The sequence below is a fragment of the Paraburkholderia sp. D1E genome (genome assembly GCF_052682275.1).
The window spans coordinates 5,668,669-5,725,227 of sequence record NZ_JBQYMB010000001.1; the positions used below are offsets into that span (position 1 = coordinate 5,668,669).

Genomic DNA, 56,559 nt, shown 5'->3' on the forward strand with positions numbered 1-56,559 from the left:
TGCCGCCCCGCGTTTCCAGTGGGCGAGTGGGACATACATCGATCGTATTGCGTCGTTTGCAGGAGTCGCTATGCTGGTTCGCTGGTTGCTTGCCGCCCTTCATCTGCTCGCTTTTGGCTTCGCCCTTGCGTCGATTCTCCGGCGTACCTGGTCGCTGCGGCGAGCCAGCGTGCCCGCAGCGTTGCGATCCGTATTCCGCGCCGACGCGAGATGGGGTATTTCGGCGTTGGTGCTGATCGTCACCGGTCTGATGCGCGCCTTCGGCAGTTTCGAAAAGGGCGCCGACTACTACCTGCATGAGCCGCTCTTTCACGTCAAGATGACGCTGCTCGTGCTGATACTCATCCTCGAAGTCCCGTCAATGCTCGCGCTGATGCGTTGGCGCGCCTCTGTCAGAAAAGGCACTCCACCTGATTTGCGAAAAGCGCGTTTGTATGCGCATCTCAGCGTGATCCAGACGATGCTGCTGGTGTTGATGGTGTTCGCGGCTACCGGCATGGCGCGCGGTATCGGGTTGCCTGCGGGCGTGGTCTAGTCGCGCGTTGAAGCGCTGGCCGGTTCGATCGCGTTCGTCGCGTTGGACAGCGATGCGCCGAATGCATGCAGAACCGTCAAGCGGGTTGCGTGAGAATCGTGGCGGATGAACGAAGGAGGGCGTGCGTAACCCCAGCAGAAAACGCCGCTTACCGGCGGCTTCTGCGAGACGTTCCGCACGCGTGCAACAATTTACTTCTCTACCACCAGGCTTGAATCATCGAGCCGATTCGCCTTCGCGCCGTCGGTCTTGTGCGTGATCTCCGAATCGCTCAAGCCCTTGATCAACTCCAGCGCCTGACGTTCGAACAGCCGCCTATAGAGGCCGTTCTCGAGTCTGATCAACGCCTCGTGACTGCCTTCCTCGATGACCTTGCCCTTGTCCAGCACCAGCAGCCTGTCCAGCGCGCGCACGGTGGAAAGACGGTGCGCCACCACCAGTGTCGTGCGGCCGACCATCAGCCGCTCCATGGCGTGCTGGATAAGCACTTCGCTTTCGCTGTCGAGGCTCGAGGTCGCTTCGTCCAGAATCAGGATCGGCGCGTCCGCGAGAAAGGCCCGTGCGATAGCCACGCGCTGACGTTCGCCACCCGAGAGCTTGACACCGCGTTCACCCACCAGCGTGTCGTAACCTTGAGGCAGTGTCGCGATAAAGTCATGCGCACTGGCGAGCCGCGCGGCGCGTTCGATTTCGGCGCGGCTTGCGCCGGGCCGTGCATAGGCGATGTTCTCCGCCAGCGAGCGGTGAAACAGCAACGGCTCCTGCTGAACGATCGCGATCTGGCTGCGCAACGACGCCTGCCGTACACGGGCAATGTCCTGACCGTCGATCGTGATCCGGCCTTCCGAAATGTCGTATAGCCGCTGGATCAGCTTGATGAAGGTCGTCTTCCCGGAACCCGAATGCCCAACCAGCCCAACGCGTTCTCCCGGCGCGATACGCACGGAGAAGTTGTCATAGAGCGGCGTGGCTTTCGCGCCATAGTGGAAAGTGACGTGCTCGAAGCGAATCTCGCCTTTGCCGATCGCGATCGGGCCCGCGCCGGGGCGGTCTTCGATACCTAACGGCTGGTTTTCCAGCGACACCAGTTCTTCCATGTCGTTGACCGAACGCTGCAAGTTGCGGATGTGCATACCCACATCGCGCAGATAGCCTTGCAGCATGAAGAACATCGTCAGCGCGAACGTGATGTCGCCAACGCTCGCTTCACCGCGCACCCACAACAGCAACGCGACGCTGAGAATGGAGGCCTGGATTGCCACCAGCATGCCACCTTGCAAGCCGCCGTTGATCGTGCCGCGCGTCCACGTCCGGCGCGTGCGATGACGCCACTTGCCGATCACGCGTTCAAGCAGAACCTCTTCACGCTCTTCGGCGCCGAACGCTTTCACCACGCCATTGCAACTGACGGCGTCGGCGAGGGCGCCGCCCATACGCGTGTCCCATGCGTTAGCGAGCCGTGCGGCGGGCGCAACGACGCCGAGCGACACGGCTACGGTCACCGTGATATACAGCACCGAGCCGATACCAACGACCGCGCCCATTACCGGCCAGTGCCAGCCGAGCAGCACCGTTGCGCCGACCAGCATGGTCAGCGATGGCAACAGCGCGACCAGCAGCGTGTCGTTGAGCAGATCGAGCGCCCACATGCCGCGCGTGATCTTGCGTACCGTGGATCCGGCGAAGCTGTTGGCGTGCCAATCCGTCGAGAACCGTTGCACGCGATGAAACGCGTTCGCGGCGATGTCGCTCATCATCTTGAGCGTCAGTCTGATGAGGTTGAAGAACACGCCCTGGAGAAGCAGCGTGGCGCTGAGCCCAAGCACGCCCAGCACGCAGAAAGCGGTAATCGCAGCGTGCCACGCGACGGCGTCGCCGGCAGAGCCCGATGCGATCGCGTCGACGAGCCGGCCGGCGAACATCGGCGTGAATATGTCTGCCAATGCCGAGAGCAGCGCCAGCGCGGCAATTGCGAAGATGCGCCAAGGCTGTTTGGCCCAGTGACGGAAGGTGAAGCCGAGGACATCCCTGAAGGCTTGTCCACGAAAGTCGAGTTTTTTTCTAGTCATTTGTCACGACCCGGTGGCGCGTGAGCGCACCGAGGTTCCAGTCAGAAGCGAAAGGAAGAGACAGTCAAGCAAGCCGGGATGTGTTGTCGACAACGATGCCGGCAACGAGACTACGGACTGTCTGGAATTTGCGCGGACGGCCTGTTCAGGCAGAACCGCGTGAGCGACGACGCGACTAACTTAAAGTCGCGAGAATGGTCGTGAGACCATCCCAGGGACGACGATATGCACTGCGAACATGTGACGCCTCCCTGTAGTCGAATGAGGTGGTGAAAATAGACGGGGCGAGTGCCCGAGAACTGACTATATCAGCAGTATTTGGCGACTGCAATCGTACGAATGTTCGGTATTGACTTCGACACGGAGGAGGAGCATGTGCGCTTCAGTGTGCCCGTACGTGATCAATCCGCAGCATGCCTGCGTGCAAAAGCAAAAAAGCCCTCGACTTACGTTCGAGGGCTTTCTCTTGCGGGTCACGCGAATCTGGTGGGTGGTACAGGGATTGAACCTGTGACCCCTGCCGTGTGAATGCAGTGATCCTCTGCTGCGGCAGCATTTTTAGGTGCTAGGCTCGAAAAGGTCGCGAGTGTAAGGATCACGGTCGCGGCTACCCCGGCCGCGCGTAGGTTTCCCAGTGCGCGAGCCCATACCGATTGGTGTTTTTCGTCGAGTTCGAGTTCGATCAGTGCGAGCGTTTCGAGCGGCGGTAGCTCGGCCAATTCTGCGAGCAGCATGATTTCACCAGCGTCGGGTTTGCGCTTCCCGTTTCGCCATGACGATAGGCGCGACTGTTCGAAGCTGAAACGCTGCGCTACCGCGCCTAGTGAGCCTTGTTTGCGTTTGGCTGCGTCTAGCAGTTCGCTAATCGTCATATCGATTCCCCTTGACAATTTTCGACGGATGTCGAAATAATGCGCCCTATGATTTAGTCATCCGTCGAAATTTTTAGCGGACTGACTTAAGCCCGCAGTCTATCAGCCTGACCCAAAAAAGGTAAACCCCGCTGCAGTCGGGGAGTTGTAAGCCAACGTTACGGGGGTAGCGGTGCCTGAATACGAAGTCCACGTGTATACGCAGTGCGCCCATGCGCGTGTTGCGAAGGTCGAAGTCTCCGCGCCTGACGCTGAAAGGGCGTGCAAAAAGGCCCGTAGCGCGCTTTCCCGCTCAGGTCGTCATCCAGAATTTCTCACGCTGGTGCCACTTGAAGTTGGCGCACCGGTCAATCCCTTCCGCTTCTGAAATGAACATGGCTAAGTGCGCCTCCGATCACGTTACGTCGGACCTGTTTGATGGGTCGGTTGGTGGGCCGGTGCGGTCGTGTGCAAGCGAGGTGCGTCGTCGCGATTTCCGCGCGGTGCCGGTCGAAGTTGAAGAGGAGTTGTGCGCATGGTGCGGCGTAGACCGTGCGGGTAGCTGCGGTGCCTGTAGTGACCTGAAGGCGGTAGCGAAGTAAGTCGTTCTGTTTTAACCAAACTAATCGAATCGACTACGCGTAGTAGTCCTAATCTGGAGTAACGAAAAATGGCAACTGAAAAAATTCGCATCCTGAAAATCGATCACGAAGAGATCACGAGCAAAAAGACAGGACAGAAGCGGGCTATGCGCGTGCTGCATTGCTTTGTCGAACAGGAATATCAGGACCCGGAGAGTGGTGAAGTGGTGGACGGTTCGTTCGTCGCCAAGACTTCGATCTTCGATGAAAAGGTCAAGGTCGAGACCGGCGAGGAATACCTGGTGCAGTACCGGCTCGGCGAAGGGTACGGCACGGACGCAGGCCGCATGGTGCCGCGCATTGTGTCGTGGATGCCCGCGAACAAGCCCAGGCCGGTCGCGAAGCCTGGTGCTGGTGCCGGCGCGGGGGCGTAAGCGATGTGGTCGGGCACCACACAGTACGTCCTGATCTGTGAGGCCGTTGCCGATTCGAGCCAGTCGGGCGCGAGTGATCAGGTGTTGTGCCCGCCCAATGGCTCGCAGTATTTCCACGTTCAACCGATTCAGGCGTATCTGCTCGATCCCACTGTTGCCTCGTCGGTTGAGGCGACTTTGGCTCCGTTCGATTACGGGCAGGCGGCGGGTTTCTGGGGGTTGGCGTTCACGTCAGTGGTTGCACTGTATTTCGTGTGTAGAGGAATTGGGGCGGTCGTCGAGTTTGTTCGGCGGGCGTAACGATGCGATCCGGGCGCTTCCCGGTACTAGAACCTGAGAGGTGGTGTATGCGTTTTCTGAAGTCGTTGTTTGATAAGGGCGTTGCGCTCGCGCGTGCTGCGGTGGTTGCTGTCGTTGCGGGGGTTAGTGTTGCGCCTGTGGTGTCGCATGCCCAGGCGTCGGGCGTGGACTATACGACGCTGACGAGCCAGGTGGATTTCAGTACCACGGTCACGGCGGTGATGGCGGTTGCCGGGACGCTGGTGGTGCTGTACGTCGCGATCAAGGGCGCGAAAATCGTCCTTCGCATGATCCGGGGAGCGTAAGCGGGTTTCGGATTTGCGGTAGGGCGGGCTGAGAGGTCCGCCCTTTTTTGTTGGCGTTTCGTCGGGGGGGCGTGATGATCGATTACGGGGTGGTGCTGTCGGCGGTTGCGTCGTCCGTGAGTCCGCTGGTCCTGCCGGTGCTCGCGGTCGCTGCTGTGATTGCTGTGCTGTGGGTTGCGGTGGCCGGTGTGGAGAACGTGCTGAGCATGCTGACTGGCGAGCGTAAGCAGTTCGAGCGTCGTTACAGGCGTGAGTATCGTGGTGGCCGGTTTCGTGAGAGTAAGGATGCGGGCGACTTCAATGATTCGCGTGAGCGCGCTTATCGTGCGTACCGGTTCGACCGTGAGAACAGCGACGTTTCAGGATGGTGGTGAGCGATGGACGCTAACGATGCCTGGTATCTGATCATGTTTGCGTGGGGCTTGCTGTCTGCCTGGGCGGTCATTCAGGGAATGCGGGGGTAATCATGCGGGTTCGTTCGTGGGTGCGGCGGTGCGTCGTGCTGTTCGCGGTTCTGGTGGCTGGGCACGTGGATGCGCAGCAGTTACCTACCGCGAGTGCGGCGGTTGACAAGGTGATCGCTGCGGCGGTTGAGGCCAAGGCATCGCAGCTTGGGTATACGTCACTTAGCGAGGTTGTCCAGGCGACTGAGGCGGCGATGAGCAACGTGGCGGCTCAGGCTGCGGCGAGTGAGGGTACGACTGCGGCATGGCTGACACTGCCCGCTGCGTTGCGCGCTGCTGCGTTGCTGACGGTGCCAACGCCGCTTGGTAATGATTCGGTCGATCAGTGGACCTACAACGCTGACGGTACGGTGACGATCAGCGGTAATCCGCAGGTGACTGGTGGCGGTGTTACGCCGCAGTTTCCGGCGCTGACGAGCGGCGGGGTGTTGTGGGTCGGTCCGGGTTCGGCGTGTGAGGGTGCTGATGCACAGGCGGCCGGTCAATCCTGTTTGCAGATGTACGCGGCTGAGTACGATTACGTGTCGTGGAATGTGCCGTGCACGCAGTCGGGGAATTCTGCGGTGTGTTCGGGTACTGCGGTGACGAATACTGGGCAGAATCGCGCGCCCAGTTTTACTGTGACGCTGTCACCGAATACGTATTCCGGTGCGACCTGTGCGACAGGGCTTTACTACAACGGTGCGTGCCAGTCATACGTATCCGGGACGCCTGCGCCTACGGTAACGACCCAGACCCTGTCGCCTGCTGCGGCGATAGCGGATATTCCTTCCACCGACGACTCGATACCGCTTGGTCCGACGATCATTGCGGGTCTGGCCGATGCGCTATGGCAGAACGCGTCGCAGAACCCGGGGTATGACGGCATTCCGTACCCTGTGGACAATCCCATCACCTCGTCAGATGCATCGTCGGTTGAGTCCGGTTCGCCCTCGTCGTGGCCGTCGATTGGGGCCGCTACTTCGTCTGTGTCCTCGCCGTCTGGCGCGGCGACTGACAACAATCCCTACGCGATCCCGAACAGTACAAATCCGTCCGGCTCTGCTGCGTCGAGTACTGCTGCGGCTTCGCCGCCTGTCACGGTTGACCTTGGTCCGGATCCGGGGATCGGGACGCCGACACTCGAAACCATCCCTACGGCGGCACAGATACTTGCACCGATTCTTGGGCTGCTGCCCGATCTGCGGGCGTATACGGTGCCGTCGCATACGGCAGTGTGTCCGGAACCTTCGTTCGATCTGTGGGGTAGCACGTACACCTTTACAGCGCAGTGCGTGCTGCTTGAAGCGCATGCGAGCGCGATCTATGCCGCGTTCGTGCTGGCTTACTCGATAGCGGCGCTGTTCATCGTTCTCACAGCATAGGGGGTGGTATGTACGGCATTCTGATCAGTGCGTTTAACGTTGTTCTTGCGTTTGTTGTCCGGTCGATCATTGGCCGGTTTTTTGCCTACTTCGTGATGTATTTCATCACGACCGAATTTATCGCTGTATTGCAGTCGGCAGGCGTGTTTCCGACCGCTGCCTCGCTGTCCGGTGCGTTCGGTGGTATCGGCTCGGACATCTGGTATTTCCTCGACCTGTGCGCCTTTAGTTATGGCGCTCCTGCGGTGATTTCAGCGTTCGCGATGCGTTTCATCATCCGGCGCATTCCGGTGATCGGGTGACACATGGCAATCAACATCGGCGGCCTTGTGCTGGGCGTGTGGCTGTACGCGGGCGTGTCGCTCATGTGGTTTCTGACGGACGGCTTTGACATCGGGGTGGACGATGGCGATTAACGCCTATTGCGGTGTCATGGGGTCGGGCAAGTCGTATGAGGTCGTGTCGGGTCCGCTGCTCGATGCCGTTGCTGCGGGTCGTCGTGTCGTGACCAATATCGACGGCGTTGACCAGGACGCGATACATGACTATCTGCACGACCGGCGCGGGGTGCCTGACGGGCGGCTTGGCGCGATTGTCCACGTCAGGACCGATGACATGCTCAAGGATGGCTTCTTCCCGGTCGAGGTCGAAGGGGCGAGCGGTGCGACGGTGACACCGGGGTTCGTGATGCCGGGTGATCTGCTGGTGGTGGATGAGGCGTGGAAGCTGTGGGCGACGGACAAGAAAATCACCAAAGAGCATATGGCGTTCTTCCGCATGCATCGTCACTTCGTGCATGAGGAAACGGGTGTTGCGTGTGATGTGGTGCTCATGATCCAGAGCATTGCGGACCTGCATCGCTCGATCAAGGCCGTGATTGAACTGTCGTTTCGCATGGTCAAGCTTAAGAGCGTCGGCATGTCGAAGGGCTATCGCGTCGAGATGTACGAAACGTACAGGCAGACCGTGGCGACTAAAACCGGGACGTTCGTGCGCCGCTACAAGTCGGAGATTTTTCCACTGTACAAGAGCTATGCAGGGCAGGGCGGCAATGAAAGCACGGTGGACAAACGTCAGAACGTGCTGGCGCGCAAGTCGCTGTGGGTGGGGGCGGTGCTGGTATTGCTGGTTGGCGCTACGGGGCTGTGGTTCGCGTGGGGCTTCTTTCATCAGCGTGGCAAGGTTGAATCGAAGGATGCGGGGGCGTACGCGGGTGGTGGATCGCATCCGGCGTCGGGTCCGGCTGCTGCCGCGATTGCGTCTGGACCGCATACCTCGGACGTGTGGCGCGTGGCGGGTGGGTATCGCGTGGCGGGCGTCGATTACGTGGTGCTGGTCGATGGTGAAGGGCGGCTCAGGGCTGCGTCGCCTGGTGGATTTATGGGTCGTGGCATTGCTCAGGCGGGGGTGCTCGACGGACAGCGGGTGACAACGTGGTCGGGTGCAAAGGCGTCGGGGCCGTCGCTTCCAGTGCCGGGGGTGTCGAAATGAAACGCCTTGCGTGGTGTCTGCTGTTCGTGGTGTTCGACGTGTTCGCTGCGTCCTCGTCGGTGGGCGTTGCCGGTGTGCCGCCGCTGCCGCCTGGCATGGTGGTGCCGGTGGTGTCGGACGGTGATGCACAGCCTGCGGCTCCGTTACGTGCGTTGCCGAAAATGACCGGCTCGCGTATTGATCTGCGTTTCGTGCCGGTCGCGCAGGTGGTCGATCTGATCTATGCGGATCTGCTGGACGCGCCATACGTCATCGATCCCGCTGTGCTTGCTGATACCCGTTCGGTGTCGTTCCGCTTCGACAGATCCCAGGGCGATGTGCGCTCGTTCCTCGCAACGTTTCTCGATTCGCTCGGCTATCAGGTTCAAAGCCGCGATGGTGTGGACTACGTGAGCAAGGCGAAGGAATCGCGGGATGAGGCGAACAGGGTCACGTTCGTGTATCAGCCGCGGCACCGTCACGCCGATTACCTCGCCCGGCTGGTGCAGCCGTTGTTCTCCGGCCGCGTGGCGTCTGATCGTGCTGTGCCGGCTGCGGACGGTGAGAAGGTGGCCAGTGCCGTGCCGGCGACGTCAGCGGCGGGGCAGATAGATCAATCGGTGGATCAACTGGTGTTCATCGGTACGGCGCCTGAGGTCGAGCGGCTGAAAAAGGTGCTGGTCGAACTGGATACCGATCCGGGTGAGGTCGTGGTGCGCGGGTGGGCGTATGAGGTCGACGATACCGACACCACCAATTCGGGTTTCAGCCTCGCCGTAAAGGCTCTCGGCGGTTCAATCAGCGTGGGAAGTGGCGCTACGTCTGCTGACCCGAACCCGTTCCAGTTGAGCATCGCGCGTCTTGACGTGGCGATCTCTGCGTTGAGCGCTGACTCGCGATTTCATGAGGTTTCGTCGCCGCATGTGCGGTGTGTATCGGGGCAGACCGTCAAGCTCAACGTAGGGCAACAGGTGCCGACTGAATCGAGCGTGAGCTACCAGGGCACAAGCGGGACACCTGTGCAATCTATCGCGTATCAGGACGCGGGCGTGATCTTTAACGTTACGCCGGTGGTGATGCGCGACACGATAGAACTGAACGTCGATGAGGAGTTGTCGAGCTTTGCAAACACCACTACAGGCGTGAACAGTTCGCCCACAAAGAACACGCGCTCACTGCAAACGGTCGCTGACATGAAGGATGGTGAAGTGATCGTGCTCGGTGGTCTGATACAGGATCAAAGCACGGTGGCGAACAGTGGCGAGCGCTTCCTGCCCGCGTTTCTTGATGGTCATACGAAGTCAAAGGCACGGACTGAAGTCGTGCTGGTGCTACAGGTTCAGAAGATTTGATGTTACGCATAACGGAATATTAATTATTTGTTACTAGTAACGAAATATATTTAATATCCGTTACTAATAACGTAAAATACAGGTACTGGATAGTGATATGGGGCGCGCGATGGTTCAGCCTGAAGATAACCGGACAATACCGTTACCTTTGCCGGTAGTAACGGAAAAACGAGGGCGGGGCCGTCCCCGCAAGGATGGCGCGCTGACGAATGCGCAACGCCAGGCGGCATATCGGGCACGACATAAGACACAGGGGGAAGCCGTTACCGTAACGAAAAAGATTCCACCGGTTGCGGACGGATATGACGAACTGGTGATTGAGAATGAACGGTTGCGCGAGGAGGTAGCGGCGTTGCGTGCTGCTTCGGTTTCCGGTGGTGGTCGTGACTCATTGCCTGTTGTGCTGGCGGTGAGAGAGCCGATTCCCGAAGACAGGCGGCAGGGGGAATATCGGCTTGGCGTGAGTGTCGCGGATGCGGCCCGTTGTGCGTTGGAACGGTTGGCGTCTGATGTGGGTGTGTCGAAGGGCGTTGTGGTCGAGCGGCTGCTTTATTGGGCCGATGAGGCGGTGCTGCGCTCATTGGTGAACGACGACGCGTTTAATCGTTACCTTGCGCGCAAGCGTAACGGGAAATCAGGCGTCTAGCGTCAGGAGTGTCCGGCACGGTGCCAGGGCGACGTAAGTGCGGTGTGTCTGCGGAGTCGTAGCCTGTGTCGCGCGGCTCAGCGCGGCCTGCCGGACCGAGTAGCGGGTATCGGCGTTAAGGCTGGCCGTGAGGCGTCGCCCGTGATCGAGGCACCCCCTTACTGCCAAGCCGCTTTTCGAGGGCGCGTGCGGGCTGCTGGGGCGATTGCAGGGTGGTGCGGCGAGGTCGGGCAGGGTGGCGCGGTGTGAAGCGGCCCGCCTGCCCGCAGCGGAGCGAGGACAGCCGGGGCGCGCGCAGCGCGCCCCTAAACTTGTACCTCTAACACTTAACGGAAATGGTGCTTGCAGCAGGCGGTAGCAGGGCGCGGGAAAAGAAAAACCCGGCAATCGTTGGTAGCGATTCCGGGCTGTGGCTCAACGTCAGATACAGGACTATCCAACGTGAACGAAGCTATTGTAGGTCAGAATTCGCAGTCTTTTCAAAGCCTTCTGAATGAGGCGGGTTCATTCCAGGCGCTTAACCGGGCCCGAAACGCAGGTGTCGAGCTATCTGAGACGGCTGAGTACTCGCCGTTTAGCGATGAGTACATTGTGCGCACGCAACGGTTTCCGGATGGTCAGCAGGAGGTCGTAGCGTTCAGTACGCGGGTGCAGCGACATTTTCAGGAGTTGCGGCTTCGGCCTCGGGGTATGAGGGGCAAGCGTGAGGCGCTGCATGGCGAAAGCGGCGAGGATGTGTCGGTGAAGTCCGACAAGTCGCTACGCACGTCGATTGAGCGGTCCAAGCGGATGATCCGGCAACGCTGCAAGGCGATCCGGGCAGACCGGATGCTGACGTTATCCACTCGCGCTAATGAGACACGTATTGAGGTGTGGGCGAAGTGGTGGGACGCCTTCCGGCGTCGGCTGTCGAAGCTTCAGGACTTCCATTACGTGGCGGTGCTGGAACGTCAGAAGCGTGGTGCGTGGCATATTCATATCGCGGTCAACGGCCGCCAGAACTGGAATCTGCTGCGCTCGATCTGGCTCTCGGTCATTGCGAAGCATGGAACCGATGGCGTCGTGAACGACAGCATCAAGAATTTTAAAAAGCTGTGTGTGTATCGAAAGATCGGTGGCAAGGGGCGGGCGATGCGGCATCTGATTGCGACGTATATCGCCAAGTACTGCGGCAAGGGCGCGCATGACGTTGGTTTCAACAAGAAACGGTATTGGACAAGTCGGGGCATTGCGCTGCCTGAGCTGACCACGTATGCGCATCTTGGTGCTGAGTCGGGCCGGGGTGAGGCGGTTGCTGCTGCGTATGAGTGCGTCGACGCTAACGGCGCTGATTTCAGTAACGTTCAAACCTTTTGGAATCGCGGTATTGGAGTGTTCTGGATGGCTACGGGTAATACGGATACATAGACATGGCTTCGCGCTTTGGTTTTAGTTTGCGCGACCGCTGACGTTATTTCACGAAGTGGAACTGCGTTCGAGGTGCGTGTTACATGGTCTTTGAAGATGTGGTGGGTATCTATCTGGCTGCGAACAATCACCGTAGCAAGCAGCGGGATCTGTTTTCGCTTAAGCAATTGCAACCGTACTTCGGTGGTCGGGGCATTGTTGACCTGAAGCGGGCTGATGTGCGCGAGTACATCGCGAATAGGCAATTGAACGGTGTTCGGGTGTCTACGGTTCAGCGAGAATTGAGGTTTTTTTCGGCGGCTATAAATTTTGTGCGACTTGAGCATGATCGGCTTGATTTGCCCAACCCGGTTCAACGCCTAGCTATCGCAAGTGCTGATGTTCGCGTGCGTTGGATAACGCGTGAGGAAGCGCGCGCTTTGTTGGGCGCGGCGTCAATGTTTGCCAGGCGACCGCACGTAGCGAATTTCATCAGACTGTCATTGCATACCGGGTGTAGGAAAAACGAATTACTCAAGCTTGAGTGGTCTCGGGTTGACCTTGAGCGTGCGGTGTTTTTTCTCGACACAGCCGATACAAAGAGTGGTAAACGTCGTGTGGTTCCATTGAGTGACGCGGCGCTCGATGCGCTTAGGGATCAGCGGGACTGGATTCGGCGCAATGCACCGCGCTCTGTGTGGGTGTTCGGGACATCTGAAGGCGGACGTTTAACGACTGTTCAGAAGGTTTTTCAGGCTGCGTGTCGTCGAGCGGGTATTGAGGATTTTCGCGTGCACGATATGCGACATACTTTTGCTTCGTGGCTGGTTATCGGCGGTGTGTCGTTGTACGTGGTGAAGGATTTGTTGGGGCACTCGTCTGTGACTGTGACAGAGAGATATGCGCACCTTGCTCCGCATGTTGGGCGGTCGGCGGTACAGATGCTTTTGCCTGTTGGGTAAGTATTGGTCGCTCTGCCTTAGAGATTGTCGATTCATCGGGCATATTCGCGGGCCAATAAATTCACGTTTGTTGCAAAAACCTCGGTGTTTGTCATACCTTACGGCAGTCACAGCCTAAAAGGTTTGAAATGCCAGCCCAATGCACATTCGCACTCAATGGACTAAAACTTTCGACGCTCCTTTGTGGAGGATTCGGAGGGGTAGCAGCGTTTTCTGGCAATAAGGCGCACGTCGATAAGCCCGCAGATACAGCCGTCGTTGGTGCCGGTCCCATTCCCAAGGGCCGCTACTACATCATCAAACGCGAGACAGGCGGGCGACTCGGACGCGTGCGCGACCTCGCCTTGGATATGTGGTCTAACAGCAATCGGGCGACTTGGTTCGCGCTGTACAGCGCGGACGGCAAGATTGATGACTGGACGTTCGTGAACGGCGTGAAGCGTGGCAATTTTCGTCTGCATCCGAATGGCCGCTGGGGCATCAGCGATGGCTGTATCACGCTCACATCGCAGGCGCAGTTTGATCGCCTGCGCGACTACCTGCTTTCTCAACCGGTAGCGATGATTCCCGGCACGGATATCCCGTACTACGGAACGGTGGACGTGCGATGAAAGGTATCTTGCGCGTGGGCCTTGCGGTCCTGCTTACTCCGCTCGTATTCATTGGCCTTTCGCGAATCGACCCGCTTGCGCGCTGGGTTGGCAGCGATACCGCCTGGACGGCGCTGACGCCGTTGTTCCGCCTGTTTGGGGCCGTCGGCATTGAGGGCGAAGAAAACGTATTGCTTGCTGTGCTGTTTATCGCGAGCTTCGTCGTCGCGGCAATTATCGTGTGGATAGCGTCGGTGGTGCTACGCCGCCATAGAGCGCGTCAGGCGGTGCACTGACTGGTGGGTGGTCTGTGATCGAGCGCGTGAATCCTGCTGTCTGGAGGCGCGAATTCGGCCATGAACCGCCGGTCGAGGTCGCCTTCCAATTTGAACAGCCGTGGTCTCGTCCGCCCTCACTCAATGGCTGGTTTCCGGCGAGCGAGTAGCCGGTGGCATTGCCTCGACGCGGCCACAAACCGCCATTCACATGCGTGTTCTGTGGGACGTTCAGGCGTCGGCTCCGTCCCGAAACCAGCCATCGGATTCGGACCCGCTTGCTGTCGGGTTGACAATTGTGTCGACGCCACTCGCAGGGTACTCTGCTTTAGGAGTGACCTTTGGCCATCTGCGCCAACCCCTATCGCGACCAGCGCGGCCGACGGCTATGCTAACTACCGCGGATATTCGCCGGTGCTAACTGCTTGCGCAAGAGCCCATGAGCGGTCTCCAAAGCTGGCAGATACTGGATACGAACTAACCACCCAAACCCAAGAAACGATGTCAGCTCGGGTACGTATCGCATAATAGACAGCGTAATAGGGCACCCCGTTCTGAACGCCTTTCAGGTAGGTCGCCCAGACCGGGTTACCATCGGCGGTGCTTTCGCCGGGTTTACCAACCGTTTCCCAGCCGGAAGCGTTAGCGGCAGAGCGCCCGCCGAACTCTTTAAGTGAGCCTAACCATTGCGTGCGCCCTATGGTAGCTTGCTCGCTGAGGCCAGCGTAAGCCGCCTGTATCGGGTCGGTTGGTTGGGCAGCTTGAGTCACAAGTTGCCAGTTCGGATCTAGGTACCGCGCCGTGGGCGGAGTGTTGAGGGTCGGCAGTGACACAGCAGGTGTCGTCGGCGGATTATCTATCGGGCCTTTCCAGAGAGCAGCCGCGATTGGACCGTATTCGGGCGAAACCTTCCCACGGATCATTTCGATTACGTACCAACTAAGGAACAGGTTCAGGAGCAGAGAAGCCAGAATCCAAGTTCGGGCAATCCAGCCCCACCCGTGCCAGCTGACGTTAAAAGCGCATCGCCACTGAGCAAGAGCCGAGCCCAAACTGGCCGTCAGACCGATGAACAGCAGGGCGGCAGCGGCGTTTCTCGTACCTTCGTCACTTGAGCTCAACGCAAGCGACACCACAACGAAACGAGTCCACACATAGATTGCGATCGCCGAGACTGAGCCTCCTATCCACCATACTCTCCACAACCGCTCCTCACCACGAAGGGCGCGCTGAACGAATGTCATAATTTCTCCCGTTTTTATTTGGTCTTTGCTGGCGGATCTCCGTTCCGGCCCTCGCTTCTTGTCGGCACCCAAGTGCCTAGCCATGATAGCCGTTTTGATCAAGCAGCTATTTGTGGCCGTATTCTCGCACCCCGGAATTTCGTATCATGTCGACATGACGTCGATCATTTGAAATAGGCGGAACTTGTTTGCGAAGAAGTTCGCGTTGTCGGTGGAACCATTATTCGCGACCGTCGACCTGCGCGTATTAGTAAAAGGACCCGTAACTGCCTCACAAACGCCGATCCCCAATCTCGGGAAAGGTCGATAGGCCGCAGCAGACCCGCACGAGCGAATGGCCGTTGAAATTTAGAAACGGACGTTGCTTTCGCGGCGACCCGAATGACGGCACGGGGTCGATTCCTGCCATTCGGCTTTGCCGGTGCAGGATATCCGGGCGAAAAAAAAGCCCCGCAAATGCAGGGCTTTTTCGTGTCGCGTTAGCAGAAGCTTTCTGTGGGTCGGAACCGCCGCGCAAACCAGCGCTTGAGGCGTTTCCAGAGGCTTCGGCTGAATCTGGTGGGTGGTACAGGGATTGAACCTGTGACCCCTGCCGTGTGAAGGCAGTGCTCTACCGCTGAGCTAACCACCCGAAGAGATCCGAATTATGTCAGGGTTTTTTGCGCTCGTAAAGTACTTTTTAAGCGGTTTGCTCATCCGCTGCCGGCGTGGGTTCGAGGCGCCACACGCTCGTGCCTTTGACCGCTTTGTCCAGGCCGTCGAGGACGGCCTGATGTTCGGCGACTTCGTTGTCGCTCGCGGCAATCACGACCAGATTCAGCGAATCGATCGCGATGCGTGGCGCGTGCGCGTCGCCGCCACCGTGCGAATCGCCGAGCATGTCGATGACGAGGCTTTCCTGGCCGCGTGTCATCGCCAGATAAACCTCGGCGAGCAATTCAGAGTCGAGCAGCGCGCCGTGCAGGGTGCGGTGCGCGTTGCTGATGCCGAAGCGATCGCATAGCGCGTCGAGTGAATTGCGCTTGCCCGGGAACATCTGCTTGGCGCGCGCCAGGGTATCGATGATCTCCCCGCAGTAGGTTTTTACCGGCGGCAAGCCCAGCAGCGCAAATTCGGCGTCGAGAAAGCCAATGTCGAACGGCGCGTTGTGAATGATCAGTTCCGCGTCTTGAATGAAGTCGCGAATCTGATCGGCGATCTCGGCGAATTTTGGCTTGTCGCTGAGGAATTCGGTGGTCAGCCCGTGAACCGCGAGTGCGCCGGGATCGCTCTCGCGTTCCGGGTTGATGTAGAAGTGCAGGTTGTTGCCCGTGAGCCGGCGGTTCACCATTTCGACGCAACCGAGTTCAAGGATCCGGTCGCCGGTTCGTGCATTCAGGCCGGTGGTTTCGGTATCGAGGATGAGTTGACGCATGTCGGATTAGCCTGCTCTAAAAAAATCAGCGAAAAAGAAGGGCGCGCGCTTAGGTATTGCGGCGGACATCACGGCACGCATCATATTTCTGCGAGTGACGCGACACCGCGATTGGCCAGTTGATCCGCGCGTTCGTTTTCCGGGTGGCCGTTGTGACCGCGCACCCAGCGCCATTCGATTTCGTGCTGCGCGACGAGTGCGTCGAGCCGCTTCCAGAGATCGGCGTTCTTCACCGGTTGCTTCGCCGCAGTGATCCAGCCTTTTTTCTTCCAGCCGTGAATCCACTCGCTGATACCTTTCTGCACGTACTGCGAGTCGGTGTGCACGACGGCCTTGCAGGGGCGCTTCAGCGCCTCGAGCGCGGCAATTACGCCCATCAGTTCCATGCGGTTGTTGGTGGTGTTGGGTTCACCGCCGAACAGTTCTTTTTCCTGGTCGCCGAAGCGCAGCAGCGCGCCCCAGCCGCCGCGGCCGGGGTTGCCCTTGCAGGCGCCGTCGGTATAAATATCGATGATGTCGGAAGTCATTGAGTGTGGTTGCGTGTGTTCGGAGTGGCGGCGGGCGCGAGGCCCGCGGCGAGGACAGGTTTCTTCACTTTCAGCGGGCCGACGAGGCGCATGCCGCGCACGCGCTTGATCGCCTTGATCATGTAGGTGGCGCCGAAAATCGGCCACCAGCGGTCGCCGGCGGCTTCCATGAAACCGTAGCGGGACAGCCATTGATCGCTGCCGAGCGGCGGACGATAGCAGCCGAAGCGCCCGCGTTCAAGGTCGAAACCCAGCAACTTGATCCAGTCTTTCAGGCGAGTGAAGGCGATCAGGTCGACTGCCGCTGGCACGAACGGCCGGCCGGTCATCTTGCCGACCGATTGACGCGCGCCCCAGAGCGACAGCGAATTGAAGCCGAGAATGATCAACTGGCCTTCGGGCATCAGCACGCGCTCGGCTTCGCGCAACAGCCGGTGCGGGTCGCTTGTGAATTCCAGCGTATGCGGCATCACGATCAGGTCGACACTTTGTGCTTCGAACGGCAAGTCGAGCAGGTCGCACCAGACAGCGCTGCGTCCGGCCGGCGCCGGCAACCCCGCCGGCCGACGTTGGGCGGCGCTGTTGCCCGAGCCATTCCCGGTACGCCCCAGGCCGCGCGGAAAAGTGTAGGGCGCGCTTGCGCCGCTCGCTGCGTCGAGCACGAGCCCGCGGCACGGCATGCGGTTTTCGCGCAAGGCGTCGAGTTGCGGCAGGCCGAGTTGCAGCGCATGGTAACCGAACACGTCCGAGACCACGCGGTCGAGCTGGGTCTGCTCCCACTCGAGTACGTAGCGGCCGGGTGGCGAATCGGTCCAGGCAGGCCAGTCTATAATTGCTCGGTCAGTCATTTCAGAGAATGCGTCGCCTATGAATGCGCTCGAGTACGTACCGGTCCCGGCGTTTGAAGACAATTACATCTGGGTCGTTTCCGACGGGCATCATGCGGTGGTCGTCGATCCGGGTGAGGCCGCCCCCGTGCGCGCTTATCTGGCGAAACGGGGTTGGCGGCTGAGCGCTATTTTACTCACGCACCATCATCAAGACCATGTCGGTGGGGTGGCCGATCTGCTGAATGGCCAGGCCGTTCCCGTGTACGGCCCCGCCGGTGAAGCGATCCAGCACCTCACGCACCGTCTCAAAAACGGCGATCACGTGACGATTGCGGCTCCCGCACTCGAATTCAGCGTGCTCGACGTGCCTGGGCACACGAGCGGTCATATTGCCTATTTTCAGGCCGCCGACCCGCGCGGCACGCCGCACGTGTTTTGTGGCGACACGCTGTTCGCATGTGGCTGCGGCCGTTTGTTCGAAGGCACGCCCGCGCAAATGCTGGCGTCGCTGGATTCGCTTGCCGCGCTTCCCGGCACGACCGAGGTTCACTGCGCACACGAGTACACGTTGTCGAACATCCGCTTCGCGCTCGCCTGCGAGCCGGGCAACGTCGAACTGCACGCCTGGCGTGACGCAGCGAGCGAATTGCGTGCGCGTCACGTGCCGACGCTGCCCACCACCATCGCCCACGAACGCGCGGTGAATCCATTTTTGCGCGCGAGCAATCCGGCGATTCAGGCAACCCTGCAAGAGCAACTGCACGAAAAAGTGCCCGATCGTTTGGCGGCGTTTACGCTGATGCGCGAATGGAAAAACCGCTTCCGTTGACCCGTTCGGCATCAGGGTATTCCTCACGCGAAGAATCGCAAAAATTCGCCAAGCCCAAGATTTCCTTGATTTTTTTCGTAATTTTCCGATTGACGTAAACGTTGCCGTTTCGTACTATCGGCTGCAAATTCCAGCCCTTGTGGAAGCCGAGACGTTCATGCGATTTATCTTTAGTGCGTTGTTGGTCCTGACGCTCGCCGCTTGCGCGAGTCAGGGACCGGCGACGAATAGCCCGACCACCGCAACAAACCCCGCCAGTCAGCAAGCCGTAGCCGATGCCCTTCGCAAGACAGCCACCGCCAAAGAGACGATCAACGTCGACCAGGGCTCGGTCACTCAACTGACGAGCGCGGACGCCGACTTGTGGGGTCGTATTCGCCGTGGTTTTCAAATGCCGGATCTGCAAACCGACCTCGTCGACATGCAGGTCAACTGGTATGCGCAACGCCCGGACTACGTGCAGCGCATGACCGAACGCTCGCAGAAATATCTGTACCACATCGTCGAAGAGCTCGAAGCGCGCCATATGCCGACCGAGCTCGCCTTGCTGCCGTTCATCGAATCCGCGTACAGCCCGCAGGCGCTATCGGTGGCGAAGGCCGCCGGCATGTGGCAGTTCATGCCGGGCACGGGCCGCACCTACAACCTCAAGCAGAACATGTGGCAGGACGAGCGCCGCGATGTGCTGGCCTCGACCAGCGCTGCGCTCGACTATCTGTCGCGTCTGCATGACATGTTCGGCGACTGGCAGCTGGCGCTCGCCGCCTACAACTGGGGCGAGGGCAACGTGCAGCGCGCGATCGCGCGCAACGAAGCGGCAGGGCTGCCTACCGACTACCTCAGCCTGCGCATGCCGAACGAGACGCGCAATTACGTGCCCAAGCTGCAGGCGGTGAAGAACATTGTGATGAACCCGCAGATGTACGGGCTCACGCTGCCGTCGATTCCGAACCACCCGTATTTCGTGACGGTCACGACCTCGCACGACATCGACGTGGACATGGCGGCGAAACTCGCAAATCTCTCCACGGATGAATTCCGCTCGTTGAACCCGTCGTTCAGAAAGCCGGTGATTCTCGGTGCCACGCAGCCGCAGATCCTGCTGCCGTTCGACAACGCGAGCGCGTTCGAGCGCAATCTGAAGGCGTACTCTGGTTCGCTGTCGTCGTGGACCACGTACACGGTCACGGAGCGCGCCGCGCCGGCGGCGATCGCGCAAAAGATCGGTGTCGACGCCGACACGCTGATGGAAGTGAACAAGATTCCGGTCGGCATGCGTTTGAAACCGGGTTCCACGATCGTCGTGCCGCGTGGCTCGGACGATGACGAAGACATCAGCGCCGACGTTGCCGAAAGCGCGGTGCTGGCCATGGAGCCCGACGTCCCCGATACCCGCAAGATGCTGATCCGCGTACGCCGCAATCAGTCGATGGCCGCGATCGCCGTGCGTTACGGCGTGTCGATCGGTCAGTTGAAGGCGTGGAATCGTACGCATCGCGATCAGGTGTCGCGCGGGCAGGTGATCGTGCTGCACGTGCCGGTCGGCAAGGCGATGCCGAGCGAACCCGGTCCGGAGCGCATCGCGACCGACGTGCAAGGCGGCGGTGTCGAGAAGATCGGTACCCGGGTCGCAGACACGAGGAGCGATTCGCGCTACGATAAGAAGAAGGGCCGTGGCCGCTCCGCCGTGGTGAAGGTGTCTGAGCCGGTGGGCAAAGCCAGTAAGCCGACAACGTCCGGCGCCAGCAAGGGCAAGGTGGCGAAAGTGTCGGCTTCCACGTCCAGCAAGGCGTCGAAGGCCGCGGCGAATAGCCGCCCGAAGACCGCGGCCAACGCGAAGAAGGGTAAGTAGACCAAAAGCGGCTCCCACGGTAGTGACCACATGCGTTGCGGGGGCAGCGCGTGGATTGCGCTCCGATCACGCACCGTGTTATTCCAACGCCGTCACCTGTGGTGACGGCGTTTTTCATTCTGCAGATCAATTCAGGCGAATTTCGCGCATTTCATTTATCTTTCGTGCTTCGGCTTTCCCGGCCGCTCATTCCAAAGCTTATGTCGTCGACCCAGTTGCGCGTTTTTCTTCTGTTTTCCGCCGGTTACTTCGTTTCGTACGTGTTTCGCGGCGTCAATCTCGGTTTTGCGCCTTTCATCACGCACGATCTCGGTCTGTCGGCCACTGATCTCGGCTTGCTGACCAGCCTGTATTTCCTCGGCTTCGCGGGCGCGCAGATTCCAGCCGGCGTGCTGCTCGATCATTACGGCGCGCGCCGCGTGACGGCAGTCACCATGTTGTTTGCCGCGCTCGGAATATGGGTGTTCGGCGCAGCGCACAGCGTCGGCATGATGATGTTTGGGCGGTTGCTGATCGGCGTCGGCGTCTCGGTATGTCTAGGCGCTGCCTTCAAGGCGCTGGCGCAGCATTTCGAGCCGGGGCGTCTGCCGTTGATGAACGGGCTGGTGATGGCGATTGGCGGTTTCGGCGGCGTGATGGTCGGCTCGCCGCTCACGTGGGTGCTGAGCTTCGCCAGTTGGCGTGCGGTCTGTATCGGTCTGGGCCTGCTGACGGTGGTGGTGGCGGTGGCGCAGTGGACGCTTGCGCCTGATGCCAGGGAAACGCACCGCCAGGCCGGCATCGGCGCTCAGTTCAAAGGCACCCTGCATATCTTGAGAAGCGGGGCGTTCTGGAAGATCGGATCGTTTTCCATCGTCACGCAAGGTGTTTTCTACGCGATGCAGTCGCTATGGGTCGGTGCCTGGCTGCGCGACGTGCAGGGTTTCGCGCCGCGTGAAGCCGCATCGCTGGTGTCGATTCTCGGCTTTGCGATGATGGCCGGCTGCGTTGGTTTCGGCGCGGCGGCACGCGGTCTGGAGCGGCGCGGAATCTCGTTGTATGTGTTTTGCGGCATCGGCATGGCGCTCTACGTGCTGACTCAACTGCTGATCATGTTCAACGTGCCGCTACCGGCGAGCCTGCTGTGGGCGGCATATGGGGTCTTCGGCGGCACCGGCATTCTCAGCTACGCGGTGATGGCGCGGCACTTCCCGGCGCAGATGATCGGCCGGGTGAATACCACGCTGACGCTGATCATTTTCCTGCTGATTTTCGGCTTCCAGATTGGCGTCGGCGCTGTGCTGTCGCGCTGGCCGGCCCACGACGGTCATTATCCGGCGGCCGCGCATCTAACCGCCTGGGGCATCCTGGTGGCGTTGCAGGTGTTGAGTGCGATCTGGTACGTGTTGCCCGGCCGCGCACGGCTTCAGCCAGTGCGCGTGCGCGCCGAACAGGAGGTTTAAAGCCGTCGCGCAGGGTTTCGCAGGGTGGCGTCATATTTACCGGTCTTATCCCGATTCTGACCCGTGTAAATTTTGTCAAGTGGCCTCCGGGTCATGCGCAGCAAGGCTTTGACCGGTTTCATGCCTTACCCGGCTAAGCCGGCCCGCCATCTCGGATTTGGAAGGACGGGTAGTTTCGCGCTATAATTCCAAGGTTTGAGCTTATCAACCCGCACCCTAGCGCCTACCTCTCCCATACCGTTCATCCGCCGCGCGCTTTTGACGCCCCGCACCCCAGCCGATCAGTCCACACAATGGACCCATCGCGCCCCTTGCGACGTCACTAGCAGTACGCGAGCGAGTCTGCGCGCGCATCATCGATGCGTTTCGCTGCGGCTCGCAGTCGGATAGACAGGTCGGCAACAGGGTGTTCCCCAAGGAGTCTCCCGTGTTGCCGTCATTTTCTCCCGCTTTGCTCGCACTCGCCGACGGCACGGTCTTTCGTGGTTACTCGATCGGCGCCCCCGGGCATACGATCGGCGAAGTCGTGTTCAACACTGCTATCACCGGCTATCAGGAAATCCTGACTGACCCGAGCTACGCGCGCCAGATCGTGACCCTCACGTATCCGCACATCGGTAACGTCGGCGTGAATGCCGAAGACGTCGAAGCCACGAAAGTCCATGCCGCCGGCCTGATCATCCGTGATCTGCCGGTTCTCGCGTCGAACTTCCGCATGGAGCGCACGCTCCCGCAATACCTCAAGGACGAAGGCGTGGTCGCCATCGCCGGCCTCGACACGCGTATGCTGACTCGCGTGCTGCGCGACAAGGGTGCGCAGAACGGCGCGATTCTCGCCGGCTCGGATGACGAAGCCAAGGCAATCGAACTCGCGCGTTCGTTCCCGGGTTTGTCGGGCATGGACCTCGCGAAAGTCGTGTCGACGAAGGAAAGCTACGAATGGACCCAGACCGAATGGCGTCTGGGCACCGGCTACGGCACGCAGAACGCGCCGAAGTACCGCGTGGTCGCATTCGATTACGGCGTGAAGTACAACATCCTGCGCATGCTGGCCGAACGCGGCTGCCACGTCACCGTGCTGCCGGCGCAAGCTTCTGCTGCCGACGCGCTCGCGCTCAACCCGGACGGCGTTTTTCTGTCGAACGGCCCCGGTGATCCGGAACCGTGCGATTACGCGATCGCGGCCACCAGGGAGCTGATCGAGCGCGGCATCCCGACCTTCGGCATCTGCCTCGGCCATCAGATCATGGGCCTCGCGCTCGGCGCCAAGACCCTCAAGATGAAGACGGGCCACCACGGCGCGAACCATCCGGTGAAGGATCTCGGCGATGCCCGTGTGGTCATCACGTCGCAGAACCATGGCTTCGCGGTCGACGCCGACACGCTGCCGGCCAATGCCCGAGTCACGCACATCTCGCTGTTCGATGGCACGCTGCAAGGCTTCGCGCTGACCGACAAGCCGGCGTTCTGCTTCCAGGGCCACCCGGAAGCGTCGCCCGGTCCGCATGACATCGCCTATCTGTTCGACCGCTTCACCGCGTTGATGGACACGAAAAAGGCAGGCAAGACCGCCGCGGCCGCAGCGGCATAAGCAGCAGCGTGTGATGCGCCCCGGCGGCGCGCGGCTCGCGACGTGAACAGCGCTCTCAGCGCATGCACGGCGAGCCGCACACAACAGAGCGCGCGCAACGCTGAAACGCAGCGCGCCGACGGAAAGAATTCAGGAATACATTAGCGAGAGCGTTATGCCCAAGCGGACAGACATTAAAAGCATCCTCATCATCGGCGCGGGTCCGATCATCATCGGCCAGGCGTGCGAGTTCGACTACTCGGGCGCGCAGGCATGCAAGGCACTGCGGGAGGAAGGCTACAAGGTTATTCTCGTCAACAGCAATCCTGCGACGATCATGACCGACCCGAACACGGCCGACGTGACCTACATCGAGCCGATCACGTGGGAAGTGGTGGAGCGCATCATTGCCAAGGAGCGCCCGGACGCGATCCTGCCGACAATGGGTGGCCAGACCGCGCTGAACTGCGCGCTGGATCTCCACGCGCATGGCGTGCTGGACAAATACAAGGTCGAGCTGATCGGTGCCTCGCCGGAAGCGATCGACAAGGCGGAAGACCGCCAGAAGTTCAAGGATGCAATGACGAAGATTGGCCTCGGTTCGGCCAAATCGGGCACTGCGCATTCAATGGAAGAAGCGCTGCAGGTGCAGGCCGACATTGCTGTGCAAACGGGTAGCGGTGGTTATCCGGTCGTGATCCGTCCGTCGTTCACGCTCGGCGGTTCGGGCGGTGGCATCGCGTACAACCGCGACGAATTCGAGGAAATCTGCAAGCGCGGTCTTGACCTGTCGCCCACGCGCGAACTGCTGATCGAAGAATCGCTGCTCGGCTGGAAAGAGTACGAGATGGAAGTGGTCCGCGATAAAAAGGACAACTGCATCATCGTTTGCTCGATCGAGAACCTGGACCCGATGGGTATCCACACCGGCGACTCGATCACCGTCGCGCCGGCGCAAACGCTCACGGACAAGGAATATCAAATCCTGCGAAACGCGTCGCTCGCCGTGCTGCGCGAGATCGGCGTGGACACGGGCGGTTCGAACGTGCAGTTCTCGATCAATCCGAAAGACGGCCGCATGGTCGTGATCGAAATGAATCCGCGCGTGTCGCGTTCGTCGGCATTGGCGTCGAAAGCCACGGGCTTCCCGATCGCCAAGATCGCGGCCAAGCTCGCGGTCGGCTACTCGCTCGACGAACTGAAGAACGAAATCACTGGCGGCCAGACCCCGGCTTCGTTCGAACCGACAATCGACTACGTCGTCACCAAGATCCCACGTTTCGCGTTCGAAAAATTCCGCGAAGCCGATTCGCGCCTGACCACGCAGATGAAGTCGGTCGGCGAAGTGATGGCAATCGGCCGCACCTTCCAGGAATCGTTCCAGAAGGCGCTGCGCGGTCTGGAAGTGGGCGTAGACGGTCTGGACGAAAAGACAGACAACCGCGACGAGATCATCCGCGAGATCGGTGAAGCCGGCCCGGATCGCATCTGGTACGTCGGCGATGCCTTCCGTATCGGCATGACGGCCGAAGAGATCTTCGAAGAGACGTCGATCGACCCGTGGTTCCTCGCGCAGATCGAGCAGATCGTCCTGAAGGAAAAGGCATTGGCCGGCCGTACGCTGGCAAGCCTCTCGAAGGAAGAACTCAAGTACGTGAAGCAAAGCGGCTTCTCGGATCGCCGCCTTGCCAGGCTGCTCGGTGCGAAGCCGGCGGAAGTGCGTCAACGCCGTATCGAGTTGAACGTGCGCCCGGTCTACAAGCGCGTCGATACGTGCGCGGCCGAGTTCGCCACGAAAACCGCTTACATGTATTCGACCTACGAGGAAGAGTGCGAAGCGAACCCGACCAACAACAAGAAGATCATGGTGCTGGGCGGTGGCCCGAACCGGATCGGCCAGGGTATCGAGTTCGACTACTGCTGCGTGCACGCCGCGCTTGCCATGCGCGAAGACGGCTACGAAACGATCATGGTCAACTGCAACCCTGAAACCGTTTCGACCGACTACGATACGTCTGATCGCCTGTACTTCGAATCGCTGACGCTCGAAGATGTGCTCGAAATCGTCGACAAGGAAAAGCCGGTCGGCGTGATCGTGCAATACGGCGGTCAAACGCCGTTGAAGCTCGCGCTTGACCTCGAAGCGAACGGTGTGCCGATCATCGGTACGTCGCCGGACATGATCGACGCCGCGGAAGACCGCGAGCGTTTCCAGAAGCTGCTGCAGGACCTCGGCCTGCGTCAACCGCCGAACCGTACCGCGCGTGCTGAAGACGAGGCGCTGAAACTCGCCGAGGAAATCGGCTATCCGCTGGTGGTGCGTCCTTCGTACGTGCTGGGCGGCCGCGCCATGGAAATCGTCCACGAGCCGCGTGACCTCGAGCGCTACATGCGCGAGGCCGTGAAGGTCTCGCACGATTCGCCGGTGCTGCTCGACCGCTTCCTCAACGACGCGATCGAATGCGACGTGGATTGCATCTCCGATGGCGAAGCCGTGTTCATCGGCGGCGTAATGGAGCACATCGAACAGGCGGGCGTCCACTCGGGCGACTCGGCTTGCTCGCTGCCGCCGTACTCGCTGTCGCAGGAAACCATTGCGGAGCTGAAGCGCCAGACCGGCGCAATGGCGAAAGCGCTGAACGTGATCGGCCTGATGAACGTGCAGTTCGCGATCCAGCAAGTGCCGCAGGCAGATGGTTCGAAAGAGGACGTGATTTACGTGCTGGAAGTGAATCCGCGTGCATCGCGTACCGTGCCGTATGTCTCCAAGGCGACCAGCCTGCCGCTCGCGAAGATCGCGGCGCGTGCGATGGTCGGCCAGACGCTCGCACAGCAGGGCGTGACGAAAGAAATCAACCCGCCGTACTTCAGCGTGAAGGAAGCCGTGTTCCCGTTCGTCAAGTTCCCGGCAGTCGATCCGGTGCTCGGGCCGGAAATGCGTTCGACCGGCGAAGTGATGGGCGTGGGTCAGACGTTCGGCGAAGCATTGTTCAAGTCGCAGCTCGCGGCGGGTTCGCGTCTGCCGGAGTCGGGCACGGTGCTGTTGACCGTGATGGACGCCGACAAGCCGAAGGCCGTCGAAGTCGCGCGCATGCTGCACGAACTCGGCTATCCGATCGTCGCGACCAAGGGCACGGCTGCCGCGATCGAAGCGGCCGGCGTACCGGTCAAGGTCGTCAACAAGGTGAAGGACGGTCGTCCGCACATCGTCGACATGATCAAGAACGGCGAAATCGCGCTGGTCTTCACGACCGTCGACGAAACCCGTGCTGCGATCGCCGACTCGCGTTCGATCCGCATGAGCGCACAGGCGAACAAGGTCACGTACTACACGACGATGTCCGGTGCACGGGCTGCAGTTGAAGGTTTGCGCTATTTGAAGAACCTGGAAGTCTATGATTTACAAGGCCTCCACGCTCGCCTAAACTAAGGCTTCGAATACCTGTCCAAGATGTAAGTGCCGCGGTTAAGCGGCGTTCCGCAGGTGCTGTGGCCCGGGTTTTGCCCGGAACGTCAGCCTCCGCGGGATGCACTTAACCGCGGTGATTTTTTTTACGGCTGTTTTTTGCATAGAGTTGTTTATGAGCACTGTTCCATTGACTAAGCGCGGCGCGGAAATGTTGCGCGATGAATTGCAGCGCCTGAAATCGGTTGAGCGTCCCTCGGTGATCAATTCGATCGCGGAAGCGCGTGCCCAGGGCGATCTGTCTGAAAACGCGGAATACGACGCGGCGAAGGAAAAGCAAGGCTTCGTCGAAGGTCGTATTGCCGAAATCGAATCGAAACTGGCCGGTGCGCAGGTAATCGACCCGTCCAAAGTGGAGGCGGACGGCCGCGTGGTGTTCGGCGCCACGCTCGAACTCGAAGACCTCGATTCGGGTGCGAAGGTCAAATACCAGATCGTCGGCGACGACGAAGCGGACATCGACCACGGTCTGATCTCGATCAGCTCGCCGATTGCGCGCGCGTTGATCGGCAAGTCGGAAGGCGACGTTGCCTCGGTGCAGGCGCCGGGCGGCGTGCGCGAGTATGAAATCATCGCAGTTAGCTACGTTTGAAGGCCGCTCCGGTGTCCTTGATGCCGCATCGACTGTTCCGTCTGCTGACGGTGGTGTGGGTCGGTAGTCTGTTGACTATCGGCTATGCCGTCGCGCCGGTGCTGTTCACCTCGCTCGACCGGATGACGGCCGGCGCGGTGGCGGCGCAACTGTTTCGTATTGAAGGCGTGCTGGGCGCGGTGTGCGGCATTTTGCTGCTAGGTCTGGCGAACGTGCTGGTTCGCCGCGGCAGCGACGTTTATCGTCGTTTGCGCTGGTTGATCGCCGGTATGCTGGTGTGCGTGCTGGTGGGATACTTTGCGTTGCAGCCGTTCATGAATGCAATGCGCATTGCCGCGCTGGAGGCGGGCAGTGATGTCGGACATTCGGCTTATGCGACGCGTTTCGGCATTCTGCACGGCGCGTCGAGCCTGTTTTACCTGATCGAAAGCCTGCTGGGCCTGGCACTGGTGTGGAAGCTGCCGGCAAGCGTCGGCGTGGAGACAGCAGAGCAGGGCGCTCGCAGCGCTGCGGGGAAGGTCGCCGGTTAAATGCTGCTGTTCCGGCTTGCTTAAGCGGGGTTTGCCTGTAGAGTTACAGTTACTCAAGCGGCGTTACCCAGGCGGCCTGGGCAGTTCACACCAAGGTGCGGACACCGCCCGCACCCTCATCACCCGCTTACTTCGACGACTGGTGTGCGCGCTTCGCGCTGGTCTGGCGCTTCTTGGCGCGCTTGACGTTGCCGCCTTGCGTAACGCGTTCATTGCCGCGCACCACGACTGCTTTCGCCTTCGGCTTGCGCATCGGGATTTCGCTGGGTTTCACTACCGTGACCACGCGCGGTGCGCGGCCTTTACCCGGTTTGGCTTCAACAGCCGCTTCGCGGGCGCTCGGCAGGGCGCCGCGCTTGGCCTTCACGGCCGGTTGTGCTGCTGCTTCCGGTTTCCAGATCACCAGCAGCTTGCCGATATGCTGGATCGGCGCGGCGTTCAGCGTGTCGCAGATCTGGTCGTAGATGGCGATGCGCTCTTCGCGTTCGTCGCCGAATACGCGGATTTTGATCAGCTGATGTGCGCCAAGGTGGACCTTGATTTCCGACAGCACAGCGTCGGTCAAGCCTTCGGCGCCGACGAGCACGACCGGTTTGAGCGCATGTGCCTGGGAGCGCAATTCGGCGCGTTGGTCGGAAGAGACTTTAAGGGCTGGCATGGAAAGTGGGAGACTCGACTAAAATGGCGGCACCTGCAGCCCGGATAGATTCGGGCCATGGCGCAGGGCGGCGCGTCAGAACAACAGAATCGCGGATGACTGCCAGTTTTGGCGGTGGCCGCGCGAATTAACCGCGTATTATCCCCTAAAGCGCGACATCACGCAGCAAGAGTTCTACCTTTAATGGCAAAAAACAAGTTCAATACCGCGTGGCTGCACGATCACATCAACGACCCGTACGTAAAAATGGCGCAGCGGGAGGGTTACCGCGCCCGCGCTGCCTACAAGCTGAAGGAAATCGACGAGCAGGACAAGCTGATCCGGCCAGGCCAGGTGATCGTCGACCTCGGCTCGGTGCCGGGCAGCTGGAGCCAGTACGCCCGTAACAAGCTCGCCAAGGGCTCGCAGCGCGACGCCGAGCGCGAGGGCGGCATCGACGGCACCATCATCGCGCTGGACATGCTGCCGATGGAGCCGATCGCCGACGTTCATTTCATCCTGGGCGACTTCCGCGAGGACTCGGTTCTCGAAAAGCTCGAAGAATTAGTCGGGGAACGCCAGGTCGACCTTGTAATTTCGGACATGGCGCCCAACCTGTCGGGGGTGGCGGTGGCGGATGCCGCGCGAATCGAGCATCTGTGCGATATCGCGATGGAATTCTCGCAAAACCACCTGAAGCCGGATGGCGCCCTTTTAGTCAAATGTTTTCATGGCAGCGGTTACAGCCAGATTGTCGAAAAGTTCAAGCGCCAGTTCAAGGTGGTAGCGGCCCGCAAGCCGAAAGCCTCGCGGGACAAATCGTCAGAAACGTTTATTTTGGGTAAGCATCTCAAGCGGCCCGCGTAGGTTCGCTGCGCGACCGTTGCGCATCTGCCGTTAATGTGCCTGAGGCGCCGGAAATTGGCGCTCTGACGGCCCGCTACGCTATTTATGTGGTAGCGAAACGTTATGGCAGGGGTCTGCGGACTGGATTAGAATGCTTTCGTGGTGCCGCAAGGCAAATGTAGGCGCCCGTCTAAGTGAAGGAGTGGTGCTTTGAACAACAATATGTTTTCGAAAGCAGCAGTGTGGCTGGTTATCGCACTGGTGCTATTTACGGTGTTCAAGCAGTTCGACAAGCCCCGTGTCCAGGAAGGCGTTTCCTATTCGCAGTTCATGGACGACGCGAAGAACGGCAAAGTCAAGAACGTCATTGTCCAGGGGCGGAACCTTACGGTCACTCCAGCAGACGGCCAGAAGTACCAGATCGTGTCGCCGGGCGACATCTGGATGGTCGGCGATCTGATGAAGTACGGCGTTCAGGTGAGCGGCAAGGCTGATGACGAACCGAATGCGCTGGTGTCCGCGCTGTACTACCTCGGACCGACGATCCTGATCATCGGTTTCTGGTTCTACATGATGCGACAGATGCAGGGAGGCGGGAAAGGCGGTGCGTTCTCGTTCGGTAAATCCCGTGCACGTCTGATCGACGAAAACAATAACGCAATCAATTTCACCGACGTCGCCGGTTGCGACGAAGCCAAGGAAGAAGTCTCCGAACTGGTCGACTTCCTGCGCGATCCGCAGAAATTCCAGAAGCTTGGCGGGCGCATTCCGCGCGGCGTGCTGCTGGTCGGCCCGCCGGGAACGGGTAAGACGTTGCTGGCGCGCGCTATCGCCGGCGAAGCGAAGGTGCCGTTTTTCAGCATCTCGGGTTCGGACTTCGTTGAAATGTTCGTCGGTGTCGGCGCGGCGCGTGTGCGCGACATGTTTGAGCAGGCCAAGAAGCATGCACCGTGTATCGTGTTTATCGACGAAATCGACGCGGTCGGCCGTCATCGTGGCGCCGGCATGGGCGGCGGTAACGACGAACGCGAACAGACCTTGAATCAGATGCTGGTCGAGATGGACGGGTTCGAAGCGAACTCGGGCGTGATCGTGATCGCTGCCACGAACCGTTCAGATGTGCTGGATAAGGCGTTGCTGCGTCCGGGCCGTTTCGACCGTCAGGTGTACGTCGGTCTGCCGGACATTCGTGGCCGCGAGCACATCATGAAGGTTCACCTGCGCAAGGTGCCGATTTCGAACGACGTCGACGCAGCCGTTATCGCACGCGGCACGCCGGGCTTCTCGGGCGCCGATCTGGCGAACCTGGTCAACGAAGCAGCGCTGTTCGCGGCTCGCCGTGGCAAGCGCATCGTTGAAATGAACGACTTCGAAGACGCGAAAGACAAGATCTTCATGGGACCGGAGCGCAAGTCGGCCGTGATTCGCGAAGAATCGAAGCGCGCTACCGCGTATCACGAGTCGGGTCACGCGGTCATCGCCAAGCTGTTGCCGAAGGCCGATCCGGTGCACAAGGTCACGATCATCCCGCGCGGCCGTGCGCTGGGCGTCACGTGGCAGTTGCCGGAGCATGACAACGAAACGTATTCGAAGGACTACCTGCTGGACCGCCTCGCGATCCTGTTCGGTGGCCGTGTCGCGGAAGAGCTGTTCCTGAACCTGATCAGCACCGGCGCGTCGGACGACTTCAACAAGGCAACGGCTACGGCGCGTGCCATGGTGGCTCGCTTCGGCATGACGGACGCACTTGGACCGATGGTCTACGTCGACGACGAAAACGACGCAACGCCGTTTGGCCGTGGTTTCACACGCACCATTTCGGAAGCGACACAGCAGAAGGTCGACGCGGAAATCCGCCGCGTGCTGGACGAGCAGTACAACCTCGCCAAGCGCCTGCTCGATGAGAACCGCGACAAGGTCGAAGCCATGACCGCCGCACTGATGGAGTGGGAAACGATCGACGCCGATCAGATCAACGACATCATGGCAGGCCGTCCGCCGCGCTCGCCGAAGAGCTCGCCGCCGCCGGCAAGCGACGCCTCCTCGGGCGGCAGCCCGGGCACTGAGGTCAAGCCAGGCAGCGCGACCGCGCCGGCCTGATAGGCGACCAGTAGAAAGTGCGGGCCGGTGTGTTTCACACCGGCCCGTTTTGCATTTATCCGTTTTACGTGATTGACCGCTACGTGTCGAAAGTCGAATTTCCTTTTCTTTCCATCCCCGAACCGCTGCAATGCGGCCGCTTCAAGCTGACCTTTGAACGCCCGTTGGTCATGGGCATCCTGAACGTCACACCCGATTCTTTTTCCGACGGCGGCCAATACGCCATGCGTGGCGATGCGCTGCGCCAGGCCGAGCGCATGCTGCTCGATGGCGCGGACATCATCGATATTGGCGGCGAATCGACTCGCCCGGGTGCACCACCAGTACCGCTCGACGAAGAGCTGGAGCGGGTGATTCCGCTGGTCGAACAACTGCGTGGCGCAAATGTGCCACTGTCGATCGATACCTACAAGCCGGAGGTAATGCGCCATGCGCTGGCCGCGGGCGCGGACCTGATCAACGATATCTGGGGTTTCCGGATGCCCGGCGCGGTTGACGCCGTTCGCCACAGTGAATGCGGTTTGTGCGTGATGCACATGCTCGGTGAGCCACAGACCATGCAGCTCGGTGAGCCCGTCTATGACGACGTGGTGAGCGAGGTTCGGCAGTTTCTCGAAGATCGGGTGGCCGTGCTGAAGCAGGCGGGCATCGCCCGTGCGCGCATCAGCGTGGATCCGGGCTTTGGTTTCGGCAAGGCGGTAGTCGAACACAATTACGCGCTGCTCGCGCATCTGCCGGACACGGCGCCGCAGGCCGATCCGCCGTACCCCATTCTCGCCGGCATTTCGCGCAAGTCGATGGTCGGCGCGGTAGTCGGACGCCCGGCGCCGGAGCGCGTCGCGGGTAGCATCGCCGCAGCGGTGTGTGCCGCCGAACGCGGCGCGGCAATTCTGCGCGTGCACGACGTCGCGCAAACAGTGGATGCATTGAAAGTATGGGCGGCCATGCGCGACGCGGCGAAGCGTAGCCCGCGCGCGGCTGAGTCCAAAAGCCAAGGAGGAAGATAAAACATGGCACGTCGTTATTTCGGAACGGACGGGATTCGAGGCAAGGTTGGCGAAGGGCCGATTACGCCGGAGTTTGTATTGCGGCTCGGCTATGCCGCCGGCAAGGTGCTCGCGGGCGCGGACCGCTGGGCGAGGACGGGCACGCGCCCCACGGTGTTGATCGGTAAGGACACACGGGTGTCGGGCTATATGCTCGAAGCCGCGCTCGAAGCGGGCTTTTCTGCGGCCGGCGTCGACGTCATGCTGGCCGGGCCGATGCCGACCCCGGGCATTGCCTATCTGACGCGCGCACTGCGGCTGGCCGCGGGCGTGGTGATCAGCGCATCCCACAACCCGTACTACGACAACGGCATCAAATTCTTCTCCGCCGACGGCAACAAGCTGCCCGACGAAGTGGAATTGCAGATTGAAGAACAACTCGATCTGCCGCTTGCCTGCGCGGCGTCCGAGCAACTCGGCAAGGCGCGGCGCCTCGATGACGCAGCCGGCCGCTACATCGAATTTTGCAAGAGCACTTTCCCGGCAGCGTTCGACTTGCGCGGCATGAAGCTGGTGGTCGACTGCGCGCACGGTGCCGCGTACGACGTCGCGCCGCATGTGTTCCACGAACTCGGCGCCGACGTGATTCCCATCGGCGTCGCGCCGAACGGTTTCAACATCAATGACGGCGTTGGCGCGACCGCTCCGGACGCGCTGGTGCGCGCAGTGCGCGCGAACCACGCGGACCTCGGCATCGCGCTCGACGGCGACGCCGACCGGCTGCAGGTCGTGGACGCGGCAGGCCGCCTGTATAACGGCGACGAGCTGCTGTACGTGCTGGTCAAGGACCGGATGGCGACCGACGGCAAGGTGGAAGGTGCGGTCGGCACCTTGATGACCAACATGGCGGTCGAAGTCGCGCTGCAGCGAGCCGGCGTGAAGTTCGTCCGCGCGGCGGTGGGCGACCGCTACGTACTTGAGCAGTTACGCGAGCACGGCTGGCAACTGGGGGCAGAGGGCTCCGGCCATATTCTCTCCCTTGACCGCCATTCGACCGGTGACGGCATCGTGTCGGCCCTGCTGGTGCTGGCCGCGATGAAGCGCAGCGACAAAACGCTCGCCCAACTGCTCCATGGCGTGACGCTGTTCCCACAGAAGCTGGTCAACGTGCGGATGCAGCCCGGCGCCGACTGGAAGGGCAGCGACGCGATCCGCAACGCTATCAGCAAGGCCGAGGAAGCGCTGAACGGTCGCGGCCGTGTGCTCATTCGCGCTTCGGGCACGGAGCCCGTTCTACGCGTGATGGTCGAAGCGGAAAATGTCGACGACGCGGTTCGCCACTCCGACGCGATTGCCAGCGCGGTCAAGCAAGCTACGGCCTAAACCATGCGTCTCGCCGGGAAGGCGAGAAACGACAGCGTCAAAATGCCTTCCCGCCGCTAATACGACAGCGGCGGGCGGCAAGCAACGCGTCCCGCCACGGGCCTGGCGGCAACGGGCGGCGGCCGGCGTTGTCCCGCTGCCGTCCCGCTGCCGTCCCGCAGATGAGGGATAAGTACTCCGTCCTGCCCCGCGAACCGGCGAACTGCCAGCGAGCCATCAAAATTTCCTGCTGCACCCCTCTCTTCACACGCAAACGTTCGCGCCCCATCTTTTTCGCCTAATCTGTAGAGCGGTGCCCGAAACTCCGCTAAACCGGCAATTTGTGCGCATTAACACCTTTCACCTTGGTAATCCTACTGTCACACCGGTTTCACGGTTAGTCACGTTACTGTCACAAAGAGACCCTAAGCTTCGCGGTGTTCGTGTTATTCGCTCACACCGCTCACACTCTTGGAGGTCTCATGAAATTGATGCAAACCGTGTTCGCTGGCGTCGCTGGCGCGCTTTTCGCGATCGCAGCGCAAGCCGCAGACATCACCGGCGCGGGCAGCACCTTCGCAGCACCGATCTACACGAAGTGGGCTGACGCCTACCAGAAGTCGGGCGGCGGCAAGGTTAACTATCAAGGTATCGGTTCGTCGGGCGGTATCAAGCAGATCGAAGCGAAGACTGTCGATTTTGCTGGCTCGGACGCTCCGCTGAAGGACGACGAACTCACGAAGGCAGGCCTGTTCCAGTTCCCGACGGTTGTCGGCGGCGTGGTTCCGGTTATCAACGTGCCGGGTGTGAAGGCCGGTGACGTGACGCTGTCGGGCGAAGTGCTCGGCGACATCTACCTGGGCAAGATCAAGAAGTGGAACGATCCGGCGATCGTTGCACTGAACCCGAAGGTCAAGCTGCCGGATACCGACATCGCCGTGGTTCGCCGCGCTGACGGTTCGGGCACGAGCTTCATCTGGACGAACTACCTGTCGAAGGTCAACGCAGACTGGAAGTCGAAGGTCGGTGAAGGCGCAACGGTCAGCTGGCCGACGGGTACGGGCGGCAAGGGCAACGACGGCGTCGCAGCCTTCGTGCAACGTCTGCCGGGCGCGATCGGCTACGTGGAATGGGCGTATGCGAAGCAAAACCACATGACGTACGTCAGCTTGAAGAATTCGACGGGTGCTGTGGTCGAGCCGAAGACGGAAACCTTCAAGGCAGCGGCTGCGGGTGCTGACTGGTCGAAGTCGTTCTACCAGATCCTGACGAATGAGCCGGGCAAGGACGCATGGCCGATCGTCGGCGCAACCTTCGTGCTGCTGCACACCACGCAGGAGAAGGCTCCGCAAGGTACGGAAACGCTGAAGTTCTTCGACTGGGCGTTCAAGAACGGCACCCAGGCTGCAAACGATCTGGACTACATCTCGTTGCCGGAATCGGTCACGGCTGAAATTCGCACGCAGTGGAAGTCGAAGGTGAAGGACGCTGCCGGCAAGCCGATCGCTGACTAAGCGTTGCAGTAAAGCATCCAGCAATACATTGGCCGTCCTCAATCGAGGACGGCCAATGGCATTACCCCGGCATTAGCCCAGCATCATCCGCTGCACGACAAGTGTCGTACGGCAACTGGAAACAGGTCCATCAGGCTCTCATGTCCGATATCCATTTAGCGCCTGGCGCGGCGAGGTCGACGCCACCCGGCAGCGCGTCGCAGCAGAAAGCGCCCAGCCGCGCCGGCGACGTCATTTTCGGTGGCCTTGCCCGTCTCGCGGCCATCATCACCCTGTTGCTACTCGGCGGCATCATCGTTTCACTGGTCGTCGCCTCCATGCCGTCGATCAAACAGTTCGGCCTGGCGTTTCTGTGGACCGCCGACTGGGATCCACCTAGCAAACAATTCGGCGCATTGGTGCCCATTTACGGCACGATCGCGACCTCGCTCATTGCACTCATCATCGCGGTGCCCGTCAGTTTCGGCATTGCGCTCTTCCTGACCGAACTCGCGCCCGCGTGGCTGCGCCGTCCGCTCGGTATCGCCATCGAACTGCTTGCCGCGATCCCGTCGATCGTCTACGGCATGTGGGGTCTGCTGGTGTTCGCACCGATTTTCGCGGCGTGGTTCGAAAAGCCTCTCGGCGCCGTGTTGGGTGGCATCCCGTTCGTCGGCGCGCTGTTTCAGGGTGCGCCGATCGGCATCGGCATTCTGTGCGCAGGTGTAATTCTCGCGATCATGATCATTCCGTACATTGCCTCGGTGATGCGCGATGTGTTCGAAGTCACGCCAGTCCTTCTGAAGGAATCGGCATATGGCATCGGTTGCACGACCTGGGAGGTGATGTGGAAGATCGTGCTGCCCTTCACCAAGAGCGGCGTGATCGGCGGCGTGATGCTTGGCCTCGGCCGCGCGCTGGGCGAGACGATGGCGGTGACTTTCGTGATCGGCAACACCAATCTGCTCGATAACGTCTCGCTGTTTTCGCCGGGCAACAGCATTACCTCGGCGCTCGCCAACGAATTCGCGGAAGCGGATCCGGGCCTGCATACGTCGGCGCTGATGGAACTCGGGTTGATCCTGTTTGTGATTACTTTCGTCGTACTGGCGATCTCGAAGTTCATGCTGCTTCGCCTCGAAAAAGGGGAGGGCGCGAAATGAGCCAGCCCACCTTGAATATGCCGGGTTCGAACGACGCCGACGCGCTCGAAGCAATGCGCGTGCGCCTGCAAGGCCGCCGCCGCGCGAAGAATGCGCTGGCGCTGACCATGTCGCTCGCGGCCATGGCGTTTGGCCTGTTGTGGCTGGTGTGGATTCTTTATACGACGCTGCGGCTCGGCATCGGCGGTTTGTCGATCGAATTGTTCACGCAATCCACGCCGCCGCCGAACACCGATGGCGGCGGTCTCGCCAACGCGATTGTCGGCAGCGTGATGCTGGTTGGGCTCGCAACGTTCGTCGGGACGCCGATCGGCATTCTGGCGGGCGTCTATCTCGCCGAGTACGGTCAGAAGGGCTGGCTTGCGAGTCTCACGCGTTTCATCAACGACATCCTGTTGTCGGCGCCGTCGATCGTGGTGGGTCTGTTCGTGTACGCGCTGGTTGTCGCGAAGATGGGTCACTTCAGCGGTTGGGCGGGTGTGTTCGCGCTCGCGCTGTTGCAGATTCCGATCGTGATCCGTACCACCGAGAACATGCTGAAGCTGGTGCCGAATGCACTGCGTGAGGCCGCTTTCGCACTCGGCACGCCGAAGTGGAAGATGGTGATGTCGATCACGCTGAAGGCCTCGATCGCGGGCATTATCACGGGTGTCCTGCTTGGCGTCGCGCGGATTGCCGGCGAGACCGCACCGCTTCTGTTCACGGCGTTGTCGAATCAATTCTTCTCGATGGACATGAACCAGCCGGTCGCGAACCTGCCGGTCACGATCTACAAGTTCGCGATGAGCCCGTTTGCGCAATGGCAATCGCTCGCGTGGGCCGGCGTCTTCCTGATCACGCTCGCGGTGCTGGGATTGAACATCCTCGCGCGTACGATCTTTTCGAATAAGTAAGGGCGGAGTGTAATCCGATGAATATGGCAGAAACTCAACTCAATCCGGCCGCGCGTCCGACGGCGCCCGCCGGTTTCGATCCCGCCCAAAGCGGCCAGGCGCAAGCGCCGTCGCGTCCGAAGATTGAGATCAACGACCTGAATTTCTTCTACGGCAAGTATCACGCGCTGAAGAACATCAATCTGCGGATTCCCGAAGGCAAGGTGACCGCGTTCATCGGCCCGTCGGGTTGCGGCAAGTCCACCTTGCTGCGCACGCTCAACAAGATGTACGCGCTCTATCCGGAGCAACGCGCCGAAGGCGAGATTCTGATGGACGGCGAAAACCTGCTGACTTCCAAGCGCGATATTTCGCTGCTGCGCGCGCGGATTGGCATGGTGTTCCAGAAGCCGACACCGTTTCCGATGTCGATTTACGACAACATCGCGTTCGGCGTGAAGATGTTCGAAACGCTGCCGCGCTCGGAAATGGACGACCGCGTGGAATGGGCGCTGACCAAGGCCGCGCTGTGGAACGAAGTGAAGGATAAATTGGGCCAGAGCGGCTACGGCTTGTCCGGCGGCCAGCAGCAGCGTCTGTGTATCGCGCGCGGTATCGCGATCCGCCCCGAAGTGCTGTTGCTCGACGAACCGTGCTCCGCGCTCGACCCAATTTCCACCGGCCGCATCGAAGAGCTGATCGCCGAATTGAAGAGCGATTACACGGTAGTGATCGTCACACACAACATGCAACAGGCCGCGCGCTGTTCGGACTACACTGCATATATGTACCTCGGTGAATTGATTGAATTCGGCGACACCGAAAAGATCTTCATCAAGCCGGTCCGCAAGGAAACCGAGGACTACATCACTGGCCGCTTCGGCTAAGCCGCCGCGCAAAACAACGGAGTACGACATGTCCGATAAACATCTGTCCAGCCAGTTCGACGCCGACCTGAACCTCGTTTCTTCGAAGGTGCTCGAAATGGGCGGTCTGGTCGAGTCGCAGATCGTCAATGCGATGATCGCGCTCAACAACTTCGACCTCGATGTATGTGAACAGGTGATCGCGGCCGAAGAGCGCCTGAACACGATGGAAGTCGAGATCGACGAAGAATGCAGCAACATCATCGCGCGCCGTCAACCGGCCGCGCGCGACTTGCGCCTCCTGATCGCGATTTCGAAGACCATTACGAATCTCGAGCGCGCCGGCGACGAAGCTGAAAAAATCGCCAAGCGCACCAAGCGCCTGATGGAAGACGGCGCCTCGCGCAGCATCAATATCGCCGAGATCAAATTGTCGGGCGAAATGGCGGTGTCGATTCTGCGCCGCGCGCTAGACGCTTTTGCGCGTCTGGACACGGTTGCCGCCGCGCAGATCATGCGCGACGACAAAGCGATCGACGAGGAATTCCGCGCCTTCGTGCGCAAGCTGATTTCGTACATGACCGAAGATCCGCGTTCGATTTCGGTGGGCCTGGATTTTCTGTTCATCGCCAAGGCGATCGAGCGGATCGGCGACCACGCGAAGAACATCGCAGAATTCATCATCTACATCGTCAAGGGTACCGACGTGCGGCACAAGTCGCGCGACGCGCTCGAACGCGAAGCACTCAGTTAATCCAGAGATAAGGACCAGAGGTGCCGATGCCCAGCAGCATTCTCGTCATTGAAGATGAGCCCGCCATTTCCGAATTGATCTCGGTCAATCTTCAGCACGCCGGACACTGCCCGATTCGCGCGTACAACGCGGAGCAGGCGCAGAACCTGATCAGCGACGTACTGCCCGACCTCGTGCTGCTCGACTGGATGTTGCCGGGCAAGTCAGGCATCGCGTTCGCCCGCGATCTGCGCAACAACGAGCGCACCAAGCATATTCCGATCATCATGCTGACCGCACGTGGCGATGAACAGGACAAGGTGCTCGGCCTCGAAATCGGTGCCGACGACTACGTCACCAAACCGTTCTCGCCGAAGGAACTGATGGCGCGTATCAAGGCGGTGTTGCGCCGCCGCGCACCGCAGTTGACCGAGGACCTGGTTGCGATCAACGGCCTCAAACTCGACCCGGCAACGCATCGGGTGGCCGCGCACGCCGAAGGCAGCGAGATCAAGCTCGATCTCGGCCCGACCGAGTTCCGCCTCCTGCACTTCTTCATGACGCACCCGGAGCGCGTGCACAGCCGCACGCAACTGCTCGATCAGGTGTGGGGCGATCACGTATTCGTCGAAGAGCGCACCGTGGACGTGCATATCAAGCGTCTGCGCGCGGCGCTCAAGCCGGCGGGATGCGATGCTATGATTGAGACGGTACGCGGCAGCGGCTACCGGCTCGCGAAGAGCGCGTGACGTTGCGGTAGCACCTTTCTCTTCGATCGCTGGATTCGCTAGAACATGAACATCATCTGGGCGCGCTCCATCGTGTCGGTCGTGCTGCTGGCTGTTCTGTGCGTGGTGGTCGGCGCACTCCTGAACGTCAAGGCAGGGCTGGTCCTCGCGATTGTCTTGCTGCTCGCGCAGAGCTTCATCAGTACCTTCCACAAGCAGCGTTTGTGGCGCTTGCTCGACGCGCCGGTCTATGGTGAAGTGCCGAGCGCCCCCGGCATCTGGGGCGAAATCTATTACCGTCTGCATAAGCTTGCAAAGCGCTGGCATGCGCAGGTGCGTCAGGTTGAGCAGCAGCATTCGCGTTTCATTCAGGCAATTCAGGCCTCGCCGAACGGCGTGGCGATGCTCGACGATCACGATCAGATCGAGTGGTGCAATGCGATCTCCGAACTCCATTTCGGGCTCGATGCGAAACGCGATCTGCGCCAGCACATCACGCATCTGGTGCGTCAGCCGGATTTCGTGCGCTATCTGAATTCGCATCGCTACGAAGAGATGCTGATCATGCGCGGCATGGGCGACAAGCGCCAGAACGTGCTGTCGGTGCAGGTGTTTCCGTACGGCGAAAATCGCAAGCTGGTGCTGTCGCAAGACATCACCGAACTGGAGCGTACCGACGCGATGCGGCGCGACTTCGTCGCCAACGTGTCGCATGAACTGAAAACGCCGCTCACGGTGCTCTCCGGTTTCCTGGAGACGATGCGAGAGCTGCCGCTAGGCGAAGCCGAGCGTGCGCGCTACCTCGAACTGATGGAGCAGCAGGCCTCGCGGATGCGTCATATCGTCAACGACTTGCTGGTGCTCGCGAAGCTTGAAGGTGACAACAAGCCGCCGAGCGATCAGATGATCGACATGCGCGCGGTGCTGCGGCATCTGAAGGACGACGCCCAAAGCCTGTCGAGCGATCATCACAAGATCGTGTTCGACGCCGACGAAGGGCTGACCGTCACCGGCGTGGAAACGGAACTCCTCAGTGCGCTTGGCAACCTCGTGACCAATGCGATCCGTTACACGCCGGACGGCGGTGCAATCGCGGTGACCTGGCACGCCAACGGCGGCAGTGCGGTTTTTTCGGTCACGGACAGCGGCCTGGGGATTCCGGCTGCGGACATTCCGCGTTTGACCGAGCGTTTCTATCGCGTCGACCGCAGCCGCTCGCGCGATACGGGCGGGACGGGCCTCGGCCTCGCTATCGTCAAGCATGTGCTGCAACGGCACGATGCGCAGCTCGACGTGAAGAGCGAGGAGGGACGTGGCAGCACGTTCACCGTGCGCTTCCCGGTGTATCGCACGGCGCGTCGGCAACCGGCACCGGCCTGAGAATAGCGGCCTGAAAAAAAGCCCGCCTGTAACAAGGCGGGCTTTTTTCATGCGTACCGCCGCTTCAGCGGTACGCAAACACAATCACGAACTCACGAACAGAATTTCCCCAGCAGGCTCATCTGCGCATTGCGCGAGGATTTCCCCGGTCGCCGGCGGCGATAGTGGCCGTCACTTTGCATCAGCCACGCGGCCTGGTTGTCGCCGAGAAACGCTGACAGGCCTTCGGCAATCACACGCCGCTTCAGGCGGCGGTTGTTGATCGGGAACGCCACTTCAACACGGCGGAAGAAGTTACGATCCATCCAGTCGGCGCTCGACAGATACACCTGTTCCTTGCCGCCGTCGTAGAAGTAGTAAATGCGATGGTGCTCGAGGAAACGCCCGACAATCGAGCGCACCGTGATGTTCTCCGACAAACCCGGCACGCCCGGCTGCAACGCGCACACGCCACGCACGATCAGATCGATCTTCACGCCGGCCTGCGATGCTTCGTACAACTCGGCAATCACCGTGGGTTCGAGCAGCGCGTTCATCTTCGCGACGATGCGCGCCTTTTGTCCGGCACGCGCGTGATCTGCTTCCGCGCGAATCGCATCGATCAGTTTCGGATGCAGCGTGAACGGCGACTGCCATAGCTCATGCAGCCTCAGTTCACCGCCGATGCCGGTCAGTTGCTGGAACACGTGGTGTACGTCTTCACAGATTTTCTGATCGGCGGTCATCAGGCCGAAGTCGGTATAGAGCCGCGCGGTGCGCGGATGATAGTTACCGGTGCCCAGGTGCACGTAACGCTTGAGCGTGGTCTTGCCGCCCGACGACACACGCCGCACGATCAACATCATCTTCGCGTGGCACTTATGACCCACCACGCCGTACACGACGTGCGCGCCCACCGCTTCAAGCTGTGATGCCCAGTTAATGTTGGTTTCTTCGTCGAAACGCGCGAGCAGTTCGACCACCACCGTCACTTCCTTGCCGTTGCGTGCCGCTTGCATCAGCGCGTCCATCAGCGGGGAGTCGGTGCCGGTGCGATAGATGGTCTGCTTGATGGCCATCACGTTCGGGTCTTTAGCTGCCTGCAGCAGCAACTCGAGCACCGGTTGAAAGCTCTCATAAGGATGATGCAGCAGCACGTCGCCCTGATCGATCACGTCGAACATGCTGATGCTGTTGGCGATCTGCTGCGGAATCGCGGGAATATGCGGCACGAATTTCAGGTCGGGCCGGTCTACCATCTCAGGCAACTGCATCAGCCGTACCAGATTGACGGGGCCGTCGGCGAAATAGCAATCCTTGGTGGTCAGGCTGCTTTCGTCCAGCAGGCGACGCACGACATGCGCGGGCGTTTCCGCCGACACTTCGAGCCGCACCGCATTGCCCAGATGCCGCGCCGGTAATTCGCCCTGCAACGCGACACGCAGATTGGTGATTTCGTCTTCGTCGACGAACAATTCGCTATTGCGCGTGATGCGGAACTGATTGCAGGTGCGCACCACCAGATTCGGGAACAGCTCGCCGACAAAGCGCTGCAGCAACGAGCTCAGCAGCACGAAACCATGCGGATAGCCCGACAGATCCTGCGGCATGCGCACGAGCCGGGGCAATGCGCGCGGCGCCTGCACGATGCCCATCATCGCCTGACGGCCGAACGCGTCCTTGCCTTCGAGCTCAACGACAAAGTTCAGGCTCTTGTTGAGCACGCGCGGAAACGGGTGAGCCGGATCGAGGCCGATCGGCGTGAGCACCGGCAGCAGTTCGTCGAAGAAGTAATTGCGCGCCCATTCGGTCTGCGCTTCGTTCCATGCTTCAGTGCCGTGAAAATAGATGCCTTCTGCTTCGAGCGCGGTGAGCACCGTGTCGTGCAGCATGGTGTACTGGCGATGCACGAGCCTCTGCGCGCGCTCGACCACGAGGTCGTACACGTGCTGGAGCGACATGCCGTCCGGAGACAGCGCGCCCGGGTTGTCGCGCATCTGCTCCTGAAGTCCGGCCATGCGGACTTCGAAGAATTCGTCGAGATTGCTACTGGTGATGCAGATGAAACGCAAGCGTTCGAGCAAAGGGACGGCTGGGTCGGCAGCTTGTGCCAACACACGCTCGTTGAAACCCAGAATGCCCAGCTCGCGATTCAATAAGGGGTAGCGGATGGACATCGGCAGCGAGAATGGAATTTCAGGAAGGGAGACGAAAAGACGCTCGGAAATTCTCACAGTATGATGACGTTGTTATGACATTCTCAATGTTATAAATTCTACGCCGTATTCGTTGCGTGTCGTCATTATGACGCAGTGCATATGGGACCATAGGGCACCCCCATTACCGCGAGGCGACATCGTGAGGTCCGGTACGCTTAAAATGGCGTCTTTGAACAGCGCGGCCGGCCATAAGGCGCCCAAGGTGCCCGGTGGGCATCCGGCACCTTCCGCATCCAACGCCGCCGCGCACGCGCGCATGGAGTCCGCTTACCCGATGGTCAATACGCCACAACTCCTTGCTGCCGTCGACCTTGGCTCGAATAGCTTCCGGCTGATCGTGGGCCGGGTCGAGGAAACCGATGCGGGCAGCCAGATCTATCAGGTCGACGCATTGCGCGAGTCGGTGCGTCTTGCCGCCGGTCTGTCGCGCGACAAGATGCTGGATCGCGCCTCGCAGGTGCGCGGCTGGGACGCGCTCAAGCGCTTTGGCGAGCGGCTGCGCGACTTTCATCCCGATCACGTTCGTGCCGTTGCCACCAACACGCTGCGTATCGCCAAGAACGCGAGCGAGTTCCTCGGTGAGGCGCAAGCCGCGCTCGGCTTTCCAATCGAAGTGATTGCCGGGCGTGAAGAAGCCCGTCTGATTTATGCAGGGGCGGCCCACTCCGTGCCCGCGAGTGCGGGCAAGCGCCTCGTGGTGGACATCGGCGGTGGCTCGACGGAATTCATCATCGGTTCGCACTACACGCCCATCAAGATGGAGAGCCTGTATATCGGCTGCGTGAGCCATAGCCGCGCATTCTTCCCGGCGGGCAATGTCGACGAATACACGATGCGGCAGGCCGAACTCGCCGCGGGCCGCGAAATTCAGATCATTTCCGCCGAGTATAAGAAAACCGGTTGGGAACAGGCCATCGGCTCGTCCGGCACTGCGCGGGCGCTCGCCGAGCTGGTCGAGGCAAACGGCTTCAACGATCCGGGCATCACGCACGGCATCTCGCGCGGCGGGCTGGAGCGCCTCAAGCGCGCGCTGATCAAGGCGGAGAACGTCAATCGTCTGAAACTGGTCGCGTTGAAGGGCGATCGCATTCCGGTGCTGGCTGGCGGGTTGTCGATCATGATCGCGGTGTTCGACGAACTCGGCGTCGATTACGTCGATACGACAGACGGCGCGCTGCGCCTCGGGGTGCTCTACGACTTGCTGGGCCGTTCGCAGCACGAGGATATGCGCACGGTGACGGTGGAAGGCTTCATGCGCCGTTATGGCGTGGATCGCGCGCAGGCGGGGCGTATCGGTGAACTCGCGGTGCGCTTTTACGACCAGTTTGCCGAGCCGGATCAGGAGCGTCGCGTCGAGAACCGCATGTTCCTCGGCTGGGCGGCGGCCTTGCATGAAATCGGGCTGTCGATTTCTCATAGCGCCTATCACAAGCATTCGGCCTATATCGCCAGCAACGCCGACATGCCGGGCTTTTCGCGCACCGACCAGGCGCGGCTCGCCGCGCTGGTGCTCGGCCACGCGGGGAAACTCGGCAAGCTGTCGCAAACGCGCGAAGTGGAATGGCCATTGTTGTTCTGTCTGCGGCTCGCGGCGCTTTTGTGCCGCCGGCGTGCGGATGTCGGCTTGCCGGGTATCGCGGTCGCGCAGGTCAACGGCGGTTATGAAGTGCGTTTGCCGAACGAGTGGGTGGCGAACAATCCCTTGACCGACTACAGCTTGACCCAGGAGGCTGCGGAGTGGGAGAAGGTTGGCATCCCTTATCGCGTGGTCTACACCGACGATTGAGCGTCATGCGGTGTAAATGAAAAAGCCCGGCGGAACGGCCGGGCTTTTTTTATGCGCATCGTCGTCGACTGAATTAGCCGGACGGTTTGCGCGCCGAGCCGAGCCGTGCCGCTTAGCGCGGCGATGCGTCGCCGAGGAAGTGCCGTGCGTAACGCGCGTTGATATCCGTCAGACGCAACAGCGTCAGAAAGTCCGCCGTATTGAAGTCGGGATCCCAGGCCGGTGCGCCGCAAATCTTCGCGCCGAGGCGCAGGTAGCCCTTGACCAGCGGCGGCGGTGCGACCTCGGCGCCGGTTTGCAATTCTTCGACCGGCAACGGCGTGTGCGGGAACGCGCGATATTCCGGTGTCGTCAGCGCGTTGTCGCGCAGCGAGCAGTAAAGATTCGCCGCATAGTGGCCGCCATCGACCATCGCGACGCTCGCGCAGCCGAGCATCGTCTCGTAGCCGTTATGCTTCATGTATGCGGCGAGCCCTGCCCACAGCGACATGATCACCGAGCCGCTGCGGTAGTCCGGGTGCACGCACGAACGGCCCACTTCGACCATCTTCGCGCGCAGATGCGTGAGACGCGACACGTCGAATTCGCTTTCGGCATACAGGCGTCCGATACGGGCGGCCTGGTGGGGCGGCAGCGCGCGATAGGTGCCGACCACCTTCAGCGTGTCGAGATCGCGCACCACCACGTGATCGCAGTATGAATCGAACGAATCGACGTCGAGGCCGGCTGGGCCTGTCAGACGAGCACCCATTTCATCAGCGAATACACGGTAGCGCAGACGCTGGGCCTCGCGCAGTTCCTCGTCGGTGCGTGCCCACGTAACTTGCAGGCGATGCTGGGCGGTGACCGTCTCTTCGGCGCGCGGCAGGCGACGCGTTTCGAAGATCGAAGCCAGGGGCAGGGTGGGCGTCGGCAGTTCTCGCATGTGGCGTCCTGGTCGAAAAAAGGGAGATTTCTTTTTTCGCCAATGTAGTAACGCCTGGTGACGCTCGCATGGCAAAGCCATGACGATTGGATGACGGCCCGTAAGCTGCGTGCGCGCGGCTTGTAATGTCGTGGGTCGGGGCGGCCCGTGTGTTGTTTCTGTGCGACCGTGGCGACTTGCGGGCCTTGGGGCCGCTTTGATCGCCAGGCGGCGCAGCCGGTTCAGATCAGATCGGGGGTCATTGCCGCGCGCAGCACGGCCTGGTCGTCACCGTGGCGTTCACGGCTTTCGATCCACCACAGGCCGGCTTTCTTGAGCGGCCAACTCGCTTCACTGTTGCCAAGCAGACGCGCCGCAACGTGGCCGAGCGTCGGTTGATGGCCGACGATCACCACGGTCTGTGCAATGCCTGCTGACCAACCGGCGGCCTTGAGCACATCGTCCGCGCTGGCGTTGGGCGCGAGTTCGCGCACCACGCGATACTGGTCGCTCAAGGTTTCGGCGGTCTGAATGGTGCGCACTGCGGGGCTCGCGAGGATCACTGCGTCGTCAGGCAGGCGGGTGCGCAGCCACTTGGCGACGTTTTGCGCCTGTTTGCGGCCTCGCGTGGTGAGCGCGCGGGCGAGATCGCTGGCGGCGAATTCTTCAGCTTCGGCGTGACGCCAGAGGATCAGATTCATGCGTGTCTCCTTGACTCCGGTTGCGGCGTAGAAAGCAGCGCCGGGTTTTCAATCACTGTCGCATGCGGGCTCGTTAGGGCGCAAGGCGGCGGCGCGGGCGGATGGTATAAGCGCCGGATTATGTCGGTACACGTTGGTATGTGGGTTGGCGTATATGTCGAGGCGAAACGTATTGAGCGCTCGCGCAATTTTCACGCGGCTTTTACGTGGTTTTCATCGAGTCAGCACGTGATCTGTATGAAACCCATCGCGCCATAGGCCTGAGTTTGCATCAGTCCGCGCGGACCCCCGAGCGCCTGCCGCCCAAAAAGCAAAAACCCGCGAAGCCGAAGGCGACGCGGGTTTCGTATTGCTTTTTCGTGGTCGGAGCGAAAGGATTCGAACCTTCGACCCTCTGATCCCAAATCAGATGCGCTACCAGGCTGCGCTACGCTCCGACGAATCCGAGATTCTACGTGGCATTGGGTGCCAGAGTCAATCACGAATTGCGTCGGGGTGAAAAAAGGTCTCGGGCGCCGGTAGCGGGCCGCAAAAAGTTGCGCCGCGGTGTGCGTTCGTTCGGGATGTGCACAAGCGCACGCGCGGCCGGTTTATCCCCTCAGTGCCGGCGACGCATCCAGCGTGGCATGTGCTGGTGTGTGACCCAGTGATGCAGCATGCCTTCGCCGTCGTGTTCGCGCTTGTAGGTTCTCGATTCGAAAATCGACAGGGCGAGCAGCACGAGCAGACCTATTGCAAGTCCGATCAGACCTGCGATCGATTCAGCGTCCATGGCAGTCCTCCTATGACACGCAGTCATGCCTTTATAGTAGGTCACGCGTAACAAAATGGGAGGAGGGAGACTGCCAGGCGCGACGTCGTCAAATACGAATTGCAGGTAGACTCTCGGCGCTTTGTTGCCGTTATTGTCATTCTGTCTCGAGAGTCTATGAACCGCGTTTTGTTGATTGCGTTGATGCTGGCTGCCGGGCTCGCCGGCTGTGCCAACGACCCTTCCGGGCATCATGGCGGTCCGCCGCCGAAAGATCCCGTCGATTACCACGGCGTGCCCACCGACGACCGGCCGCCCGTCATCGCGCCCACGCTTTGACCGCTTGCCGGGAATGAAAGCGAAGGCCCGGCGCGGGCACGCCGGGCCTTCTGACCCGCGCAGACTGTTCGCGCGGAAAGCGCGGGCTGCGTTTATTCTAGGACGAGGTGTACGCGTGATATGTGTGCGCTTGTTTCAAGCCGTAACTGCATGTGGCGTTGCAGGAATGAGCGCATAGCGCGTCGTTCATGTACAGCGCAGCAAGCCGCGCACGTTCGTAAGACAAAAACACACGGCGCATGCATGGCGGATGCCGAACAAGGGCTAGGCGCCCGCCATGCCACGCACCACGCCCGGCAAAAAGCGCGCGAGCGTGACACCGCGAGCGGCCATGAAGATCAGCATCGCGGCCCACAAGCCATGATTGCCGTACAGCGCAAGCAAGGCCCACGACGCCGCGATGAATACCGCAAACGACACCATCATCGACGTCATCAATTCATGCGTGCGAGTGGCGCCGATAAACACGCCGTCGAGAAGAAAACCCCACACGGAGATCACCGGCAAGAGCGCGGCCCACGGCAGATAAGTTTCGGCCGTGGCGCGCACCGCGGCCTGATTGGTCAGGCCTTCGATGATCCACGAGCCCGCACCCCAGTACACCAGCGAGAAGCCCAGCGCGCCGAGCGCGGACCACAGCGACGTCACCTTGATGGCCTGCGCGAAAGCGTGGCGGTCGCGCGCACCGATCGCCGCGCCAACCAACGCTTCTGCAGCGTGCGCGAAACCGTCGAGTCCGTAGGCCATGAAGGTCTGAAAATTGAGCAGCAGCGCGTTGGCGGCAAGCGTGGCGTCACCTTGCCTCGCGCCAAGATGCGCGAACCAGCCGAACGACGACAGCAGACAGAGCGTGCGCACGAAGATATCGCGGTTCAGCACCACCAGACGCTTCAGCGCAGTTGCGTCGAAGAGGGTGGAGCGGTTCAGCGCGGGCAAACCGCGTGGCCTGCCATGCCACAACAACGCGGCGCCGAGCACGAAGCCGAGTGCGTCGGCCGTGGCCGTGGCTGCACCGATTCCGGCCACACCCCAATCGAATACGTACACATACAGCAGCACGGCCGCGATGTTCACGCCGTTGATGAACACTTGTGAGAGCAGCGCGAGTCGTACCTTCTGCGTGCCAAGCAGCCAGCCGAGCACTACGTAGTTGCCGAGCGCGAGCGGCGCGGCCCAGATGCGTGCGTGACAGTAGATCTGCGCGTTGTGCTGTACCGCGTCGCTGCCGCCGATCAAGCGCAACGCGTAGCCGATCAGCGGCACTTGTAGCAGAAGCACCGCTGCGCCGATCGCCGCCGCGAGCATCAACGCGCGTACGACGTTGTTGCGCAACTCCGCGTGATCCCCCGCGCCGTGCGCTTGCGCGACGAGGCCCGTGGTGCCCATGCGCAGGAAGCCGAAGCCCCAGAACACGAAATTGAAGAACAGGCCGCCGAGCGCCACGCCACCGAGATAGGAGGCGCCGTCCAGATGGCCGGCGACGGCGGTGTCGACTGCGCCGAGAATCGGCTGTGTGAGATTGGCGAGGACGATTGGAAACGCCAGCGTGAGCACCCGGCGGTGCCAGCGCACAGGAACGGCCGCCGTTGTCGCGGCCGCGCCGCCCCTCACAGGTACTTCTTTCGGCGCATCCGCGCTGCCGCTCAATTGCGTTCCTGCACGCACACCCATGGCGAGACGACTACCGCCCACAGATCCGGATCGCGCTCGGCGAAATCGGCGGCGGTTTCCGCCTGCACGCGTTCGACGAGGCCGGAAGACAGCCATTGCGTGACCTGTGTGGTGTCGTCGCTGGCGATGGCCTCGGCGACGCTTACCAGATCGATGTCGCGCGCGACGCGCAGCAAAATACCGCGGGCGAAAAAGCGTTCGAGTTCGGCCCAGCCGATTTTGGCGGTTTCGGCAAGCAGCTTGGCGTACAGCGGGCTATGAGTGGCGTCGTTGGAAGTCATCGTAAGCGGGTTCTGACGGGGCCGTTACTATAAACCATTGGCGCGGACCGCCAGGGCGGGGCGCGTTCCGGTACGCTTAGTGTCTTTCGAAATTCATTCTGAACCTTCATGTCACTGGATTCAACGGCGCCGGCAACAGGCGCGCAAGCTCATGTGGTAACCGGAGCCACCCTCACGCGCACGGATCTGGAGCGCCTCCTTGCGGCGAATGGTGCGGCAAACAAGGCGGGCAATAAAGAACCGCTGCACTTCACCGACTGCGATTTCGAAGGCGCCGATCTATCGCGACTCGATCTGCGCGGCGCCGAATTTCATCGTTGCACGATCGTTGAAACCTCGTTTTTCGGCGCGACGTTGTCGCATACCCGCTGGGTCCGTTGTCGCGGCCGCGAGGCGGATTTCGCGTCGGCTGATCTGGTCGACGCGGCGTTTCAGTCGAGCGATCTGAACAACACCAGTTGGCGGCGCGCCAAGCTTGCCTCGGCGTCGTTTCACAGCTGCAAGCTGACCGGCGCCAATTTCGAAGCATGCACGTCGCTCGGTTTAAGCTTCGTCGAAACCTTGCTGGTGGGCGCGCATTTGCGCGGTCTGTCGTTTCGTAAGGCCACGCTCCAGCAACTCGATTTCTCCGATGCCGATCTGGCCGGGGTCGACTTCCGCGAGGCGATTTTCGATGGCGGCAGTCTGAAGGATGCGCATCTGAAAGGCGCGCGCTTTGACGGTGCGGACCTGCGCGAGGCTGATTTGAGCGGCGTGCGGCTCGTCGATGCGGCGCTTTTCAAAGGCGCGACGATTTCGCATCAGCAGGCGGCGGTGCTCGTGACCGAACTCGGGTTGCGAGTCATGTGATCGTGTTTTCTAGCTGGCCGATTTTTAACCATTCGGCCAGCTTGAACGAATGGCTGCATCTGCTTATCATCCGATTTATCGATTAATTAAAAACAGCCGATTTGCGACTTCGCAATTTGTCGGTTGATTTGAAGATTTTTAATGTATTCGCCATTCGCGAATTTGTTGTGAAGAAACACGTTGTCTATGCGCGTCGCTCATTATTTGCTAGTGCGTCGATATGGTGCGTTGGCGCACTAAAGGTTCGCAATGCGTAAAGCGTCAAAATCATACCGGACGCGGCTAGCGGAAATCCGCCAGAGGGCTTTTGTCAGTCTTTTTCGGTGACGCGAGGTAGATGTTTGATTCATAAGGTCTTGTGAGCGACTCATGGGATTATGGGCTCGCCGTTTCCGTGGTATGTCGTCCGGAGCAGATAAGATAATTACCCCGTTTATTCCCGGTATTTTCCTTCACGTAATGCGGATTCCGTGCGCCGCGTCACATTATCTGCACAATTAATAGATTGCGCTTGTAAAAGCGGGTTGTTAGATTCAGTTCTGGCGCATGGTGAACCGGTCCTTTGCCGATATGCGCCGAACCCCCGTTAGCCCGGCCTCGTGCCGGGCTTTTTTTCTTCCCGGTCATTGCCGATTCCATCCTGAGTCATTGCGGTTTCACACGTGGCGCGGATCATGAAAAGTTACTTTTTCTTACCGCCGGTCATGACCTGGTTGATCATTTTCCTCGGCATCTGTCCGATTGCGCTCCGCGTGCTGTTCGCCTTCGCCGCACGTGTCGATCCGCGCTCCGGACGCTGACGCCGCCGCTAATTCGAGCCGCGCTGTGCCTTGCATTGCTACGTTACCTTCACTGCTTGCAGCGAATCACCATCGACCGGTTCTTCACATTCGCACCGAAAATCCCACCGACCGAGCCGCCCGAGGTGGCGCCGTTGTCGACGTCCTTCGAAACGACGTCGTAGCCATAGTTGCCGCAGACTTCGCCGGCGCGCTTGTAGCACTCGGCCCAACTGGAGCTGGCGTCACTGCCGCTGCAATTGATGGCAAAGCCCGTGTCGCCGCTCGGCAGGTAAGTCATCGTAGTGGTGCTCGAGCAGCCGCTGAGGCTGCCGAGCGTAAGCAGGCCGAGGCCGATCGCCGCGGCCGTCGCGACGGACGCAATTGCGCTCTTCATTGCAGATTCCTTACAGATGACGGGGGAAGACGTGGCGCGAGGCCACGTCATGCATAGGATTGAGCGTTTTATAGCACGCCCGGTTCCCTCGACTGCACTTGCAGGGCGCGTGCCTGATCGCGGGAAGCGGGCGCAGAAGCAACGGCCCAACTCACTCTCGGAAGACCGCTAGCGCGGCGGCAGCGCCCGCGATGGGTCGATTGAGCGGCCCTGATAACGCAGTTCGAAGTGCAGCATGACGCGATCGGTGTCGGTGTCGCCCATTTCGGCGATCTTTTCACCGCGGGCGACCGACTGACCTTCTTTCACGAGCAGCACGCGGTTGTGTGCGTAGGCAGTCAGGTAATCGGCATTGTGCTTGATGATCAGCAGGTTGCCGTAACCGCGCAAGCCGTTACCCGCGTAGACCACTGTGCCGGGCGCGGCGGCGACCACCGGGGTGCCCGCCGCCGCGGAAATATCGACACCCTTCGAATTGGAGCCGTCGAAGCGCCGGATCACCGTGCCGTCAGCCGGCCACACCAGCGAGATCGTCGAAGCCGGCGCGGACGTCGGCGCGCTATCGGCCGGAGCCGAACGCGGCGCGGCCGAAGCGCTCGCGCTTCCTGAGCCGCTGCTGCGTATTGCGCCACTTGCGGACCCGCCCGCAGCGCCATTACCTGGCGGCGTGACGCGCAGCACCTGCCCGACCTCGATGCTGTCAGGGTTGGTCAGATTGTTCCAGCGCACGATGCTTTGCACCGACGCCCGGTTGCTGCGCGCGATTTTCGATAGCGTATCGCCCCGTTCGACGCGGTAAAAGCCTGGGCCCACCGGAGCGGACCCGCAGGCGGCAAGCACCGCCAGCAAAGACGCGCAGGCGAGCCGTTTCATCATTCTTGTTGGGTTAAGCATTGGACCTCGCAAAGCGCTGCCACGCGCCGATCCCGATCACGTGGCAGGTAGATGCAAAGCGTCCGATTCTAACGGTTTTGCGCTGCAGCATCCGAAAAACGGACGCAGAGGAGGATACGAACGACGGGAACGCGGCGAAAAGCCGCGTGCCCCATCACGTCGCGACGAGCGGAAAACCTGCAATTAGCGCAGCTTGCTGACTCCGATACGCAGTGCAGCCGTCTCGGTTTGTCCCGGTTCGAGCCAACGCAATCCCATGCCGTTGTGAATCGCGTCCGGCAGACCCAGCCATGGTTCGACGCAGTAGAAGTCCGAGTCCGCGGCCTCGGTCCATGTCGTTACCGCGTACCAGGGCACCGAGTCCGGCCGTTGCAGATCGATCGTGATGAGCCGGTTAAGTCCCGGCGCGACGAGGCGCACGGGTTGGTCCGGTGCACCGGCGAGACAATGGAAGCGATCGTGAATACGCGCCTCGTCGAGCGTGTAGCGCGCCGCGCCTGGCTCGAACGGGCTGATCGAGCCGTCGTCCTGCTGATAGCACCGTTCGGTGCGGGGCAGTTCCAGCGAGGTTTCGGCGCGCTGCGTGTGCGGCAGCGTGAAATAGAAGTGATGACCGGCGTAGTAAGGCAGCCGCGTGTCGCCCGTGTTGGCGGTGCTCAGCGTGACTTCCAGCGTATGCGTATCGATCAGCCGGTACGCCGCTTCGAAGCGGAAGCCGAACGGATAGCCGACGCGAGTCGCGTCGCTGTCGGTGAGGATCATGCGCAGGCCGGCGCCGTGCACGTCGGCGTGGACTGCGAAGGGCAGGTCGCGCGCAAAACCATGCATCGGCAATTCGCGTACCGTGCCCTGTGCGTCACGCCAGTAGCCGATTTTGCCGTCAACGCGATGCCGGCCGAGAAACGGAAACAACAGCGGGTTGCCGCCGCGGATCCTGGCGGGCTGGCTCCAGTCGGCATTCTCGGGCCAATGAATCACCTCTTCGCCGTCGATGATCCACGACAGAAGACGGCCACCGGCTTGCGGCGCGAAACGGAGCACAGAGGTGTCCTGGGCGATCTCGAGAATGTCCTGTTGCGGGGAGAGGGGCATGGTCGATGGGCTGGTTGGTAAAGGGGTTGGAATGTGAATTCGAGCGTGAGAGTGTGATTCAGATGCGAGCTACGCGTGAGTCGAGCGCGGCTCGAACGCGGGCTGAGAACGGTTGAACGCGCCACATGACAACTCGCGAGAGAACGATTTTGCGCTGCTTTGCGCTACGGGGAAACCCTTCTGGGGAAATTGCGGGTGTCGGAGAAGCACTATCTTTACCGATAATCCACGGACTGCCCGGTCACTTCAAAGACCGGGCGAGATCGGCTCAGGAGGCTTTATGGATCTCGCAATGGCAATGGGTGTGGCGCTGTTCGGCATGTTCGCGGTAAGCACGGTCTACTTCTTCTACAAGCTCGAGCGTTAATCCGGTCATCTGCTTCACCATCTGCTGGGCCGTCAACGCGGACCTGGCATGAGCCTCGCGCTTCCAGCGCACCGAATCCTCAACCAGGATGACAGGGCAGCTGCCGGCGGCGCTCTGTTTCTTTTTCTGCGGCGTAACAACGGTTTCCAGTTGTGACGCAGCGCGTCAATATTTCCCCAAATGCGGTTCAAACGCTTGGCGCTGACTTTGCAGCCAGGCATAATCGGTGCGCTTTTGACGCGCCGTGTACTTTCTATTGCGGCGCGCTGTTCCCCGACATTTTCCTTACAAGGACCGCCGCGTGAACCTGTCGTTTCTGATTTTCCTGAGCGTGCTGCAAGGCGTCACCGAATTGTTCCCGGTCAGCAGCCTCGGCCATACGCTGCTCGTGCCCGCATTGTTCGGTATGCATATCGACAAGCATGCGCCCCAGTTGCTGCCGTTCCTCGTCGCATTGCACCTCGGTACGGCGTTCGCGCTGCTGTGGTACTTCCGCAAGCGCTGGTGTGCGCTGGTGCGCGGCTTCTTCGCTTCGTTCGGCGGCCGTCGCAATGACGACGCGCACATGATGTGGGCGCTCATCATCGGCACGATTCCGGCGGGTCTCGTCGGGCTGATCCTTGAGAAACGGCTCGAGCGAATTTTCCACGATCTGCGCATCGTTGCGATTGCGTTGATCGTGAACGGCGTGCTGCTGTGGTTCGGCGATCGTCTGCAGCGCTCGCGCGCGCATCAGCCGCCGGAGAAGCTGACCTTCCGCCAGGCGTTTTTCGTCGGTCTCGCGCAGATCGGCGCATTGATTCCGGGCTTTTCGCGCAGCGGTCTGACAATGATCGCCGGCAATGCGGCCGGTCTCACGACTGAGAAGGCCGCGGAGTTTTCGTTCCTGCTCGGCACGCCGATTATCTTCGCGGCCGGCGTGCTCGAATTGCCGAAACTGTTCCATGCGCCGGGCCAACTCGCCGATGCATTGCTCGGCGGTGTGTTGACGGCAATCGCCGCCTATCTCAGCGTGCGTTTTCTGATGCGCTATTTCGAAGGCCGCGGACGTCTGGCTTCATTCGGCGTGTACTGCGTGATCGCGGGAATCCTGTTCCTCGGCTGGTTTATGTTGCATCCGCAGCCGGTCTGATTGCGTTCGTTATGCCCGCTACTGCCCGTTAAGTGCCGACAGGCGATGGCGGGTTAGAGGTGATCGGTTATAATCCGGGCCCGACTCAACCTGTCGGGCCCGTTTTGTTTTGTGGCGAGGCGGGTCGACTGCAGATCGGTGTTGCCGCGCGGAGGATCAGATTTCCAAGCCCCGCCCGGTCAGTTAGAATTTCGGTATCCCACGAACCCTGCGGCAGTGATATTGCGCAGGTTCCAATGCCCGATATGGGTTCTCATTGCGGGCGATGCATGTTGTACACATTCGTGTAGCATCGCCTCACGTCAATACGGCAGTAGCTCAGCTGGATAGAGCATCGGCCTTCTAAGCCGAGGGTGGGGGGTTCGAGTCCCTCCTGCCGTACCAATAAATTCAAAGGGTTATAGCGCAATTTTCTGCGTCTGTTTTGCGTGTCTGCGACATGTGTAACCACTATGTAACCTGATTTGATCAACGCGCGATCGTCCGCTTGCGAGAAGTGCGATGGACTGGTTCGGGTCGATCTGAGTCGGTCGTCGTCGGGCTTAGTGCGGCCATGAAGCGTCACTAATCGGAAAGCTCGCCCGGACATTCAAGTGTCAGCGGCGCACCCCAAAGCGGCTATCCAATCGAGATCTCAAGTTGCGGTGTCTGACTGCCGTTAAGCCGGGTTGGCTTTGGCATTTGCTGCGCGCAGATGGCGTTGGCATGGTGATTGGCGAGTCAGGTACAAGATTTCAAGAAAGGAACCCCACCCGATCAATCCGCGGACTGACCGTTCGCGGAAGACTCGTACCGGCCGAAGCATGGCTTAATTCTTGGCTGGGTGAGCGTTTCGCCGCGGAGCTCCCAGCAGGCCGAATGGTAAATGCTCATCGACTGTGCTTTCCCGCTACGGTGGCATGTCTGGAGTTTTTCGGAAGCAGCCGTTTAGCGGGCAGCTATGCGAACGGCCGGAGTGGGTCAGAGGGCGGACGGTCGGCTCACGTCATCAGATGGTTGACGATCGCTGGTTGCTGCTTAGGGCCGCCGTCCCCCTGCGGGTGTGCGACGCCTTTCGGCATATCGTGCAGGCGAACATCCGACGATGCGACTGAAGGCTGTACTGAATGCGCTTGTCGATCCATAGCCGATCGCCGTAGCAATTTCGACTAATGGACGATTGGTGAAGCGCAACGCGTCTTTTGCCAATGCCATTCGCCAGTTCAACACATAGTCGATAGGTGTTGTTCCAATCACTCGCGTAAATCGATCAGCGAAGGCGGAACGCGACATTCCGGCGGACGCAGCCAACAATGCAACGGTCCATTGCCTCCCACTGTCCGCATGAACTTCGCGCAATGCAATCGCAAGCTGTTCATCGGCAAGGCCGGCC

General features: G+C 60.7%; 54 protein-coding genes and 3 tRNA genes (1 of these 57 only partly in view). 38 read left to right on the forward strand and 19 right to left on the reverse strand.

The window, feature by feature from the left end:
• The first annotated feature begins 70 nt into the window (after nt 1–70).
• Nucleotides 71–535, forward strand: a complete 465-nt coding sequence (locus ACUN0E_RS25570) for a DUF2214 family protein (protein ID WP_445568332.1) — start codon at nt 71–73, stop codon at nt 533–535.
• A 191-nt stretch (nt 536–726) separates the two neighbouring features.
• Here the strand turns inward: ACUN0E_RS25570 and ACUN0E_RS25575 are convergent, their stop codons facing one another.
• Together ACUN0E_RS25575 and ACUN0E_RS25580 are read right to left on the reverse strand one after the other, a co-directional pair.
• Nucleotides 727–2,604, reverse strand: a complete 1,878-nt coding sequence (locus ACUN0E_RS25575; protein ID WP_445568333.1) for an ABC transporter ATP-binding protein — start codon at nt 2,602–2,604, stop codon at nt 727–729.
• 473 nt (nt 2,605–3,077) lie between these two features.
• Complete coding sequence (locus ACUN0E_RS25580; protein WP_445568334.1) at nt 3,078–3,476, reverse strand: transcriptional regulator; 399 nt, start codon at nt 3,474–3,476, stop codon at nt 3,078–3,080.
• 649 nt (nt 3,477–4,125) lie between these two features.
• Between ACUN0E_RS25580 and ACUN0E_RS25585 the strand changes: the two genes are divergently transcribed.
• From ACUN0E_RS25585 to ACUN0E_RS25645, 13 genes are all read left to right on the forward strand, one after another.
• Nucleotides 4,126–4,470, forward strand: a complete 345-nt coding sequence (locus ACUN0E_RS25585; protein ID WP_445568335.1) for a hypothetical protein — start codon at nt 4,126–4,128, stop codon at nt 4,468–4,470.
• A 3-nt stretch (nt 4,471–4,473) separates the two neighbouring features.
• On the forward strand, nt 4,474–4,770 hold the full coding sequence (locus tag ACUN0E_RS25590; protein WP_445568336.1) for a hypothetical protein: 297 nt from the start codon (nt 4,474–4,476) through the stop codon (nt 4,768–4,770).
• A gap of 47 nt (nt 4,771–4,817) precedes the next feature.
• On the forward strand, nt 4,818–5,075 hold the full coding sequence (locus tag ACUN0E_RS25595; RefSeq protein ID WP_445568337.1) for a hypothetical protein: 258 nt from the start codon (nt 4,818–4,820) through the stop codon (nt 5,073–5,075).
• A 74-nt stretch (nt 5,076–5,149) separates the two neighbouring features.
• Nucleotides 5,150–5,449 carry a hypothetical protein gene (locus ACUN0E_RS25600; RefSeq protein WP_445568338.1) on the forward strand — a complete coding sequence of 100 codons (300 nt, stop codon included), beginning with the start codon at nt 5,150–5,152 and terminating at the stop codon, nt 5,447–5,449.
• A gap of 92 nt (nt 5,450–5,541) precedes the next feature.
• The gene (locus tag ACUN0E_RS25605) at nt 5,542–6,903 is read left to right on the forward strand and encodes a hypothetical protein (protein ID WP_445568339.1); all 1,362 of its coding nucleotides are present in this window, start codon (nt 5,542–5,544) and stop codon (nt 6,901–6,903) included.
• An 8-nt stretch (nt 6,904–6,911) separates the two neighbouring features.
• Nucleotides 6,912–7,205, forward strand: a complete 294-nt coding sequence (locus ACUN0E_RS25610) for a DUF2523 domain-containing protein (protein ID WP_445568340.1) — start codon at nt 6,912–6,914, stop codon at nt 7,203–7,205.
• A 103-nt stretch (nt 7,206–7,308) separates the two neighbouring features.
• Entirely contained in the window at nt 7,309–8,394 is a 1,086-nt protein-coding gene (locus tag ACUN0E_RS25615; RefSeq protein ID WP_445568341.1) for a zonular occludens toxin domain-containing protein, read from the forward strand.
• Complete coding sequence (locus ACUN0E_RS25620; RefSeq protein ID WP_445568342.1) at nt 8,391–9,725, forward strand: type II secretion system protein GspD; 1,335 nt, start codon at nt 8,391–8,393, stop codon at nt 9,723–9,725. Before ACUN0E_RS25615 ends, ACUN0E_RS25620 begins: the two co-directional genes overlap by 4 nt.
• A gap of 97 nt (nt 9,726–9,822) precedes the next feature.
• The gene (locus ACUN0E_RS25625) at nt 9,823–10,371 is read left to right on the forward strand and encodes a hypothetical protein (protein ID WP_445568343.1); all 549 of its coding nucleotides are present in this window, start codon (nt 9,823–9,825) and stop codon (nt 10,369–10,371) included.
• Between the two features lie 489 nt (nt 10,372–10,860).
• On the forward strand, nt 10,861–11,778 hold the full coding sequence (locus tag ACUN0E_RS25630) for a rolling circle replication-associated protein (protein ID WP_445570517.1): 918 nt from the start codon (nt 10,861–10,863) through the stop codon (nt 11,776–11,778).
• An 83-nt stretch (nt 11,779–11,861) separates the two neighbouring features.
• Complete coding sequence (locus ACUN0E_RS25635) at nt 11,862–12,719, forward strand: tyrosine-type recombinase/integrase (RefSeq protein ID WP_445568344.1); 858 nt, start codon at nt 11,862–11,864, stop codon at nt 12,717–12,719.
• 128 nt (nt 12,720–12,847) lie between these two features.
• Entirely contained in the window at nt 12,848–13,330 is a 483-nt protein-coding gene (locus ACUN0E_RS25640) for a DUF2778 domain-containing protein (RefSeq protein WP_445568345.1), read from the forward strand.
• Nucleotides 13,327–13,605: a hypothetical protein gene (locus ACUN0E_RS25645; RefSeq protein ID WP_445568346.1), complete on the forward strand. Its 279-nt coding sequence runs from the start codon at nt 13,327–13,329 to the stop codon at nt 13,603–13,605. Before ACUN0E_RS25640 ends, ACUN0E_RS25645 begins: the two co-directional genes overlap by 4 nt.
• A 374-nt stretch (nt 13,606–13,979) precedes the next feature.
• On the opposite strand, the gene ACUN0E_RS25650 is transcribed toward ACUN0E_RS25645, so the two are convergent.
• The 5 genes from ACUN0E_RS25650 to ACUN0E_RS25670 form a co-directional block, all read right to left on the reverse strand.
• Nucleotides 13,980–14,900, reverse strand: coding sequence for a hypothetical protein (locus ACUN0E_RS25650; protein WP_445568347.1), 921 nt, complete (start codon nt 14,898–14,900; stop codon nt 13,980–13,982).
• 484 nt (nt 14,901–15,384) lie between these two features.
• Nucleotides 15,385–15,459: transfer RNA gene (locus ACUN0E_RS25655), tRNA-Val, on the reverse strand.
• Nucleotides 15,460–15,507: 48 nt separating this feature from the next.
• On the reverse strand, nt 15,508–16,242 hold the full coding sequence (gene dnaQ, locus ACUN0E_RS25660) for a DNA polymerase III subunit epsilon (RefSeq protein ID WP_408391104.1): 735 nt from the start codon (nt 16,240–16,242) through the stop codon (nt 15,508–15,510).
• A gap of 80 nt (nt 16,243–16,322) precedes the next feature.
• Nucleotides 16,323–16,769, reverse strand: a complete 447-nt coding sequence (gene rnhA, locus ACUN0E_RS25665) for a ribonuclease HI (protein WP_179733338.1) — start codon at nt 16,767–16,769, stop codon at nt 16,323–16,325.
• Nucleotides 16,766–17,617: a class I SAM-dependent methyltransferase gene (locus tag ACUN0E_RS25670; protein WP_445568348.1), complete on the reverse strand. Its 852-nt coding sequence runs from the start codon at nt 17,615–17,617 to the stop codon at nt 16,766–16,768. The genes rnhA and ACUN0E_RS25670 overlap by 4 nt, the downstream gene beginning before the upstream one ends.
• Nucleotides 17,618–17,636: 19 nt before the next feature.
• On the opposite strand from ACUN0E_RS25670, the gene gloB reads away from it, so the two are divergent.
• From gloB to ACUN0E_RS25705, 7 genes are all read left to right on the forward strand, one after another.
• Nucleotides 17,637–18,428 carry a hydroxyacylglutathione hydrolase gene (gene gloB / locus ACUN0E_RS25675; protein WP_408222144.1) on the forward strand — a complete coding sequence of 264 codons (792 nt, stop codon included), beginning with the start codon at nt 17,637–17,639 and terminating at the stop codon, nt 18,426–18,428.
• A 157-nt stretch (nt 18,429–18,585) separates the two neighbouring features.
• Nucleotides 18,586–20,280: a transglycosylase SLT domain-containing protein gene (locus ACUN0E_RS25680; protein WP_408222142.1), complete on the forward strand. Its 1,695-nt coding sequence runs from the start codon at nt 18,586–18,588 to the stop codon at nt 20,278–20,280.
• Nucleotides 20,281–20,480: 200 nt separating this feature from the next.
• On the forward strand, nt 20,481–21,722 hold the full coding sequence (locus ACUN0E_RS25685) for an MFS transporter (RefSeq protein ID WP_445568349.1): 1,242 nt from the start codon (nt 20,481–20,483) through the stop codon (nt 21,720–21,722).
• A gap of 427 nt (nt 21,723–22,149) precedes the next feature.
• Nucleotides 22,150–23,313, forward strand: coding sequence for a glutamine-hydrolyzing carbamoyl-phosphate synthase small subunit (gene carA / locus ACUN0E_RS25690; protein WP_445568350.1), 1,164 nt, complete (start codon nt 22,150–22,152; stop codon nt 23,311–23,313).
• A gap of 154 nt (nt 23,314–23,467) precedes the next feature.
• Nucleotides 23,468–26,722, forward strand: a complete 3,255-nt coding sequence (gene carB / locus ACUN0E_RS25695; RefSeq protein WP_445568351.1) for a carbamoyl-phosphate synthase large subunit — start codon at nt 23,468–23,470, stop codon at nt 26,720–26,722.
• A 151-nt stretch (nt 26,723–26,873) separates the two neighbouring features.
• On the forward strand, nt 26,874–27,350 hold the full coding sequence (gene greA, locus ACUN0E_RS25700; RefSeq protein WP_097389983.1) for a transcription elongation factor GreA: 477 nt from the start codon (nt 26,874–26,876) through the stop codon (nt 27,348–27,350).
• Nucleotides 27,351–27,370: 20 nt separating this feature from the next.
• Nucleotides 27,371–27,880, forward strand: coding sequence for a DUF4149 domain-containing protein (locus tag ACUN0E_RS25705; protein ID WP_445568352.1), 510 nt, complete (start codon nt 27,371–27,373; stop codon nt 27,878–27,880).
• Between the two features lie 127 nt (nt 27,881–28,007).
• Here ACUN0E_RS25705 and ACUN0E_RS25710 read toward each other — a convergent pair whose 3' ends face one another.
• Complete coding sequence (locus tag ACUN0E_RS25710; protein ID WP_445568353.1) at nt 28,008–28,538, reverse strand: YhbY family RNA-binding protein; 531 nt, start codon at nt 28,536–28,538, stop codon at nt 28,008–28,010.
• Nucleotides 28,539–28,721: 183 nt separating this feature from the next.
• Between ACUN0E_RS25710 and ACUN0E_RS25715 the strand changes: the two genes are divergently transcribed.
• From ACUN0E_RS25715 to phoR, 11 genes are all read left to right on the forward strand, one after another.
• Nucleotides 28,722–29,384, forward strand: a complete 663-nt coding sequence (locus tag ACUN0E_RS25715; RefSeq protein ID WP_408222130.1) for an RlmE family RNA methyltransferase — start codon at nt 28,722–28,724, stop codon at nt 29,382–29,384.
• A gap of 189 nt (nt 29,385–29,573) precedes the next feature.
• The gene (ftsH, locus tag ACUN0E_RS25720; protein ID WP_408222128.1) at nt 29,574–31,463 is read left to right on the forward strand and encodes an ATP-dependent zinc metalloprotease FtsH; all 1,890 of its coding nucleotides are present in this window, start codon (nt 29,574–29,576) and stop codon (nt 31,461–31,463) included.
• Nucleotides 31,464–31,633: 170 nt separating this feature from the next.
• Nucleotides 31,634–32,470, forward strand: a complete 837-nt coding sequence (gene folP / locus ACUN0E_RS25725) for a dihydropteroate synthase (protein WP_445570518.1) — start codon at nt 31,634–31,636, stop codon at nt 32,468–32,470.
• 3 nt (nt 32,471–32,473) lie between these two features.
• On the forward strand, nt 32,474–33,832 hold the full coding sequence (gene glmM / locus ACUN0E_RS25730) for a phosphoglucosamine mutase (RefSeq protein WP_445568354.1): 1,359 nt from the start codon (nt 32,474–32,476) through the stop codon (nt 33,830–33,832).
• Nucleotides 33,833–34,293: 461 nt separating this feature from the next.
• The gene (gene pstS / locus ACUN0E_RS25735) at nt 34,294–35,325 is read left to right on the forward strand and encodes a phosphate ABC transporter substrate-binding protein PstS (RefSeq protein WP_408334044.1); all 1,032 of its coding nucleotides are present in this window, start codon (nt 34,294–34,296) and stop codon (nt 35,323–35,325) included.
• Between the two features lie 140 nt (nt 35,326–35,465).
• A complete protein-coding gene (gene pstC / locus ACUN0E_RS25740; protein ID WP_408222122.1) occupies nt 35,466–36,467 on the forward strand; it encodes a phosphate ABC transporter permease PstC in 1,002 nt (333 codons plus the stop codon).
• Complete coding sequence (gene pstA / locus ACUN0E_RS25745; RefSeq protein ID WP_445568355.1) at nt 36,464–37,360, forward strand: phosphate ABC transporter permease PstA; 897 nt, start codon at nt 36,464–36,466, stop codon at nt 37,358–37,360. The genes pstC and pstA overlap by 4 nt, the downstream gene beginning before the upstream one ends.
• 17 nt (nt 37,361–37,377) lie before the next feature.
• Nucleotides 37,378–38,226, forward strand: coding sequence for a phosphate ABC transporter ATP-binding protein PstB (gene pstB, locus ACUN0E_RS25750; RefSeq protein ID WP_445568356.1), 849 nt, complete (start codon nt 37,378–37,380; stop codon nt 38,224–38,226).
• A gap of 28 nt (nt 38,227–38,254) precedes the next feature.
• Nucleotides 38,255–38,959 carry a phosphate signaling complex protein PhoU gene (phoU, locus tag ACUN0E_RS25755; protein WP_408222118.1) on the forward strand — a complete coding sequence of 235 codons (705 nt, stop codon included), beginning with the start codon at nt 38,255–38,257 and terminating at the stop codon, nt 38,957–38,959.
• Between the two features lie 26 nt (nt 38,960–38,985).
• Nucleotides 38,986–39,687 (forward strand): phosphate regulon transcriptional regulator PhoB, encoded by a 702-nt coding sequence (phoB, locus tag ACUN0E_RS25760; protein ID WP_028199153.1) that lies wholly within the window; start codon nt 38,986–38,988, stop codon nt 39,685–39,687.
• 45 nt (nt 39,688–39,732) lie between these two features.
• Nucleotides 39,733–41,046, forward strand: a complete 1,314-nt coding sequence (gene phoR / locus ACUN0E_RS25765) for a phosphate regulon sensor histidine kinase PhoR (RefSeq protein WP_408222116.1) — start codon at nt 39,733–39,735, stop codon at nt 41,044–41,046.
• Nucleotides 41,047–41,138: 92 nt separating this feature from the next.
• Here phoR and ppk1 read toward each other — a convergent pair whose 3' ends face one another.
• Entirely contained in the window at nt 41,139–43,202 is a 2,064-nt protein-coding gene (gene ppk1, locus ACUN0E_RS25770) for a polyphosphate kinase 1 (RefSeq protein ID WP_445568357.1), read from the reverse strand.
• A 202-nt stretch (nt 43,203–43,404) separates the two neighbouring features.
• Between ppk1 and ppx the strand changes: the two genes are divergently transcribed.
• Nucleotides 43,405–45,030, forward strand: coding sequence for an exopolyphosphatase (ppx, locus tag ACUN0E_RS25775; protein WP_445568358.1), 1,626 nt, complete (start codon nt 43,405–43,407; stop codon nt 45,028–45,030).
• A gap of 112 nt (nt 45,031–45,142) precedes the next feature.
• Here ppx and ACUN0E_RS25780 read toward each other — a convergent pair whose 3' ends face one another.
• The 4 genes from ACUN0E_RS25780 to ACUN0E_RS25795 form a co-directional block, all read right to left on the reverse strand.
• Nucleotides 45,143–45,955: a GNAT family N-acetyltransferase gene (locus tag ACUN0E_RS25780; RefSeq protein WP_445568359.1), complete on the reverse strand. Its 813-nt coding sequence runs from the start codon at nt 45,953–45,955 to the stop codon at nt 45,143–45,145.
• A 221-nt stretch (nt 45,956–46,176) separates the two neighbouring features.
• Nucleotides 46,177–46,635 carry a phosphohistidine phosphatase SixA gene (sixA, locus tag ACUN0E_RS25785; RefSeq protein ID WP_408222108.1) on the reverse strand — a complete coding sequence of 153 codons (459 nt, stop codon included), beginning with the start codon at nt 46,633–46,635 and terminating at the stop codon, nt 46,177–46,179.
• 360 nt (nt 46,636–46,995) lie between these two features.
• Nucleotides 46,996–47,072, reverse strand: a tRNA-Pro gene (locus ACUN0E_RS25790).
• A 161-nt stretch (nt 47,073–47,233) separates the two neighbouring features.
• Nucleotides 47,234–47,407 (reverse strand): hypothetical protein, encoded by a 174-nt coding sequence (locus tag ACUN0E_RS25795; RefSeq protein ID WP_445568360.1) that lies wholly within the window; start codon nt 47,405–47,407, stop codon nt 47,234–47,236.
• Nucleotides 47,408–47,563: 156 nt separating this feature from the next.
• On the opposite strand from ACUN0E_RS25795, the gene ACUN0E_RS25800 reads away from it, so the two are divergent.
• Nucleotides 47,564–47,725, forward strand: coding sequence for a hypothetical protein (locus tag ACUN0E_RS25800; protein WP_325045249.1), 162 nt, complete (start codon nt 47,564–47,566; stop codon nt 47,723–47,725).
• Nucleotides 47,726–47,989: 264 nt separating this feature from the next.
• Here ACUN0E_RS25800 and ACUN0E_RS25805 read toward each other — a convergent pair whose 3' ends face one another.
• A complete protein-coding gene (locus tag ACUN0E_RS25805; RefSeq protein ID WP_445568361.1) occupies nt 47,990–49,372 on the reverse strand; it encodes an MATE family efflux transporter in 1,383 nt (460 codons plus the stop codon).
• Complete coding sequence (locus ACUN0E_RS25810; RefSeq protein ID WP_408222103.1) at nt 49,369–49,677, reverse strand: DUF2288 domain-containing protein; 309 nt, start codon at nt 49,675–49,677, stop codon at nt 49,369–49,371. Before ACUN0E_RS25810 ends, ACUN0E_RS25805 begins: the two co-directional genes overlap by 4 nt.
• 108 nt (nt 49,678–49,785) lie before the next feature.
• Here ACUN0E_RS25810 and ACUN0E_RS25815 point away from each other — a divergent pair, with 108 nt between their 5' ends.
• Nucleotides 49,786–50,526 (forward strand): pentapeptide repeat-containing protein, encoded by a 741-nt coding sequence (locus ACUN0E_RS25815; protein WP_408519756.1) that lies wholly within the window; start codon nt 49,786–49,788, stop codon nt 50,524–50,526.
• Between the two features lie 674 nt (nt 50,527–51,200).
• Complete coding sequence (locus ACUN0E_RS25820; protein WP_445568362.1) at nt 51,201–51,326, forward strand: hypothetical protein; 126 nt, start codon at nt 51,201–51,203, stop codon at nt 51,324–51,326.
• A 49-nt stretch (nt 51,327–51,375) separates the two neighbouring features.
• Here the strand turns inward: ACUN0E_RS25820 and ACUN0E_RS25825 are convergent, their stop codons facing one another.
• The 3 genes from ACUN0E_RS25825 to ACUN0E_RS25835 form a co-directional block, all read right to left on the reverse strand.
• Nucleotides 51,376–51,702 carry a hypothetical protein gene (locus tag ACUN0E_RS25825; RefSeq protein WP_408222099.1) on the reverse strand — a complete coding sequence of 109 codons (327 nt, stop codon included), beginning with the start codon at nt 51,700–51,702 and terminating at the stop codon, nt 51,376–51,378.
• Nucleotides 51,703–51,870: 168 nt separating this feature from the next.
• A complete protein-coding gene (locus ACUN0E_RS25830; RefSeq protein ID WP_408222097.1) occupies nt 51,871–52,596 on the reverse strand; it encodes a peptidoglycan DD-metalloendopeptidase family protein in 726 nt (241 codons plus the stop codon).
• A gap of 183 nt (nt 52,597–52,779) precedes the next feature.
• Nucleotides 52,780–53,688 carry an aldose epimerase family protein gene (locus tag ACUN0E_RS25835; RefSeq protein ID WP_408222095.1) on the reverse strand — a complete coding sequence of 303 codons (909 nt, stop codon included), beginning with the start codon at nt 53,686–53,688 and terminating at the stop codon, nt 52,780–52,782.
• Nucleotides 53,689–54,356: 668 nt separating this feature from the next.
• Here ACUN0E_RS25835 and ACUN0E_RS25840 point away from each other — a divergent pair.
• Together ACUN0E_RS25840 and ACUN0E_RS25845 are read left to right on the forward strand one after the other, a co-directional pair.
• Nucleotides 54,357–55,187 carry an undecaprenyl-diphosphate phosphatase gene (locus tag ACUN0E_RS25840; protein WP_408222093.1) on the forward strand — a complete coding sequence of 277 codons (831 nt, stop codon included), beginning with the start codon at nt 54,357–54,359 and terminating at the stop codon, nt 55,185–55,187.
• Between the two features lie 307 nt (nt 55,188–55,494).
• A tRNA-Arg gene (locus ACUN0E_RS25845) sits at nt 55,495–55,571 on the forward strand.
• Nucleotides 55,572–56,204: 633 nt separating this feature from the next.
• On the opposite strand, the gene ACUN0E_RS25850 is transcribed toward ACUN0E_RS25845, so the two are convergent.
• Nucleotides 56,205–56,559, reverse strand: partial view of an AraC family transcriptional regulator gene (locus ACUN0E_RS25850; protein WP_445568363.1) — the end only. It continues 584 nt past the right edge of the window; 355 of the gene's 939 nt are visible here — the last part of the coding sequence; its start codon lies off the right edge, out of view; its stop codon occupies nt 56,205–56,207.

Bases quoted from the DNA above. Each gene is read 5' to 3' on its own strand.
- pstA (WP_445568355.1), top strand. From the start codon at position 36,464: ATGAGCCAGCCCACCTTGAATATGCCGGGTTCGAACGACGCCGACGCG.
- ACUN0E_RS25635 (WP_445568344.1), top strand. From the start codon at position 11,862: ATGGTCTTTGAAGATGTGGTGGGTATCTATCTGGCTGCGAACAATCAC.
- ACUN0E_RS25670 (WP_445568348.1), bottom strand. From the start codon at position 17,617: ATGACTGACCGAGCAATTATAGACTGGCCTGCCTGGACCGATTCGCCA.
- ACUN0E_RS25570 (WP_445568332.1), top strand. From the start codon at position 71: ATGCTGGTTCGCTGGTTGCTTGCCGCCCTTCATCTGCTCGCTTTTGGC.
- ACUN0E_RS25800 (WP_325045249.1), top strand. From the start codon at position 47,564: ATGAACCGCGTTTTGTTGATTGCGTTGATGCTGGCTGCCGGGCTCGCC.
- sixA (WP_408222108.1), bottom strand. From the start codon at position 46,635: ATGAATCTGATCCTCTGGCGTCACGCCGAAGCTGAAGAATTCGCCGCC.
- ACUN0E_RS25715 (WP_408222130.1), top strand. From the start codon at position 28,722: ATGGCAAAAAACAAGTTCAATACCGCGTGGCTGCACGATCACATCAAC.
- ACUN0E_RS25620 (WP_445568342.1), top strand. From the start codon at position 8,391: ATGAAACGCCTTGCGTGGTGTCTGCTGTTCGTGGTGTTCGACGTGTTC.
- ppk1 (WP_445568357.1), bottom strand. From the start codon at position 43,202: ATGTCCATCCGCTACCCCTTATTGAATCGCGAGCTGGGCATTCTGGGT.
- ppx (WP_445568358.1), top strand. From the start codon at position 43,405: ATGGCGTCTTTGAACAGCGCGGCCGGCCATAAGGCGCCCAAGGTGCCC.
- ACUN0E_RS25640 (WP_445568345.1), top strand. From the start codon at position 12,848: ATGCCAGCCCAATGCACATTCGCACTCAATGGACTAAAACTTTCGACG.
- phoB (WP_028199153.1), top strand. From the start codon at position 38,986: ATGCCCAGCAGCATTCTCGTCATTGAAGATGAGCCCGCCATTTCCGAA.
- ACUN0E_RS25820 (WP_445568362.1), top strand. From the start codon at position 51,201: ATGAAAAGTTACTTTTTCTTACCGCCGGTCATGACCTGGTTGATCATT.
- ACUN0E_RS25610 (WP_445568340.1), top strand. From the start codon at position 6,912: ATGTACGGCATTCTGATCAGTGCGTTTAACGTTGTTCTTGCGTTTGTT.
- ACUN0E_RS25585 (WP_445568335.1), top strand. From the start codon at position 4,126: ATGGCAACTGAAAAAATTCGCATCCTGAAAATCGATCACGAAGAGATC.
- carB (WP_445568351.1), top strand. From the start codon at position 23,468: ATGCCCAAGCGGACAGACATTAAAAGCATCCTCATCATCGGCGCGGGT.
- phoR (WP_408222116.1), top strand. From the start codon at position 39,733: ATGAACATCATCTGGGCGCGCTCCATCGTGTCGGTCGTGCTGCTGGCT.
- greA (WP_097389983.1), top strand. From the start codon at position 26,874: ATGAGCACTGTTCCATTGACTAAGCGCGGCGCGGAAATGTTGCGCGAT.
- ACUN0E_RS25810 (WP_408222103.1), bottom strand. From the start codon at position 49,677: ATGACTTCCAACGACGCCACTCATAGCCCGCTGTACGCCAAGCTGCTT.
- rnhA (WP_179733338.1), bottom strand. From the start codon at position 16,769: ATGACTTCCGACATCATCGATATTTATACCGACGGCGCCTGCAAGGGC.
- ACUN0E_RS25605 (WP_445568339.1), top strand. From the start codon at position 5,542: ATGCGGGTTCGTTCGTGGGTGCGGCGGTGCGTCGTGCTGTTCGCGGTT.
- ACUN0E_RS25795 (WP_445568360.1), bottom strand. From the start codon at position 47,407: ATGGACGCTGAATCGATCGCAGGTCTGATCGGACTTGCAATAGGTCTG.
- ACUN0E_RS25825 (WP_408222099.1), bottom strand. From the start codon at position 51,702: ATGAAGAGCGCAATTGCGTCCGTCGCGACGGCCGCGGCGATCGGCCTC.
- ACUN0E_RS25780 (WP_445568359.1), bottom strand. From the start codon at position 45,955: ATGCGAGAACTGCCGACGCCCACCCTGCCCCTGGCTTCGATCTTCGAA.
- ACUN0E_RS25815 (WP_408519756.1), top strand. From the start codon at position 49,786: ATGTCACTGGATTCAACGGCGCCGGCAACAGGCGCGCAAGCTCATGTG.
- ACUN0E_RS25625 (WP_445568343.1), top strand. From the start codon at position 9,823: ATGGGGCGCGCGATGGTTCAGCCTGAAGATAACCGGACAATACCGTTA.
- phoU (WP_408222118.1), top strand. From the start codon at position 38,255: ATGTCCGATAAACATCTGTCCAGCCAGTTCGACGCCGACCTGAACCTC.
- gloB (WP_408222144.1), top strand. From the start codon at position 17,637: ATGAATGCGCTCGAGTACGTACCGGTCCCGGCGTTTGAAGACAATTAC.
- ACUN0E_RS25600 (WP_445568338.1), top strand. From the start codon at position 5,150: ATGATCGATTACGGGGTGGTGCTGTCGGCGGTTGCGTCGTCCGTGAGT.
- pstS (WP_408334044.1), top strand. From the start codon at position 34,294: ATGAAATTGATGCAAACCGTGTTCGCTGGCGTCGCTGGCGCGCTTTTC.
- ACUN0E_RS25830 (WP_408222097.1), bottom strand. From the start codon at position 52,596: ATGCTTAACCCAACAAGAATGATGAAACGGCTCGCCTGCGCGTCTTTG.
- dnaQ (WP_408391104.1), bottom strand. From the start codon at position 16,242: ATGCGTCAACTCATCCTCGATACCGAAACCACCGGCCTGAATGCACGA.
- pstB (WP_445568356.1), top strand. From the start codon at position 37,378: ATGAATATGGCAGAAACTCAACTCAATCCGGCCGCGCGTCCGACGGCG.
- ACUN0E_RS25575 (WP_445568333.1), bottom strand. From the start codon at position 2,604: ATGACTAGAAAAAAACTCGACTTTCGTGGACAAGCCTTCAGGGATGTC.
- glmM (WP_445568354.1), top strand. From the start codon at position 32,474: ATGGCACGTCGTTATTTCGGAACGGACGGGATTCGAGGCAAGGTTGGC.
- ACUN0E_RS25710 (WP_445568353.1), bottom strand. From the start codon at position 28,538: ATGCCAGCCCTTAAAGTCTCTTCCGACCAACGCGCCGAATTGCGCTCC.
- ACUN0E_RS25835 (WP_408222095.1), bottom strand. From the start codon at position 53,688: ATGCCCCTCTCCCCGCAACAGGACATTCTCGAGATCGCCCAGGACACC.
- ACUN0E_RS25680 (WP_408222142.1), top strand. From the start codon at position 18,586: ATGCGATTTATCTTTAGTGCGTTGTTGGTCCTGACGCTCGCCGCTTGC.
- ACUN0E_RS25590 (WP_445568336.1), top strand. From the start codon at position 4,474: ATGTGGTCGGGCACCACACAGTACGTCCTGATCTGTGAGGCCGTTGCC.
- ACUN0E_RS25595 (WP_445568337.1), top strand. From the start codon at position 4,818: ATGCGTTTTCTGAAGTCGTTGTTTGATAAGGGCGTTGCGCTCGCGCGT.
- ACUN0E_RS25705 (WP_445568352.1), top strand. From the start codon at position 27,371: ATGCCGCATCGACTGTTCCGTCTGCTGACGGTGGTGTGGGTCGGTAGT.
- ACUN0E_RS25685 (WP_445568349.1), top strand. From the start codon at position 20,481: ATGTCGTCGACCCAGTTGCGCGTTTTTCTTCTGTTTTCCGCCGGTTAC.
- ACUN0E_RS25615 (WP_445568341.1), top strand. From the start codon at position 7,309: ATGGCGATTAACGCCTATTGCGGTGTCATGGGGTCGGGCAAGTCGTAT.
- pstC (WP_408222122.1), top strand. From the start codon at position 35,466: ATGTCCGATATCCATTTAGCGCCTGGCGCGGCGAGGTCGACGCCACCC.
- folP (WP_445570518.1), top strand. From the start codon at position 31,634: ATGGGCATCCTGAACGTCACACCCGATTCTTTTTCCGACGGCGGCCAA.
- ACUN0E_RS25645 (WP_445568346.1), top strand. From the start codon at position 13,327: ATGAAAGGTATCTTGCGCGTGGGCCTTGCGGTCCTGCTTACTCCGCTC.
- ACUN0E_RS25580 (WP_445568334.1), bottom strand. From the start codon at position 3,476: ATGACGATTAGCGAACTGCTAGACGCAGCCAAACGCAAACAAGGCTCA.